Here is a 56,516-nt window from a genome sequence, read left to right as displayed (position 1 = left end):
GAAACTATCCGGCGTCGCCACCTCGAAGAAGCGGGCGATGCGGCCGGTGGCCGATGCCGAATCGAACAGCGACGGCGGCTGCGGGTTGGCGACCCGGCCCAGCACGTCGAAGACCGGCCGCAATTCCGGGTCGTGGAACACGGGCTCGGCGACGATCAACTCGCGCGGATCGACGCGGAAGATGTCGGCGAGCAGCCGCTCCGCCGTCGTCTCGGCGACACGGAAGGCGCCGGTCGAGATGTCGATCCAGGCGAGCGCGAAGCTGCCTTGGCTGGCCGCATTGCCGCCCTTCACCCTGCCCAGCGCCATCAGGAAGCTCGATTCCGAGGGCGCGAGCAGCTTGTCCTCGGTGATGGTGCCGGGCGTGACCAGCCGCACCACGTCGCGGCGCACCACTGATTTCGAACCGCGCTTCTTGGCTTCGGCGGGATCCTCTATCTGCTCGCACACGGCAACGCGAAAACCTTGCGCGATCAGCTTCTGCAAATAGTCGTCCGCCGCGTGCACCGGCACGCCGCACATCGGAATGTCGTGGCCCTGGTGCTTGCCGCGCTTCGTGAGCACGATGCCGAGCGCCTGGGTTGCCTTTTCGGCGTCGTCGAAGAACAGCTCGTAGAAATCGCCCATGCGGTAGAACAAGAGCGAATCCGGGTTCGCCGCCTTGATCTCGATATACTGCTCCATCATCGGCGTGACCCCGCCCACGGTGGGCGCCGGCGTCGTCGTTTCCTGGGCGTCGGGATCGGTCGGCATGTGCATGTTCATGCCGGAACGCTAGCAGATGTAACAGCGCGGTTTAATGCCGGGCGCTCGAAAAGCAGGGGAAACCGCGAGCCATGCTGCCAGCTCGTTGCTATTTCGCGCCGCCGCACTGCTTGGGCCTTCCGTGTTGAAGCAGCTTCGCCCGCCTTGTCGGTTTACAGCGGCCGCGTGTAGCCTTAATCCGTGAGAACCATAAGCAAGCACCTGTCCCAAGCGGTGCCGCACAGGTGAGGGAATCGAAAGCATCATGGCCAGGAAAACCGAAAGCAGTGGTCCCTCCGTCAGCGCGCAGGAAGCGCTCGAATTCCACGCCATGGGGCGGCCCGGCAAGCTGGAGATCGTCGCCACCAAGCCGATGGCCACGCAGCGCGATCTCAGCCTCGCCTATTCGCCGGGCGTCGCCGTGCCTGTGCTCGCCATCGCCGAGGATCCAAGCCGCGCCTTCGACTACACGACGCGCGGCAACATGGTCGCCGTCATCTCCAACGGCACCGCCATCCTCGGGCTTGGCAATCTCGGGGCGCTCGCCTCCAAGCCGGTGATGGAAGGCAAGGCGGTGCTGTTCAAGCGCTTCGCCGATGTCGATTCGATCGATCTCGAAGTGGCGACCGAGGACGCCGACGAGTTCATCAACTGCGTGCGCTTCCTCGGGCCTTCCTTCGGCGGCATCAACCTCGAGGACATCAAGGCGCCGGAATGCTTCATCATCGAGCAGCGGCTGCGCGAGCTGATGGACATTCCCGTCTTCCACGACGACCAGCACGGCACCGCCATCATCTCTTCCGCCGGCTTGATCAACGCGCTGGAGATCACCGGTCGCGACATGAAGACCACGAAGATGGTCTGCAACGGCGCGGGCGCTGCCGGCATCGCCTGCATCGAACTGATGAAGGCGATGGGTTTTTCGCCGGAAAACATCATCCTGTGCGACACCAAGGGTGTGGTCTTCCAGGGTCGCACCGAAGGCATGAACCAGTGGAAGTCGGCGCATGCGGTCAAGACCGAGGCGCGCAGCCTCGCCGAGGCGCTTGACGGCGCCGACGTCTTCCTCGGCCTTTCCGCCAAAGGCGCGCTGACCACCGCCATGGTGCAGTCGATGGCCAAGAACCCGATCATCTTCGCCATGGCCAATCCCGATCCGGAAATCACGCCCGAGGAAGTGGGCGAGATCCGCACCGATGCCATCATGGCCACCGGCCGCTCGGACTATCCGAACCAAGTCAACAATGTGCTCGGCTTCCCATACATCTTCCGCGGCGCGCTGGATGTGAGGGCCACCACCATTAATGACGAGATGAAGATCGCCGCGGCCCGGGCGCTGGCCGAACTGGCGCGCCAGGATGTGCCGGACGATGTCGCGGCGGCCTATCAGGGTAACCGGCCGAAATTCGGCCCCAACTACATCATCCCGGTGCCATTCGATCCGCGCCTGATCTCGGCGATTCCGCTGGCGGTGGCGAAGGCCGCGATGGAGTCCGGCGTCGCCCGCAAGCCGATCCTCGACCTTGACCGTTACGCGCAGGAGCTGTCGGCCCGGCGCGACCCGATCGCTTCGACCTTGCAGCGCATCTACGACCGCGTGCGCCGGCAGCCGAAGCGCATCGTCTTTGCCGAAGGCGAGGAGGAGCAGGTGATGCGCGCCGCCGTCTCCTATGTGAACCAGAAGCTCGGCACGGCGATCCTGCTCGGCCGCGACGACGTCATCAAGGAGAACGCCAAGCACGCCGGCATCGATCTCAACAAGCAGGGCCTCGAGATCATCAACGCCAGGCTGTCGCGCCGCAACGGCATCTACACCGACTATCTCTACGAACGCATGCAGCGGAAAGGCTACCTGTTCCGCGACTGCCAGCGCCTGATCAACAACGACCGCAACCATTTCGCCGCCTGCATGGTGGCGCTTGGCGATGCCGACGGCATCGTCACCGGCGTGACCCGCAACTATTCCACCGCGCTCGACGACGTGCGCCGCGTCATCGACGCCAAGCCGGGCCACCGCGTCATCGGCGTCTCGATCGTGCTGGCAAGGGGCCGCACCGTGCTGGTCGCAGACACCGCCGTGCACGACATGCCGAACGCCGAGCAAATCGCCGACATCGCCGAGGAAGCGGCCGGCTTTGCCCGCCGCATGGGCTACGAGCCGAGGCTCGCCATGCTCGCCTACTCCACCTTCGGCCACCCGCAGGGCGAGCGCTCCGAGCGGGTGCAGGAGGCCGTGCGCATCCTCGACAAGCGCCGCGTCGATTTCGAATATGACGGCGAGATGGCGGCCGACGTGGCGTTGAACCCGCGCGCCATGGCGCAATATCCGTTCATTAGGCTCACCGGCCCGGCCAATGTGCTGGTGATGCCGGCGTTCCACTCGGCCTCGATCTCGACCAAGATGCTGCAGGAACTCGGCGGCTCGACGGTCATCGGCCCGCTGCTGGTCGGTTTGAACAAGCCGGTCCAGATCGTCTCGCTCAACGCCAAGGACTCAGACATCGTCAACATGGCGGCGATCGCGGCCTACACGGCGGGGAATTGACGAGGAGCCGGCGCGGCGAAGGTCCTGTTTAGATCAAACAAGAAGGCCCGCGGCGGTGCCGCGGGCCTTTCCGTGTGAGGATCGCTGGTCCGATCAGAACGAGCGCTGGAAACGGACGATGCCGCCGACGCTGTTCTTCTTGTCGGCCTTGGTCCAGTTGAAATCGTCGGCGTCTCCGAACTTGCCGTCGTGGACATAGTCGACTTCGGTCGTGATCGTGAAGCCGGGAACGATCGTATAGGCTATGTTTGCCGCAACGGCGGCGTTCCTGGCGTCGTCAGCCGAAACCTGGAGGTTGAACGCCGCCTTGTCGGTGAATTTGTAGGTGCCGCCACCCCAAACTGCCCAGTTGCCGCCCCACGGCTTGTAGAAGCCGCGGCCACGCGCCGGGATAGCCCAGCTGGCGTCGTTGAAGTTGTCGTCGGTGCCGTAGCCGCCCATGATGAACAGCGACAGTTCCTTGGTGACATTGACGTCCAAACGGACCTTGCCGGCCACTTCCTCGTAAGAGCTATCATAGGCGACGACGCCGGTGATCGCACCCCAGTCGCCCTTATACTTCAAGCCGCCGACGACATTGGGAACATAGCTGTCGATGGTGCCGGAAATGCCCGTGGAGCCCGTAGAGTCCGAGCCTTCTTCGAGCGAGATCACGCCCGAGATGCCGCTGCCAGCGTCGAAATAGTAGCTGACAACATTGGTGTCTTTCATGCCGTAATGAATCAGCGTGTCCTGGATGACGTTGCCGGCATAGCCGATGAACTGATCGTAAGGCGTTTCGTCCTTACCGACGCGCAGGCCGCCGAGCTGGATCCAGGCGAAGCTCAGCGAAACAGACGTGGCGCCGCCATTCGGAAAGTTGAATTTGGTCTCGGTATAGGTCTTCAACGTGCCAAGCTCGGTTTCCTGGCCGGTCCAGGTCTTCAGGTTGAAGCGGGCGTTCTTCTTCCAGGTATCCTGGGCGTCGCCGTCCTCATGGTCGGTGGCTGTGCGGCCGTCGAACGAGCCGACATCGCCGAAGCCGGCGTCATAGCGGACATAGCCGCCGACGCGCAGGCAGGTCTCGGTGCCGGGGATGTAGAAGTAACCTGCGCCATAGACGTCGCAGATCTTGACGTATTCGGCCGGTTCCGGCTCGGCGACGGTCACCGCGTCGGCGGCGCGGGCGCCCGAAACTGCGATCAGGGCCGCAGCTGAGCCGAGTAGAAGGCTCTTGATGTTCATTTTCTTGAATCTCCAGTCAAAGGTTCAAGACAGGCCTGACAAGCCATCCGGCTCTGCCACCCCCGTCCCCATCGTTGAAAAAGTCGCGCACCAGCGCCGCTTCTTCGCCTTCGACATGGCCTAACTGGCGGTCGTTCACAACAGAGATTGTGTCCGAAAAACGGCTTTTCGGCCCTTAGAAAAGTCTTGTTGCGCAAATATCACGTCACATATTTGCAAGAATGGCACATATTGCACAACATATACGTAAGGCACATGAGTCTAAGCTGGTAAATGTGTCAAATGTGCCATTTGTTACAGTTTCATGACAGAAAGATAGCCCGCTGATATTTTGGCACGGCGGCGCGCCGAAAACATGGAGCCATGTTGGAAATCGCGGATCAGGACAAGCCGCGCGCGGCGCGCACCACATCCTCGATCATGTCCTCGCGGAGCATTTCGATGGGGATACGGCCGCCCAGTTCGATGGAAGGGCGGGTCAGCCAGAACCAGGCCAGCCTCGGATTGGTAATCGCCGCCAACACATCGCTTATGCCCGGAGCCGGCCTGCCGTCGACGAACTGGGCGAGCGGGAAGACGTGCTTGCGGCCGCCTTTGCGAAGCGCAACGACCTCGCCCCGCCTTTGCCAGCGGTGCAAGGTCGAGCGGGGGATGCGGAATTTCTCTTCGAGATAGGTCGAGCCGGCAACCTCCCCGGCCCAGTCTTCGATGAGCATCGACTGGAGCTCGGAGGCTCGCCCGGCCAAAGGCCGGGAGGCAGGCCTGGCAAGTCCGATTGTCGGGCTTTCGTCCACGCTGTCGACGCCTGCCTGGTCGGCGCGCGCGAGTTTTTCCGCCATTGCGCGGAAAAGCTCGGACGTTGGCTCCGCCCAGCCACCTTTGAAGGAGGTGATCGCAAGCCGCTGCGCCTGCGGCAGGAAGGGCAGGGCGGCGGCAACACTGCCCGCAATCGCGCTGGCGGAAACGAGGGCCTCCGCGTCCAGCAGGACACCATGCTGCATCAAAGCCTGCTGCACGGCCTCGGCCACCAGCCCGGCCAAGGCCTCTTGCGAAATTCCCTCAGGCGGATTTTGAAATCTGGTCATGCTTCTGTCTTGCGCGCCGCGCTCTCCTCCAGCCGCGGCGGGTTCTTGAACGGCTATAGCGGAAAGCGGCAATCGCAATGACGGCAGACGCAGCGACCGGACAGGTTGCTGTCTTGCATGTTACACCCAACTGCTGCGGGCGTCCCGAAATGTCAGTCACGGAACGCCCACCATGCCTGTAGGAGCGATCTATGACAGCGGCGCGACAGACGGCCTCATTGGCGCCTGACCGCGGTGACGCAGCGGAACTAAATCAGCCCGGCTTGTTCCGCCTCGCGGCGCAGATTCTGGCGCGGCCGCGGGCCGATCTGCTGGATCACCAGCCCGGCCGCCAGCGAGCCGAGATCGCCGCAATCCTGGAGGCTGCGGCCGCTCGTATAGCCGTAGAGGAAGCCGGCGGCATAGAGGTCGCCGGCGCCGGTGGTGTCGACCAGTTCATTGATCGTGGTCGCCTTGATGGTGACGGTCTCGTCGCCGCGCACGATCACCGAGCCCTTTTCCGAGCGGGTGACGGCGCCGATCTTGCAATCCTTGCGTATCGCCGCCAGCGCTTCCTCGAAGGAAGCGGTCTGGTAGAGCGACTTGATCTCGTGGCTGTTGGCGAAGACGATGTCGACAGTGCCCGACCGCATCAGCTCGAGGAACTCGTCGCGGTAGCGGTCGACGCAGAAGGAGTCCGACAGCGTCATCGAGACTTCGCGGCCGGCGGCGTGCGCCAGCCTCGCTGTCTGCCGGATGGCTTCCTTGGCGCGCGGCGGGTCCCACAGGTAACCCTCGAAATAGGTGACCCTGGCTCCGGCGGCCTTGTCGGCCTCGACGTCCTCCGGTCCGAGCTCGACGCAGGCGCCGAGATAGGTGTTCATCGAGCGCTCGCCGTCCGGCGTGACGAAGATCATCGAGCGTGCCGTCGGCGGCTCGCCCTTAAGCGGCTTGGTGTCGAAGGCCACGCCCTGGGCATGGATATCGTGGGTGTAGATGTCGCCGAGCGCATCGTTGGACACCTTGCCGAAAAAGGCGGCGCGGCCGCCGAAGCTCGCCACGCCCGCGGCCGTGTTGCCGGCGCTGCCGCCCGAAGCCTCGATCGCCGGCCCCATGCGGCTGTAGAGCAGCTCGGCGCGCCGGGTGTCGATGAGGTTCATCGCTCCCTTGATGATGCCGTTGGTCTCGAGAAAGCGAGGTTCATCGCTCCCTTGATGATGCCGTTGGTCTCGAGAAAGGCCTCGTCGCACTGCGCGATGATGTCGACAATGGCATTGCCGATGCAAAGCACGTCATATTCCGGCATCAAAATCTCCGCCAAGAACCCACCCGGCTTTCTGGCATGCCGGCCGGGCGCGGGTCTAGCGGCTCGCAGCCGTTTTGCCTACCCCGAAAATCGGCGCCGGTTTCCGCTTCGCAGGCTTCCGATCGGTTGTGATTTGCTGCTGCGGCAGCCATCGCGCCGAACTGGACCATATCGGTGGTGGCGACGACGGCTATGGTTGGATCGTGATCGAAACATCTCCGCCGCAATGTGAGCTAGAAGCGGACCACCAAAAACAGGCTGAAGGCGCGAACCACAAGATGTCCGAGAAAACCGAAATGACCACCGAACTGGCGCTGCTTGGCCTGCTGGCGGTGTTGTGGGGTGCCTCCTACACCTTCATCAAGATCGGCGTCGAGACGATCCCGCCGGTCACCTTCATCGCCGGGCGCACGCTGATCGCGGGGGGCATCCTGCTTGGCCTCATCCGCTGGCGCGGCCTTGCCATGCCGCGGGACGTGGTCAACTGGCGCCGCTTCATGTTCCAGGCCTGCCTCAACAGCGTCATCCCGTTCACGCTGATCGCCGCCGCCGAACGTTCGATCGACGCCGGCCTTGCCACGATCCTCAATGCGACGTCGCCGATCTTCACCTTCCTGCTGACGGCGCTGATCACCCGCCACGAGCCGGTGACGCTGCGCAAGCTGGTCGGCGTCGGCGCCGGCATCGCCGGCATCTGCCTTATCGTCGGCACCGAGGCTCTTGGCGGCATCGGCCATCAGCTGTGGGCGCAGCTCGCGGTCGTCGCCGCCACCATCTGCTATGCGGGCGCCGCCATCTTTGGCCGAAACTTCAGAGGTCTGGATCCCATGGTTCCGGCCGCCGGCTCGATGATCTGCGGCGCCGCGATCCTGATACCGTTGAGCCTCGTCTTCGACCGGCCCTGGACATTGACGCCATCGACGGCATCGATCCTGGCCCTCTTCGGGCTCTCGGTGTTCTCGACAGCGCTCGCCTTCTCGATCTTCTTCCGGCTCATCCACACGCTGGGCTCGGTCGGCACGACCTCCCAGGCCTACCTGCGCGTGCCGATCGGCGTCGGCATCGGCGCCGTCTTCCTCGGCGAAAGCCTCGGGCCGACCGCTTGGCTCGGCATGGCCTTCGTCGTCGTCGGCGTCGCGGCCATGACGATTCCGGCGAGGCAGGCCAGGCTTGCGCGGTAGTTGCACCGGGGGGCGACCCTGCCTATGTCGGAAGCGTCCTTCTCGATGAGGGGTTGAAGACGCCGTGATTCTCGACGCCGCCCGCGCCGCCGCCAGCCAGCTGTTCTCGCCCGAATTCCGCTCCGTCTTCGTAAAGACGCTCGGGCTCACCGTGTTGGCGCTGGTGGCCCTGTGGTTCGGCATTGAGAGCCTGCTCGAATGGCTGGCCTGGCCATGGCTCCAAACGTTTGTTCCGGGGTTACCCTCCTGGGCCGGCTGGCTCAGCGCCATCATCGCCGGCATCGTCCTGGCCGTCGGGATGGCGTTTCTCGTCGCGCCGGTGACGGCTATCATCGCCGGTCTGTTCCTCGACGATGTCGCCGAGGTGGTCGAGCGCACCGACTATCCCAACGATCCGCCAGGGCGCGCCCTGCCGGCGCTGCAATCGCTGGTGCTGGCGATAAAATTCTTCGGCGTCGTCATCCTCGGCAACGTCGTCGCCCTGCTGCTGCTCCTGGTGCCGGGCATCAACATCGCAGCCTTCTTCATCGTCAACGGCTACCTGCTGGGCCGCGAGTTCTTCGAATTCGCCGCCATGCGCTTCCGCCCCGAGGCCGGGGCCAAGGCGCTGCGCCGGAAATATGCCGGCACGGTGTTCCTGGCCGGGCTGGTCATCGCCGCCTTCCTTGCGGTGCCGCTGCTCAACCTTTTGACGCCGCTTTTTGCCGCCGCCATGATGGTGCATCTGCACAAGGCGATTTCCGCGCGCGAAGCGGCGCGGCCTTAAGCATCATGCGCTGGTCTCGCGGAACAGCGCCTGCAGCTTGCCGAACGGCATTGCCGCGCGCGTGAAGCCGAAGGTCCCGTCCTGCTGGATTTCGCGAGCCGCCGTTTCCAGCATGCCATAGGCGAAATTCGTCAGCCATGGCCCAAGCGAGACGCGCCTGACGCCGGCCGTGGCAAGGTCGGCGACGGTGAAGCCGGGCCGCGCCATGACATTCACCGGCTTGGTCACCGCCGAACACACGGTCCGCACCGTCTCAATATCGCTCAGGCCGGGCGCGTAAAGCACGTCCGCGCCGGCTTGCTCGAAGGCCTGCAGCCGTTTGATCGTGTCGTCGAGATCGGTCTTGCCCCACAGGAAGTTCTCGGCCCGCGCGGTGAAGACGAAATCGTGCTTGAGCGCCCGAGCCGCCTCGACCGCCGCGGCAACACGTTCGACCGCGTGCGAGAAATCGTAGATCGGATTGTCGGGGTCGCCCGTATGATCCTCGATAGAGCAGCCGGCGAGGCCGGCGGCTTCAGCCGCGAAGATGGTTTCGGCGGCCTGCTCGGGGCTATCGCCCTTGCCGCGCTCAAGGTCGGCCGAAACCGGCAGATCGGTCGCAGCCGTCACTTCGCGGCAATGGTGGATCATGGCCTCGAAGGTCACGGCGCCGTCGGGCAGGCCGCGCGAGAAGGCGAAGCCGGCGCTGGTCGTGGCGAGCGCCTTGAAACCGAAGGAGGAAAGAAGCTTGGTCGTGCCGACATCCCAGGGATTGGGCATGACGAAGGTAGAGGCGTGCAGATCGCGAAAAATCTTGCCCTTGTCCATGGCGGGTCCTCAATCATGATCGGGTTGTGAGGGGAAATCTATCGCGCAGGCCGGGGCCGGGCAAATGAATGCGTTTCGTTCAGAAGCGTTTCTCGTTTTCTGCTGACAATTTCTCGAAGGCGTCGGAATTCTTGACATAGCCCGACTTGGCCTTGTCCCAATGATAGGTGACGGAAATGTCGTGAGAGGTGGCCTTTGGCGGCGCCTCGTCACAGCTTTCCTTGCTCGGCACCGTCTCGTCCGTCACTGTGGCCTTGATGGGCGCATAAGGCTTGTGGCCACCAAGGCTCCGGAAGGCCAGGTTTTGCGTGCGCCGGTAGGCGCAGTAATTTTCGTCGAACGTATAGATCGCGTCGATCAGGTAAAAGCGGTCGTTGCGGACCATGATCAGCATCGTGCCGGCATAGCCCTGGTTCGAGTTGAAATGCATGCTGATGGTGATGAGCGCGTCGTCGCCGGGACCGAGTGCAAGCTTGCCGGGATCGCGAAAATAGCTGTTCCGGTCGGTGCCGACATTCACAGCATCCAGCAGCCTCGGCTTGCCCGCGAGATCGTAGAGCGCCAGCACGGCAAAGCCCTCGGCGCTGTCCTGCGCCTGGCCGAGGTCGAAGAGCATGGTCAGCCGGTCTTTGCCGGCGGCCTTGATGGCAAGCATGGCGGCGTTGGGCAGGCTGATGGTCTCGGGCGGCGCGCCGCCCTCGTCGCCGCCGAGGATATGGCGCATCTCGATCGGCGCGCTGCCATTGTAAAAGCCGTCGCCGCTCGCTTTCAGATCGGGAATGACCATCCTGGCAAGGTCGAGATAGGTGACGTCCTGGTGTCCGGGGACGGGACCGTTCAGCTCCGGAAAGCTGACGGCCTGGGCGTCCGCCGCCGCCCATAGGCATGGCAGCAGCAGGCACGCAAGCACGAGACGGAATAAGGTGGAAATCATGGAAAGCGCCCCTCGGAGCGCTCACGCTAGCACGGAGTTTCGAGATAAGCAGCGGGCCCGATCAGGGTATCGGCACCAGTTCGGCAAGTTCCCGCATGTCGTCGAACAGGACGCCGCCGGCTGCCGCCAGACCGTCGCGGTCGGAGAAAGGATCGGCGTGATAGGAGAACACGCGCATGCCGGCGGCAATGCCGGCCTGGGTGCCTGCGACGCTGTCCTCGATGACGATGCAGTCCGCCGGCGCGAAGCCCATCGTCGCGGCCGCGTGGAGGAAGAGGTCGGGGAACGGCTTGCCGCGCCCGACCATGGTCGAGGAGAACATGGCGTGCTGGAACAGCGGCACCAGCCCGGTCTGCCCCAGCGTGATATGCATCTTCGAAATCCGCGCCGATGAAGCGACGCAATAGGCGATGCCGGCGGCCCGCACCTTTTCGATGAAATCGCGCACGTAAGGGATCGCCTCGACGCCATGCGCGAACAGGTCCGGCAGGCCGGCGTTCCAGCGATCGACGAAGTCGGCGCCGAGCCGGACGTCGGTCGCTGCTTCGATCTCTTTCTGCACCGAAGCCATGCTGCGGCCCGAGAAGTTCTTGCGACAATATTCGAACGTGGTTTGGAAACCGGCGGCAGTCAGCCATTCGGCCAAACGCCGGTTGGCAAGGTTCTCGGTATCGACCAGAACCCCGTCGCAGTCGAAGATGACGAGTTTGGGTATTGCCATTCAAGCGGTGCCGGTAGACCCGAAACCGCCGGCGCCGCGTGTCGTCCCGCCGGCGAGCGATCGTTCCTCGCTGGTGACCTGCGTCACCGCGGCAAAGACGATCTGCGCGATCCGCATGCCGCGCGTCACGGCGAAATCCTCGTCGCCGAGATTGACGAGCAGCACCTTCGCCTCGCCGCGATAGTCGCTGTCGACGGTGCCAGGCGTGTTGAGGACGGTCAGGCCGTGCTTGAAGGCGAGGCCGGAACGCGGCCGAACCTGACCTTCCATGCCTTCCGGAATTTCCAGGATCAGCCCTGTCGGCACCAGCGCGCGCTTTCCTGGCAGGATGAGCAACGGCCGGTCTTCCGGCACCGCGGCGCGCAGGTCCATGCCGGCAGCGCCCGCGCTTTCATAGGCAGGCAATGGCAAGCCCTCGCCATGCGGAAGCCTGACGAAACCGACGGTGGGGCCGATGACGGAGGAGGGATAGACAGCGGTGCGCATGAGCCCATTCCTATCGGCGTGAATGGCGATTCGGTCAACTCGGCGATAGGCCTATCAACGGCTTTCTTTGAGCGCGGTTCCGCCGGTTTCAGCGCAGCTCCACCGGAACCACGGTCGTCTCCTTGATCTCCTCCATCACGAAGGAAGCGGAGACGTCCGACAGCGCCACCTTGGCGATCAGCCGCTGGTAGAGCCTGTCATAGGCTTTAACGTCGGCGACGCGGGCCCGCAGCACATAGTCGAGGTCGCCGGACATACGGTAGACGCCGGTGATCTCGGCAAAGCCGATCACGGCCGCGCGGAAGTTTTGCAGCCAATCCGGGTCGTGGTTGGAGGTGCGGATCAGGATGAACACCGAGAGGCCGAGCCCAAGCTTGTCGGCGTCGACCAGTGCCACGCGCCCCGTGATGACGCCGTCCTCCTCCAGCCGCTTGACGCGCCGCCAGCAGGCATTGCGCGACAAGGCCACGCGCTCAGACAGCTGGTCGACGGAAAGCGTGCCGTCGCGCTGCAACTCGACCAGCAATCTTCGATCAATTTCATCGATTTCTATCATCATGTTGGGATGAATGTCCCATAGAAGTGCCAAAAGCAAGGACAATTTGGGACCAATGAACCAAAGCAGTGTGGCAGGATACTCAGCATCGGGGCTCATCCCGGCAGGAGGGATCACCATGACGACACGGTTTTCGGCGCTCTTCACGTCTCACCCGGCCAAGGTCGGCGAGACCTATTTCGGCCACATGGCCTTTGCCGCCTGGTTCTGTTCCCGCCTGTCGATGGCTGCCGGCGCTGCGCTTGTTCACGCTTTCTTGCCGTTTCTGTTCGAGACTACGGCGAGCCGAATCGTTCGCGAGCTCTACGAGCGCACGCACAATCGAGGCTCACACGCGGCCAAGGAGCCGGCGGCTCTGATGGATCGCGCCTGATAGATGGTGGAATGCGATGTGCCGGTGGGCGGCCTATCTTGGTGAAGCGGTCTTCCTCGAAGACATCATCACCGCGCCCTGCCACTCACTGATCGCCCAGAGCCACTGCGCCCAGGAGGCGAAGTCGCCGACCAATGGCGACGGTTTTGGCCTTGCCTGGTATGGCGACCGGCCGGAACCCGGCCTCTATCGCGACATCCTGCCGGCGTGGTCCGACCCCAATCTGAAAAGTCTCTGCCGGCAGATCAAGTCCGGCCTGTTCCTCGCCCACGTGCGCGCCTCGACCGGCGGCGCCACCAGCCGCATGAACTGCCACCCGTTCGTCTCCGGCCGCTGGTCGTTCATGCACAACGGCCAGATCGGCGGCTTCGAGAAGATCCGCCGCGCCTTGGAGAATTCGCTCACCGACGAAGTCTTCGACCAGCGCGAAGGCACCACCGACTCCGAACTCTTCTTCCTGCTGATGATCGACCAGGGGCTATCGACGGACCCGCAGGGTGCCGTGTCGCGCGCGACCGGCCGCGTCGTCGAGGCTTCGCGCCGCGCCGGCATCGAGCCGTCCCTGAAGCTGACTGCAGCGTTTTCCGATGGCGAGGCGCTCTACGCCGTGCGTTACGCCACGGACGATCACGCCCCGACGCTCTATACCGGTGCCTTCGCCACGCGCCCCGGCCGCTGCCTCGTCTCGGAACCGTTCGACCGCGACGGCGGCGACTGGCAGGCGATCCCGCCGTCCAGTTTCGTGACCATGACGCGGGACGGCACCAATACCCGGCCGTTTGCGCCGGCCGCCGCGCAGTTGGCGCTGGTCGGCCAAGCAAATCTCAGTCCGCGAAGATCAATGGCCTGACGCTCCGGTCGCTGGCGTTCGACGGATCGGCCGGGTCGCTTTCCATTTCTGGCAAAGGATCAGCGAAACATAAGCGCGGCGTAAGGACGCCAAACCGTCCTCCTGTCATCGGTGGCGTCCGACGAGCGGCGAATGGGTTCATTCGCGCGCTCAAACGCGCGAACGGAGGATGACAGGACAATGTGCAGGTGGGCCGCCTATCTTGGCGACGCGATCTTCCTGGAGGACATCATCGCCGCACCCTCCCATTCGCTGATCGCTCAGAGCCATGGTGCGAAGGAATCGAAATTGCCGACCAATGCCGACGGCTTCGGCGTGGCCTGGTATGGCGAGAGGCCGGAGCCAGGCCTCTATCGCGACATCCTGCCGGCCTGGTCGGATCCCAACCTGAAGAGTCTTGGCCGGCAGATAAAGTCCGGACTGTTCCTCGCCCATGTACGCGCCTCGACGGGCGGCGCCACAAGCCGCACGAATTGCCACCCCTTCGTTTCGGGCCGCTGGTCGTTCATGCACAACGGCCAGATCGGCGGGTTTGAGAAGATCCGCCGCGCCTTGGAGAATCCACTCCCTGATGCCGTCTTCAATCAGCGCGAGGGCACCACCGATTCCGAGCTCTTCTTCCTGCTCATGATCGATGAAGGTCTATCCCGAGACCCGCATGGCGCCGCCTCGCGCGCCACCAGCCGCGTCCTGGAAGCCTCATACCATGCCAGAATCGATCCGTCGCTGAAGCTCACGGCCGCCTTCAGTGACGGAGAGGCCCTGCACGCCGTCCGCTACGCCACCGACTCCCAGGCCCCGACGCTCTACACCGCTGCCTTCGCCAACAGGGTCGGCCGCTGCATCGTCTCCGAGCCTTTCGATCGCGATGGGCGAACATGGCACGAGATTCCGCAGTCAAGCTTCGTCACCATGACCAGCGACAGCACCAGCATCAGGCCTTTCGCGCCGGCGGCCGCCCGGTTGGCGCTCGCAGGCTGAGAGAACCGGCACTTAGCGCAATTTCGATCAAGCGCGGCTTGGTACTGAATGCTGGATTCGACTTGAAGCCATCCCGCCATCCGCCATGTTGATGGACAGGCGCGAGAGGCAGACGGAGCGCTCGCCATGGATATTGTGTTTTCCTCGACCATCGAACTCGCCGCCGCGATCGCCGCGCGAGACATCTCGGCGGTGGAAGCTCTCGATGCGCATCTTGCGCAGATCGACAGGCGCAACGGCGCGGTCAACGCGGTCGTGACGCTTGATCAAAAGGGAGCCATCGAGCGCGCCAGGCAGGCGGATAGGGCCCTGGCACGAGGCGATACACTTGGGCCGCTGCACGGCGTGCCATTTACGCTGAAGGACGCGCACGAGACGGCGGGAATGAAGACGACCGCCGGTTTCCCACCCTTTGCCGACTATGTGGCGAGAGAGGACAGTCCTGTCGTCGCCCGGCTGAAGAAAGCCGGCGGCGTACTGGTCGGCAAAACCAATGTCGCCACCATGCTGGGCGACTGGCAGTCGGACAATCCTTTGTTCGGCCGCACCAGCAATCCGTGGGATTCGTCACGCACGGCCGGCGGCTCCAGTGGTGGCGCAGCCGCGGCGGTTGCAACAGGCATGACGCCGTTCGAGGTCGGCACCGATATGCAGGACTCCATCCGCCTGCCCGCCGCCTTTTGCGGCGTCTATGGCCTGAAGCCGACCGAGCATCGCGTCTCGCTGGCCGGCGCTTTTCCCGATCCGGGCGGCATTCCGCGGAGCGTCCGCTTGATGTCCTGTCCCGGCCCTCTGGCGCGCAACCTCGAGGATCTGGCGCTGATCCACCAAATCATTGCCGGTCCGGACGGAGCCGACGCCGATCTCGCGCCGGTGCCGGTTGATCCGATGCCGAAGCTAGAACTGAAATCGCTCCGCATCGCTTTTGCCAGCGCCTTCCCCGGCTTTCCGGTGGCCGCCGAGATCAGCGCTGCGGTCGAAAGACTGGCCGCGCAACTCACATCAGCTGGGGCGAGCGTCGAGGACGCAAGGCTGCCAAGGCTCGACCTGCATGACGATCTCGCCGAGGGCGGCAAGTTGATCGGCATGATGCTGGAGGCAGCACAACCGGAGCCGCCGAAGCAGCCGACGCCGGTGTCGCGCTGGTTCGCCGCGCTCGCCCGCCGCGACCGGTCGATCCTTGCCTGGGAGCGCTTCTTCGAAAGCTGCGACGCCTTGCTCTGCCCGGTCGCGATGACCACGGCCTTTCCGCATTGCAAGCCGGGGGGCCTGCTCACGGTCAACGGCAAGGACGAGAGCTATTGGATGCTGCCGGCCCATGGCGCGGTCTTCAACTATTCCGGCCATCCGGCGCTCGCATTTCCTTGCGGGCAGGACGGCAACGGCTTGCCCATCGGGCTGCAGCTCGTCGGCAGGCATTGGTCGGAAGCGCGGCTGCTCGGCATCGCGGCGGCAATCGCGCCGTTGACCGGCGGGTTTCGCCGGCCGCCAGGCTACTGAGCGAAACGCGACAATGCATAAGGCGCGAGCAACGCATCGCGCTCGCCGTCGAGGATTTCGTTGGCAGCAAACAGCCCGACGGCGGGCGCCAGCGTGATGCCGGAATGCGTGACGGCGATGTATAGGCCGCCGATGCCGTCGGCGCGGCTGACGATCGGAAACCCGTCGATCGGAGTAGGCCTGTAGCCGACCGTGTGAAAGTCGTACTCCAGCCCATCGGCGCCGCGCAGCATCGCCTGCATCGTTGCAAGCAGCTCGCGCGCGGCGGCGTCAGGATTGTCGCCCGGATCGCCGCCGCCGAAATCCGAGCCGGCGATGATGCGGCCTTCCGCCGTTTGCCGCATATGCAGCTTCTCGGCCAGCACCAGCCCGTTGAGCAGCTTCCTATAGGGGCGCGAATGCACGATCAGGCCTGACGGCGTCTCGATCGGCAGCTCGATGCCGGCCGCCGCGGCGATCGCCGGAGCGCCGGCGCCGGCGGCGATCACCACCTCGTCGGCGGCGATGGTTTCACCCGAAACGACGACGCCGGTGACTTTGGCGCCGGATAGGGTCAGTGTATCGATGGTTCCCACGACGATCCGCGCGCCGCGCTCTTCGGCATCCGCCAGCAGCGCCTTTACGCAAGCCACCGGCTCAGCCACGCCTTCCTCGGCGACATAAAGCGCAAAATCGGGAAGCTCCGCCAGGTTGGGCTCGATGCGCGCCGCCTGTTCGCGGCCGATCCGCTCGATGCCGTAGCCCCAGGACGAATGCTCGGCCGCATAGGCTTCGAGCCTGTCCGACGGCAGGTCCCAGCATAGGCCGCCGCACCAGGCAAGCGGCAATCCCGGCAAGTCCTTCGCCAGCCGTGTCCACTCGGCCATGGCGCGGATGCGAAGCCGGAAATAGGTTTCGGGGTTGCCCCAACTGGCATTGATCCAGGCGAAGGAATTCGGCGTCGCGACACCGCCGGCGCCGCTTGTCGAGACGACCGTCACCCGCGCTCCGGCTTTCGTCAGATGCCGGGCGATCGACGCGCCGATGATGCCGGCGCCGATGACGATGACTTGTTTTGCGCTGCTCATGCTGGACCTTCGGGGAGATTTTCCCCGTCATGCCATCGCGCCGGCCGAACCTCAAGTAAGAAGCGGCTACACGCTGCCCACCGCTGCCTTCTGCGTCCCGGCAAGCAGGCCCTTCAGCTCTTCGCCGCGCCGCATGAGCCGTGAGGAGTCGACCCTATTTGCAACCGCCAAAGCGGTGCCGAGCTCCAGCTCCGCGCCGGTATGATCGCCGAGCCGAATGAGCAGCGCAGCGAGCGAAAGCCTGGCGTCGGCGGCATTGATCGGCGAGCCGATCTCGTTCCAGCGCGAGCATGCGGTCTGCAGCTCCCGAACAGCCTCGGCGAGGCGCTCTTCCTGTATGAACAGCTCTGCCTTGGCCTCGGCGGTCAGCGCCCGGATGGAGGCCATCGGCCAGCGCTGCGGCTGGGTCTCCAATTCGGCGATGACCTCTTTCGCGCGCCCGCGCCGGTTGGTGCGCGCCGCCACCTTGGCGAGAGTGGCAAGGACCATGCCTCGCCGCTGCAGTGTCGGCCAGCCGTTCCCGACCAGGGAGCGCTCGAGAGCGCTGAAGGCGGCTTCCGCCTGTCCTTGCTCGAGTTGCAGCAGCGCGAGTCCAGGCTGCGGATCCCAGCCGGCGGCATGAGACGCGCGATAGGCCGTTTCCGCCTCGACGAGATCACCGGCGGCGAGATGAATGTCGCCCAAAACACGCAGCGCATCGCCCGTCGCCCAGGGGGCGTCGAGCGCGAGCTGGTCGAGGGCGGCGCGCACAAGCGCTTCAGCCTCCTTCAGGGTGCCGTGAACGCCGAGCACTTCGGCACGATGCAGCCGGCAGGAACCCGACAGATCCTCAAGTCCGTGTCCCCTGCACCAGTCCTCATAGCCGAGGGTCCATTGGTTGGCTCTTGCCCAGTCGCCGAAATTCCGGCAGGCCCAGAGAATGTTGCAGTACAAAATGCCGCCGACGACCGGATCCACGTCGCTGGAGAGACCGAGCGCGGCGGCAAAATCCTGATCTTCCTGCCCGGATTTGGTTTCACCGAGACAGAGCTTGAAGAAGCCGCGATAGATCAGCCCGAGCGACTCCACGACCGGATCTTCGAGATCCCTGCCGACTGCGAAGGCCTGCTCGGCGAGCGCAAGCGCCTGCTCCGGCTCGGCTTCCGTGCCCATGATGCGCGCGCCCATCCAGCACCACAGGCCGTGCTCCCTGCTGTCGGTAGCGCTATCGATCAGCTGCGCGGCGCGTTTGTGCCAGCCCTTGGCGACGGCAAGCTCTCCTCTCTCGAGATGGATCCTGGCCAGGGTGATTGCCGGGGAGGCTGCGCGCAAACGCTCGCCGGCCACGCCGTAGGCAGTCACCGCACGCGCCAGGAGCGGGATGGCTTCAGCCGGCCGCCCCATGCATTCCAGCGCCAAGGCCCATTCCTCGAGATCGGCCGTCAGCAGTTCGTCGGCGGCATCCGCTTTTGCGAAGGAGGCGGCCGCCTCCTGCCATTTTCTGCCCGCAACGGCCGCGCGCGCCGTCAGGATTGGCAAACCAGGGTTCCAAGGCTTGCCGCCCGCATCGGCCTGGGCAGCCCGGTTTTCCGAAGCGGGCAATTGATCGAGGCAAATGCGGTAGCCGAAACGGGGCAGGTTGCGTAGCGCCGTTTCCATGCCGCCCTGCCGAAGAATGCCGCGAGCCAGGCTCGCCACGCGCTGCAACGAAGCTTCGGTCACGGTCACGCCCGGCCACAGCGTTTCAAGCAACTCGTCCTTGCTCATGGCCCGGTCCTGATGCCGCAGCAAAATGGCGAGGAAATCGAAGACCAAGGGCTGCACCTCGATCTCCCTTCCGACGAGACGAAGGGCACGGGAGTCCTCGTTCAGCTCGAAGTCGCCGAAGCAATAAATTCCCATCGGCAGCTACCCCCGTAACGGCAATAGGCAAAGGATCAGAAGAAGATAAGGCCGGCGTAAGGACTGTTGGCCGCTTCTTCCGTAATTCTCCATCTGCCCGGCGGGCCAGGCTGCAGTTTAGCTCAGCGGCCCCGGGGATGTCACCGGCACCGACCTGGTTGAGCGTCCGGAGGCATTTGAACCTCAGATCAAGGAGATTGCGAAATGCAGAAATACATCATCGAACGGGAAATCCCCAAGGTCGGCACCTTCGAGCGCGAGCAACTTCGCGACGCCTCCAAGGCCTCGAACGCCGTTCTTGCCGAGCTCGGCCCGGACATTCAGTGGGTGGAGTCCTTCGTGGCGGACGACAAGACGTTCTGCGTCTACCTCGCCAAGGACGAAGCGATCATCCTGCGCCACGCCAAGATGAGCGGCTTCCCGGCAACCAAGATCACGCAGGTGAAGCGCCTGTTCGATCCGACGACGGCTTATGCCGCCGCCTGACGGAGAGGGACGGGTCGTCGGCAATCAACTGCGAGCACGATCTGTCCTGACCTCTTATCGGTACAGCCTTTCGGGAGGGCCAGCACTGGCCCTCCCGATTCCATCGTTCAAAACAGAAGGAAGATACGACCATGACTATCCTTGGGCAGCAGCTCACGGCTCATCAATCTGCGCCCGGGCGCTTCTTCGCGGCGATCCTCGAAATCTGCCATTCCAGCAGAGGTTTGCTTGCTCGCATCGTCCGCATTCGCAGGGACCGCGCCAGGTTGGACGAGTTGCCGGATTATCTGCTGCGCGACATCGGCATCGAGCGCCCCGAAATTCGGTCGATCACCAGGTTCGGCCGCAGCGAGGACGGTAGTGCGTGAATTGAGAGGACGGAGTTCTTCGCCATTGGCAGGTTCCAGCGACTACCGCTCCAGGGCGCCCGCTTTAGCCAGACGCTCACGCCGACAATGCCGGCGCTGACGACACAAGTCGCCACGCTGTTCTCCTTCATGCTGCGATGAGTTCGCCACCGCAAACCTACGAGCTTGACATAAATACGTACGTACGTATTATCCACGAATGGCTAGACAATCCCTTCGCGAAAACCTTCTCGACGCCGGCTTCCGGACGATCTGGAATTATGGCTACTCGGCGGCCGGCGTGCGCGACATCGTCGCTGCGGCCGGTGCCCGGCCGGGCTCCTTCACCAATCACTTTGCCTCGAAGGAAGAGTTCGCCGGCGAGGTGCTGGAGCGCTATTTCACCTATGTCAGCGGGCTGGTCGAAAAAGCACTGGCAAACGACGGCACGCCGCCCGCCGGCAGGCTGCGCCGCTATCTCGACGTCATCACCTCAAAGCTCGAAGCTCATGACTGGGCGCGCGGCTGCATGATCGGCAATCTCAGCCTTGAGACGGCGGTTCACAGCGAGCCGCTCAGGCTGCGGCTGGTCGACATTTTCGAGCGCTGGCGCCAGCCATTCGCGGCCTGCATCGCCGAGGGTCAGGCGGCGGGCGAGATCACCAACTCATTCGATGCCGAGGACCTCGCCGATTTCCTGTTGTCGTCCTGGCAGGGCGCAATGCTGCGCATGAAGGTCGAGCGCAATCCGGAGCCGCTCGAGCGGTTCAAGAAGATCGTCTTCGGCACCGTGTTTGGGAAGGAGAAAGCGTGATGAATTCGAAAACTGACGGACAACGGACCGGCGCTGCCGCCCTGCGGCGTTCACAAGTCGCCGTGCTCGATTCCACCATCTCCTATCTTGAGGCCGGCGTGGCCGGTCCGGCTGTGCTGTTCCTGCACGGCAACCCGACCTCCTCATACATCTGGCGCAACATCATTCCGCATGTCGCGCAGGTCGGCCGCTGCATCGCGCCGGACCTGATCGGTTATGGTCAGTCGGGCAAGCCCGACATCGACTACCGCTTCTTCGATCACGTCCGCTATCTCGACGCCTTCCTCGAGGCTCTCGACATCAAGGATCTGGTGATCGTCGCCCAGGACTGGGGCACCGCGCTTGCGTTCCATCTCGCGGCAAGGCGGCCACAGCGCATTCTGGGACTTGCCTTCATGGAATTCATCCGGCCCTTCGAGCGCTGGGAGGATTTCCATCAGCGCCCGCAGGCACGCGAGCTGTTCAAGGCGCTGCGCACGCCCGGCGTCGGTGAGAAGCTGGTGCTGGAGGAGAACGTCTTCGTCGAGAAAGTGCTGCCGGCTTCCGTGTTGCGGCCGATGCGCGGGGAGGAAATGGCCGCTTACCGGGCGCCGTTTTCGACAACCCAGTCGCGCAAGCCGGTGCTGCGCCTGCCACGGGAATTACCGATCGAAGGCCAGCCCGCCGACGTCGCCGCCATAAGCGAGCACGATCACCGGGCGCTGCGGCTCTCCTCCTATCCAAAACTGCTTCTCGCGGGCGATCCCGGTGCTCTGATCTCGCCGCAGGGGGCTCAGCAATTCGCCGCGGGGCTGAAGAACTGCCGCTTCATCAATTTGGGCCCGGGCGCCCATTATCTGCAGGAAGACCATCCAGACGCCATCGGCAGCGCCATCGCCGGCTGGCTGCCGGAGATCGCGAGTGCGAAAAGCATGGCCGAACTGGCCTGAGCAGGGGTGGCAGGGCCGAGGTCTTCTCCCGCCCATGTCGACAGGCCGCCGCAGCGCTGGTAGAAGCGCCGCCTGTCACACGGAACTCCTGGAAGAAATGCCCGAGACCATACCTGAAGAGGTTGCGCGCCGCCGCACATTCGCGATCATCGCGCACCCCGACGCCGGCAAGACCACGCTCACCGAAAAGCTGCTTCTGTTCGGCGGCGCCATCCAGCTTGCCGGCGAGGTCAAGGCGAAGAAAGACCGCATCCAGACCCGGTCGGACTGGATGAAGATCGAGCGCGAGCGCGGTATCTCGGTCGTCACCTCGGTGATGACCTTCGAATATGACGACAATGTCTTCAACCTGCTCGACACGCCCGGCCACGAGGATTTCGCCGACGACACTTATCGCACGCTATCGGCGGTTGACTCGGCCGTCATGGTCATAGACGCCGCCAAGGGCATCGAGCCGCGCACGCTGAAACTGTTCGAGGTCTGCCGACTGCGCGACATCCCGATCATCACCTTCGTCAACAAGATGGACCGCGAGAGCCGCGACCCGTTCGAGATCCTCGACGAGATCGAGCAGAAGCTGGCGCTGGACACGGCACCCGTCACCTGGCCGATCGGCCGCGGCAAGACTTTTTCCGGCACCTATCACTTGGCGCAGAACGCCGTGCGCAAGAGCGACGACGAGAAGGAGCGCACCCCGGTCCACGGCCCGGATTCCAACCGCGTCGCCGGCCTTTTGCCGGAAAACGAGCGCAACGACTTCATCGAGGAGCTGGAGCTGGCGCGCGAGGCCTGCCGCCCGCTCGATGTCGACGCTTTTCGCGAGGGTCACCTGACGCCGGTCTATTTCGGGTCGGCGCTGCGCAATTACGGCGTGCGCGATCTGATCGAGGCGCTCGGCGCCTACGGGCCGCCGCCGCGTGCGCAGGAAGCCGATGAACGAACGGTCGAGGCGACCGAGGAGAAGATGACCTCCTTCGTCTTCAAGATCCAGGCCAATATGGATCCCAACCATCGCGACCGCATCGCTTTCGTGCGCGTCTGCTCGGGCAAGCTCGAGCGCGGCATGAAGGCCAAGCTGGTGCGCACCGGCAAGCCGATGAGCCTGTCGGCGCCGCAGTTCTTCTTTGCCCGCACCCGCGTCACCGCCGACGAGGCCTTCGCCGGCGACGTCGTCGGCATTCCCAACCATGGCACGCTGCGCATCGGCGACACATTGACCGAAGGCGAGGAAATCCTGTTCCGCGGCGTGCCGAACTTCGCGCCGGAAATCCTACGCCGCGTCCGCCTTGGCGACGCGATGAAGGCCAAGAAGCTGAAGGAGGCGCTGCACCAGATGGCCGAGGAAGGCGTCGTGCAGCTGTTCTCGCCCGAGGACGGCTCGCCGGCGATCGTCGGCGTCGTCGGCGCGCTGCAGCTCGATGTGCTCAAGGAGCGGCTGAACATAGAATACACGCTTCCCGTGGATTTCGAGATGTCGCGCTTTTCCATCTGCCGCTGGATCTCGGCCGACGACAAGGCGGAGGTTCAGCGCTTCATCGAAGCGCATCGCGGCGACATCGCCCGCGACCTCGACAACGACCCGGTGTTCCTCGCCCAGCACGCCTTCTCGCTCAACTACGAAGCCGAGCGCTGGAAAGCGATCCGCTTCGCTGCGGTGAAGGATTACCAGGTGCGCGACAAAGCGGCTTGAGGCGCGGCGCTGCCTTCTCCCTCACATGAGGGGAGAAGGCAAGGCGCTCAGCCTTTCGCCGCCGCTTCCAGCTTGTCAATCTCGATCTTGCCCATCTGCATCATCGCGCTCATGACCCGGCCGGCCTTGGCCCTGTCCGGGTCCTGAAGCAGGCGCGGCAGTTGCTCCGGCACGACCTGCCAGGAAACGCCGAACTTGTCCTTCAGCCAGCTGCAGCGGCCGGGCTGGCCGCCGCCTTCGGTGAGTCTCGTCCAGAAATGGTCGACTTCATCCTGCGTCTTACAGTCGATCGACAGCGAGATCGCTTCGGTGAACTTGTATTGCGGCCCGCCGTTCAGCGCCTGGAAGGTCACGCCGTCGAGCTCGAACGAGGCCACCAGTACCTGGCCTTCCTGAGGATGGCCCTTGGGCCAGCGCGTCACGCTCAGCACCTTCGAATTCTCGAAGATGGAGATGTAATGGTTCATGGCCTCCTCGGCCTGGCCGTCGAACCACAGGAAGGTGGTGATCTTCTGCATGTCTTGCTCCTCGGACTTGTTCAGGTTGGTTTCATCTTCAAACGGCGCGCCGGCGATCTGGTGCCGTTTCCGTGCCGTCTGCCTCAAGGACGGACCGGCGGGGCGCGATCCGACAGCGATTTCAAATTTTCCTGAAGATTCGTGGCGCAGTGCAAAACTGTGGCAAGGCCGGACCTTGGTCGCTATAACCGCTGCCGACTGAAATTCAGCGCCGCCGCGCCGCGCTTGGCGAGGCCAGCCAGCAAGGACAATCCGATGCCTGCCTATCGTTCCCGCACCACCACCCATGGCCGCAACATGGCCGGCGCCCGCGGCCTGTGGCGCGCTACCGGCATGAAGGATTCGGATTTCGGCAAGCCGATCATCGCCGTGGTCAATTCCTTCACCCAGTTCGTGCCGGGCCATGTGCATCTGAAGGATCTCGGCCAGCTCGTCGCGCGCGAGATCGAGAAGGCCGGCGGCGTCGCCAAGGAGTTCAACACCATCGCCGTCGACGACGGCATCGCCATGGGCCATGACGGCATGCTCTATTCGCTGCCGTCGCGCGAGCTGATCGCCGACTCCGTCGAATACATGGTCAACGCGCATTGCGCCGACGCCATGGTCTGCATCTCCAATTGCGACAAGATCACGCCCGGCATGCTGATGGCCTCGTTGCGCCTCAACATCCCGACCGTCTTCGTCTCAGGCGGTCCGATGGAGGCCGGCAAGGTGGTGCTGGCCGGCAAGGCGCAGGCGCTCGACCTGGTCGACGCCATGGTTGCCGCCGCCGACGACCGTGTGTCGGACGAGGACGTCAAGGTCATCGAGCGCTCGGCCTGCCCGACCTGCGGCTCCTGCTCGGGGATGTTCACCGCGAACTCGATGAACTGCCTGACCGAGGCGCTGGGGCTCTCGCTGCCGGGCAACGGTTCGACTTTGGCCACCCACGCCGACCGCAAGCGCCTGTTCGTCGAGGCCGGCCATCTGATCGTCGATCTTGCCCAGCGCTATTACGAGCAGGAGGACGACAGCGCGCTGCCGCGCAGCATCGCGTCCAAGGGCGCCTTCGAAAACGCCATGGCGCTCGACATCGCCATGGGCGGCTCGACCAATACGGTGCTGCACATCCTCGCCGCCGCGCACGAAGGCGAGGTGGACTTCACCATGGAGGACATCGACCGGCTGTCGCGCAAGGTGCCGGTGCTCTGCAAGGTGGCGCCGGCCAAGGCCGACGTGCACATGGAGGACGTCCACCGCGCCGGCGGCATCATGGCGATCCTCGGCCAGCTCGACGCGGCTGGGCTGATCAACCGCGACCTGCCGACTGTTCATACTGCTTCCCTCGGCGAGGCGCTCGACCATTGGGACATCGCCCGCACTTCCGCCGAGAACGTGCGCGAGTTCTTTCGCGCCGCCCCCGGCGGCGTGCCGACGCAGGTCGCCTTCGGCCAGGACCGCCGCTGGGACGAGCTCGACACGAACCGCGAGACGGGCGTCATCCGCTCGGCCGAGCATCCCTTCTCCAAGGATGGCGGCCTCGCCGTGTTGAAGGGCAATCTGGCGCTCGACGGCTGTATCGTGAAGACCGCCGGCGTCGACGAGTCGATCCTGAAATTCACCGGCCCGGCCCGCGTCTTCGAAAGCCAGGACGCTTCCGTCAAGGCGATCCTCGGCAACGAGGTCAAGGCGGGCGACATCGTCGTCATCCGCTATGAGGGACCGCGCGGCGGCCCCGGCATGCAGGAGATGCTCTACCCGACCAGCTATCTGAAATCGAAGGGCCTCGGTAAAGCCTGCGCGCTGATCACCGACGGCCGCTTCTCCGGCGGCACGTCGGGCCTGTCGATCGGCCATGTCTCGCCGGAGGCGGCCGAGGGCGGGTTGATCGGGCTGGTTCAGGAAGGCGACACGATCGAGATCGACATCCCCAACCGCGGGATCCATCTCGCCGTCAGCGAGGCGGAGCTCGACGCGCGCCGCAAGGCAATGGCGGCAAAGGGCGCGGATGCGTGGAAGCCGACGGAAAAGCGCAAGCGCAAGGTGACGACGGCGCTGCGCGCCTACGCCGCCTTCGCCACCAGCGCCGACAAGGGCGCGGTGCGGCGCGTGCCGGAGTAGGCCAGTACGACCTCCCCTTCTCCCACAAGTGGGAGAAGGGAGAGCCCGCGCTACGGCATCAGCTGATACTCATAGAGCTTCTGATACAACCCACCCTGCTTCAGCAGCGTCTTGTGCGGGCCGCTTTCCTGCACCTTGCCGTTCTCCAGCACCACGATCGTGTCGGCCTGGTGCACCGTCGACAGCCGGTGCGCGATGACGATCGTCGTGCGCCCGACGGTGAGCTGCTGCAGCGCGTCGCGGAACAGCGCCTCCGACTCGGCGTCTAGCGCGCTGGTCGCTTCGTCGAGCAGCAGGATCTCGGCATTGCGCAGCATGGCGCGCGCGATCGAGATGCGCTGGCGCTGGCCGCCGGAGAGCAGCGAGCCGTTCTCGCCCACCTCCGTCTCATAGCCCTTGGCCATGGCGCTGATGAAGTCATGCGCGTTGGCCGCCTTGGCGGCGGCGATCACGTCCTCGTCGGTCGCATTCTCACGGCCGAGGCGGATGTTGTGCATGATCGTGCCGGCAAACAGGAAAGTATCCTGGCTGACATAGGCGATCTTCTGCCTGACCGAATCGAGCGTGGCGAAGGAGATGTCCTGGCCGTCGAACTCCACCTTGCCGCTTTGCGGGTCGTACATGCGCATGATCAGGTTGAGGATCGTCGACTTGCCGCTGCCGGAAGGCCCGACCAGCGCCGTCATCTTGCCGGCCGCGAGCGTCAGGTTGAAACCTTCGAACACCGGCGGGCTCTCCGGATAGGCGAAGCTGACATTGTCGAACCGGATTTCGCCAGGACCGGGCTGCAACGGCTCGGCGTTGGGCTTTTCGGCCAGCGTCAGCGGCCGGTCGCCGAGTTGGAACATCATGCGCACGCCGACGATGCCGGTTTCCAGCGAAATGCGTACGCGAGCGAGGCGCTTTGCCGGCTCATAGGCCAGGAGCAGCGCCGCGATGAAGGCCATGATGTTGCCCGGCATCTGGCCGCCTTCCAGCACCAGGAATCCGCTGACGAAGACGGCGCCGGCGATCGCCAGACCGGCAAGCGTTTCCATCACCGGACTGGTGGCCGCCTCGAGCGTCGCAATGTTGTTGGCGCGGTTCTCGACGTCGGCAACTGCCTTGTACATGCGCTTGCGCATCGCGCCTTCGAGATTGAAGGATTTGACGACGCGCACGCCGATCGCCGTTTCCTGCATCACATGCACGATCTGGGCGAGCGATCGGAATTCCATCTTGGCGATCTGTCGGACACGTTTCAGGATGCGGTTGACGCCGTAGACCGCAACCGGTCCGACGACGAAGCAGATCAACGATAGCGCCGGCTGCTCCCAAACCATCACCACTACCAGCACGATCAACGTCACCAGGTCGCGCACATAGGACGTTACGACGAGGTCGAGCACGCTGCGCGCGGCCTGCGCGTTGTTGGTCATGCGGGTGATCAGGTCGGACGACGAGGTCGAATGGTAGAACTCGATGCCTTGCGCGAGGATCCGGTCATAGATCTTGCGCTGTCGGTCGGCGATGATCGCGTTGCCGACCCGGCTCATGAAATAGGACTGTACAAAAGTTGCGAGGCCCTTGAGCAGAAAGATCGCGGCCACCCCAACGGCAATCAGGTTGACGCGATCAGCTCTCTTGTAGACCACGAATTCGTTGGTGATCTCCTTCAGGATCCAGGCGCTGGCGCCCGTCATGGCGGCCACCACCAGCATCGACACAATGGCTGCGCCATAGCCGAATTTGTGCTCCCGGAAGGATTCCTTCACCAGCCTTGCGACAAGGCGCTGGTTCTCCGTCGAGCGGAAGAAACGAAACAACGGCCGATCCCATGCCTGGCTTGAGCGATTTCGGATTCGCCACGAAGGCGCGAGGCGGCTTATAGAGCGAGTTGCCGCCGGATGGAACCATGCGCCGTCAAGACAAGGAAACGGCTGCGGTGGGATGTCTTTTCGGCCATGATGACGGCCGGTTCTAGAGAGGGATGACGACAGATGGATTTCGACCTCATCGTGCGCGGCGGCACGCTGCCGGACGGCAGGATTGCCGATATCGGCATCACCGGCGAGACCATCCAGGCGATCGAGCCACAGTTGCAAGGCTCCGCACGGACCGAGATCGACGCGCGCGGCGATCTTGTCTCGCCGCCCTTCGTCGATCCGCACTTCCATATGGACGCCACGCTCTCCTACGGCATTCCGCGCATCAACGCTTCCGGCACGCTGCTCGAAGGCATCGCGCTCTGGGGCGAGCTGAAGCCGCTCTTGACGCATGAGGCCGTGCGCGACCGGGCGCTCGCCTATTGCGACTGGGCGGTGTCGATGGGCCTGCTTGCCATCCGCAGCCATGTCGATGTCTGCGACGACCGGCTGCTCGCCGTCGAGGCGCTGCTCGACGTGAAGAAGACCGTCGCGCCCTATATCGATTTGCAGCTGGTCGCCTTTCCGCAGGATGGGCTCTACCGCTCGCCGACGGCGCGCGAGAATACGATCCGCGCGCTGGATATGGGCGTCGACATCGTCGGCGGCATCCCGCATTTCGAGCGCACCATGGCCGACGGCACGCGCTCGGTGACGGAGCTCTGCGAGATCGCCGCCAAACGCGGTCTGATGGTCGATATGCATTGCGACGAGACCGACGACCCGCTGTCGCGCCATATCGAGCAGCTCGCCTACGAAACGCAGCGCCTCGGCCTGCAGGGCAGGGCGGCCGGCTCGCACCTCACCTCCATGCATTCCATGGACAATTACTATGTCTCGAAGCTCTTGCCGCTGATTGCCGAAGCCGGCGTCTCGGCGATCCCCAATCCGCTGATCAACATCATGCTGCAGGGCCGCCACGACACCTTTCCGAAGCGACGCGGCCTGACCCGGGTGAAGGAGATGCTGGCGCTCGGCATCCGCGTCGGCTGGGGCCAGGATTGCGTGCTCGACCCCTGGTATTCGCTGGGCACCGCCGACATGCTCGACGTCGCCTTCATGGGCCTGCACGTCGCCCAGATGTCGAGCCCGGCCGACATGGCGCGCTGTTTCGACATGGTCACCAACGTCAACGCCGCCATCATGGGCCTAGATCATCTCGGCCTTGCGGTCGGCAAGCGGGCCAGCCTCGTCGTGCTCGATGCCGGCAACGCCATCGAAGCGGTACGTCTTCGCCCGGAACGCCTTTGCGTCATCGCCCGAGGCAAGGTGGTCGCGGAACGGACGAAGCAGGAAACGCGGCTGTCGATCGCCGGCCGCCCAGCGCAGGTGAACAGGCGGCACAAGTCCACTTAGTGTCTCCGCGTGGAGCAGGGGACGAAGCGACACGCAAAGCCGTGACATGGTCGAAGAATGCGGCGTGCAACGTGAGATTTGTAGCATTTCCCCCTCTGCCCGGCCGGGCAGAGGGGGGCGCTGTCCCGCCGGCCTCTCAAAGTTTCTGCATCACCGCAACGCCCCTGCACAGTGCTACTAGAACCAGCCGATTTCCGCCGCTGGTCTTACCGGTTCCCCGAATTTCACTCGTCAAACCGCCGGCTTGCAGCTAGGGAGCCGCATGGTTCAGACCGTTGCGCGCAATTTTACGATCAGGAACGTCCTGCTCGCCGGCATCCTCTTGATGCTGGCCGGCGACTTCATGTTCGCGCTGAACGACGCGATGGGCAAATGGCTGGTCGCCTCCTTCTCGGTCGGCGAGGTGGTGCTGATCCGCTCCATCGGCGCCTTCTTCGTGCTTGGACCGATGATCGCCAACCAGGGCGCGGGCAAGCTGTTTCAGATGGAACGGCCGCTGCTGCAGTTCCTGCGTGTGGTGGCGACGACGCTCGACACCGGGCTGTTCTACGCCGCCGTCGTCTATCTGCCGCTCGCCGACGTGATGAGCTTCTACATGGCCGGCCCGATCTATGTCGCGGCGCTCTCGCATCTTTTGCTCGGCGAAAAGGTCGGCTGGCGACGCTGGCTGGCAATCCTGGTCGGCTTCTGCGGCGTGCTGATTATCCTCAAACCCTCGTCGGCGGCGTTCTCGCTGTCGTCGACCTATGCGCTGATCGGCAGCGTCGCCTTTGGCTTCGCCATCATCCTCGGCCGGCGTTTGCGTGGAACGAGTGACACGACGCTTGTCACCTGGCAGACCATCGGCACATTGATTGTCGGCGGCGCGCTGACCATCGGCGCCTGGCGCACGCCGACCGCGCTCGATTCCGGCGCCATGCTGTTGCTCGGCGTCGTCTCCTGCGCCGCTCATCTGATGATCACCAGGGCGCTCAAGCTGGCGCCTGCCTCGACGCTGGCGCCGTTGCACTACAGCCTGCTTCTGTGGGCCATTGTCTTTGGCCTGGTTTTCTTCGGCGATGTGCCGAGCCCGCGCATCCTCGCCGGTTCGGCAATCGTCGTGCTCGCCGGCATCTTCATCTTCCACCGCCAGAAGGTGGTGGAAACCGTCGTGCCGCCGGAAAACGTGCCGAAGGGCGTGAACTGAACCTCAGGATTTTTCCGCTGCTCAGCCAGCCCGCACAGCTCCAAGGTGCCGTGAAAACTCCGGCGTCTCCATTAGCGCCTTGCAGCGGGCGAAGCGGCCGTCGGCATAGGCGCGGAAATCGTCGACCGGATTGTTGTTGGCGAGCTGGATCAGCCCCCAAAGCGTCCAGAGCAGGTCGCACATCGCCTTGTAGATGACGACGCGGCCGCGCTCCGCCGGCTTCGCCTCGCCGCCGAAATAAGCGCGCAGCAGTTCCTCGTCCTGGCCCGTATCGAACTTGCCTTCGACCGAGAGATCGCCGAGGTCCCACAGCGGATCGTTCATGCCGGAATATTCCCAGTCGACGATCCACATTCGCTCGCCAGTATCGAGGAAGTTCTCGCAGAGCGGATCGCAGTGGCAGGCGGCGAGATGGATCGGATGGGCGGCAAGTGCTTCTCGCACCACTGCGGCCTCGCGCACCACGTCATGATAGCCGATGGGCAGCGCCACATCCTTGGTCGACAGGACCTTCAGATAGTCGTCGATCATCGCGAATAGCTCGAAGCGGAATGGAAAGACGGCGCCGGACAAATGCAGCTTGCGGAAGGCCTCGCCCGCGCGGGCCGGGCTGCCCTGTCTGGCCTTGAATTTCTCCGGCGACATTGTTTCCGCGCCGGTGATGAAGCGTGTCGCCATCAGGCCTGACGCGGGATCGACATAGAGCACGTCGGGGCTGACGCCGGCCTTGGCCGCCTCGCGCGCCGCCACCGCCTCGTTGGCGCGGTTGATATATTCCTCCGTGCCTTTGCCGGGAATGCGCAGGCAGAGCCCGCCTGCCCTGTAGACACGGTTGGTAAGGCCGCCCAGCCGCTCAAGCGGACCCTCGTACCCGGCAAGCACCGGAATGGCGGCCAGCGCCGCGCGCGCCTCGTCCATCGTCATCCCCCTTTACCATCACGCCATGTTTTACGGCGGAACGGTTCCACAGTTTTTGCCGCTTGGCTACCATGGGACGACGCGAATCGGCGGCGGGAACGGCAATGACGGACGGCAAGCACAACAGCGCGCTCGGCGCGGCGTACGCGGCGACGCAGCCGGAGGAAGTGGCGGCGATCTATGACCGCTGGTCCGAGACCTATGACGCCGACATGTCGGCGGCGGGCTATCGCCACCCGACGATCTGCCTGGCGCTGCTTGCCCGCCATCTGCCACGCGGCGCCGAACCTTTGCTCGATGCCGGCGCCGGCACCGGCCTGATCGGCGAATGGCTGGCCATCACCGGTTACCCACAAGTCGAGGCGCTCGACATCTCGCAAGGCATGCTGGACAAGGCAGGGGCGAAGGGCGTCTACACGGCCCTGCATTGCCTGGCGCTCGGCGATGACTTACCCTTCGCCGACGGCGCCTATGCCGGCATCGTCTCGGCTGGCGTGTTCACCTCGGGCCATGTCGGGATCGAAGGCCTGGACGAGTTGATCCGCATCTGCCGCCCGGGCGGCATCATCGTGCTGACGGTCAAGAACACGCTGTGGCAGGCCGGCTTTGCGGAGCGGATCGGCGAGCTCGAGGCGACGGGCGCCATTACCCGCATCGAAGAGACTCGTCCCTATGCCTCGATGCCCGGCAAGGCCGACACGGTGCCGAGCCGTGGCCTGGTGCTGCGCGTCGGCTGAGCCGCTTTCCCTGGATTAAGCCCTAATTTTCTCTCCCGCCGGATCGTACATCGGCTCGAGATGGATTTTTGCCGGCGTGCGATCCATCGCCACGACCAGCTCGCAGTCCCCTGAGGCGAGGAAATCGTCGCTGACGCCGTCGGCGTTGCGCACATAGCCGTAGCCGATGTTCTTGCCCAGCGTGTAGCCATAGCCGCCGCTGGTGAGATAGCCGACCGGCTCGCCGTTGCGCAGGATCGTCTCGCGCCCAACCAGAACGACCTCCGGATCGTCGACCGTGAAGCCGGCAAAGCGTTTTGCCAGCGGCTTGCCGGCCGCGTTCTCCAGCGCCCGCCGTCCGACGAAGTCGGTGTTCTTCCTGAGCTTCACCGCCCAGCCGAGACCTGCTTCCTGCGGCGTGTCGTTTGGCGTGATGTCGGAGCCCCAGGCGCGGTATCCCTTCTCCAGCCGGAGCGATTCCAGCGCCCGGTAGCCGACGGGACGGATGTCACGCTGTTTTCCCGCCGCCATCAGCGCATCGAAAATTTCGCCTGTGGCGGCGATCGGCACATGCAACTCCCAGCCGAGCTCGCCGACATAGGTCACCCGCAGCGCCCGGACGGTGTGGCCGGCAATCGCGATCTCGCGCGCGTGGCCGAAGGGGAAGGCGGCGTTCGAGACATCCGCACCCGTCACCGCCGACAGCACGTCGCGAGCGCGTGGCCCCATCAGCGACAGCGTGCCGAAATCCTCGGTAACGTCTCTCAGTGTCGCGTCGAGCCCCTGGCCGATATGGTCGCCGATCCATGAAAGATCGTGTGTTCGGAAGCCGGTGCCGGTAACGATGTAGAACCGGTCCTCGCCGAGCCGCGCCACCGTGAGGTCCGCCTCGATGCCGCCGCGCGTGTTGAGAAGCTGCGTGTAGGTCAGCCGCCCGACCGGCTTGTCGATGTCGTTGGCGCAGATCCAGTCGAGCGCCTTCAGCGCGTCGGCGCCGGTCATCTCGAATTTAGCAAAGGAGGATTGGTCGAATATGCCGACCTTCTCGCGCACATGGCGGTGCTCGTCGCCGACCGGGGCAAACCAGTTCTGCCGGTCCATCGAATAGATGTCTTCAGGCTCGATCCCTTCCGGCGCGAACCAGTTCGGCCGCTCCCAGCCGAGTTTCGAGCCGAATATGGCGCGGTGTGTCTTCAGCCGCTCGTAGAGCGGCGAGACGATGCGTGGCCGGCCGGAAAGATATTCCTCATGCGGAAAGCCGATCGTGTAGTGCTTGCCATAGGCTTCCAGCGTGCGGTCGCGGACCCAGTCGCGGTCGCGATGCAGGCCGGAAAAGCGCCTGATATCGACCACCCAGAGGTCGAGCGGCGCCTCGCCGTCGACCACCCATTGCGCCAGCACCCAGCCGGCGCCGCCGCCGGACGCGATGCCGAAGGCGTTGAAGCCGGCGCCGACGAACATGTTGGCGCATTCGGGCGCGACGCCCAGGATGAAATTGCCGTCCGGCGTGAAGCTTTCCGGCCCGTTGATCATCTGCTTGACGCCGGCGTTGGCCAGCGCCGGCACCCGCTCGATCGCCTGGGCCATGTGCTGCTCGAAGTGATCGTAGTCGTCGTCGAACAGGCGGAACTCCCAATCGTTGGGAACGTCCCCCGTCGTCCAGGCCTGCGGGTTCGGCTCGTAGCCGCCCATCACCAGCCCGCCGACCTCCTCCTTGAAATAGGTGCGGCGGTCGGGATCGCGGATCGTCGGCGCGTCGTTGGCGAGCCCCTCGATCTTCTCGGTGATGATATACTGGTGCTTGACCGGCTGCAGCGGCACGTTGATGCCGGCCAGGGCGCCGACCTGCCTTGCCCACTGTCCGGCGCAGTTCACCACCTTGTCGCAGGCGATGTCGCCCTTTTCGGTCTTCACCGCGGTGATGCGGCCCTCCTTCATCTCGAAGCCGGTGACGCGCACGCCCTCGAAAAGTTTTGCCCCATGCATGCGCGCGCCCTTGGCGAGCGACTGCGTGATGTCGGATGGGCTCGCCTGGCCATCGGTCGGCAGCCAGGAGGCGCCGACGAGGTCGCCGGTTTCCATCAGCGGCCACATGCGCTTCACCTCGGCCGGCGACAATAGCTGCATGTCCATGCCGAAGCTCTTGGCGGTGGTCGCCAGCCGCTTGAACTCGGTCCAGCGGTCGGTGTTCGTCGCCAGCCGCAAACAGCCGGTCATCTTCCAGCCGGTCGCCAGCCCGGTTTCGGCTTCAAGGCCCTTGTAGAGCTCGACCGAATATTTGAGCACGCGGGTGATCGAAGCCGAGGAGCGCAACTGCCCGACCAGCCCGGCTGCGTGCCAGGTCGAGCCCGAGGTCAGTTTGCCCTGTTCGAGCAGCACCACCTCGGCCTTGTGGTCGCGCGCCAGATGATAGGCGGTCGAGCAGCCGATGATGCCGCCGCCGATGACGACGATCCCGGCATGGCTGGGCAAGGTCATGGCTTTGTTCCGTATTTCGTCCGGTAGTTTTCCAGCGCCGCGTCGAGCCGCACGAGGTTCTCCTCGGTATAGGCGACGTAGTCGATGCCGGGCGCGTCGAGATAGAGTTCGGAGACCATGCTCCACATCGCCTCGCGCAGCAGCGAGGCGCATTGCATGGCGGCATGCGACCGCCGGATTTCGCTATCCGGCTCCTTCATGAAATAGGCGGTCAGGAAGGCGAAGGACTCGTCGTCGTTCATGCCGGCATTGGAGGCAGCGCCCGCGAGGTCGAACATGGCCGTGTTGAAGCCTGCATATTCGAAATCGATCAGCCACAGCCTTTTACCGTCGTCGAGGATGTTGGCCGGCAAAAGATCATTGTGGCCGAAGACGATCGGTAAAAGCTTCTGCGCCCGTTCGAGCTCGTCCGCTAGCGTAAGATAGCGCGGCAGCTCCTCCTTCTTGCGGCTGCCGCCTTCGTCCAGCGTGCGGGCGTAATCACGGATGACGTGGAACACCCAGAACATGAAACCCGGTCCGGAGACGTGGTTGGGCATCTCGCGGTGGAAGCCGCGCAACAGCGCCGCCACGCGGCCGAGATCGGCGCGCACGTCCTCGGCGAGGAAGGTCCTCGCGCCGAGGAATTCTGTCACTAGAATTCCGGGCTCGGCATAATGCACGGCCGGCGCGAAGCCAGCCGCATGCGCCGCCCGCGCCGTCATCACCTCGCGCTCGCGAAAGACATGATGGAACGGGAAGTCCTGGCCGAAGCGCACCACATGCCGTCCGGCGGCGTCCGTGACGACGTAATTGGCGTTGCTGAGGCCGCCCGGCAGCGGCTCGATCTCGACGCTGCCGCTCCAGCAGGGCAGGGCGCGGATGCGGTCTTCGGCGATTGCGGGGGCGCTCACGGGTTCGTTCCTGCTTCAGCCGGTTTTCGACAAGGCACCGGTTTCTGACAAAGCGATGATTGAGAACAGAAAAAGCCTCGTCGGTGCGGAACGCCGGGATCGATATCCCACACCGCACCGACGAGCCCCTTGGCCAGGTTTAGGATCCCGGCATCCGCCCCCGCGGATTCGAAAAAAGCTCGCGCCAGGCACGTTCCAGAAAATCTGGTCGGTCGATTGCGGCTCTGCCATCACCCTCCTGCGGCAGTTCCGAGCCTGTCACTGCACCAATCTCACGCCAGCGTGATGTTGCTGTCAATAAAAAGCTGTGACCTTTTTTGGGTGTTTTGCCCGAAAATATAAGCAATTCCTTTAAAAGCGCTAGGAATGCCTTAGAATCGGTCAGAATTCCCGGATATCCACATGATCCATTCGAAACGGCATGGCGAGATCCTGCGGCTCCTCAACGAGGAGGGCACCATCACCATTGCCAGCCTGGCCGAGCGCCTGGGCGTGTCGCTGGAGACGGTACGGCGCGATGTCAGGCCGCTCACCGACGAGGGATCGATCCTGAAGATGCACGGCGCCGTCAGCCTGCCGTCGATGGCGGGAGAAGCGCCGTTCGAACGCCGCATGCGCGAGAATGCCGAGGCAAAGCGCCTGATTGCCCGAATGGTCGCGGCCACCATCCGCGACGGCGAGTCGATCATGCTCGACACCGGCACCACCACGTCCTTCCTGGCGCGCGAGCTGCTCGGCCATCGACGGCTGACGGTGGTCACCAACTCGTCCGACATCGCCCGCACGCTGGCGACCGTGAACGGCAACAAGGTCTATATGGCCGGCGGCGAATTGCGCAGCGATTCAGGCGCTGCCCTCGGCGTCACGGCGATCGAGTTCGTCAGCCGCTTCTCGGTCAGCCACGCCGTGATCTCCATCGGCGCGGTCGACGCGGTCGCGGGCCTGACCGACTACGAGCTGGAGGAGGCCGAGTTCGCCCGCATGGTGCTGTCGCGCGGCCAGCGCTCGCTGGTCATCACCGACCATACCAAGTTCGGCCGGCAGGGGCTGGTTCAGGTCTGCGGCTTCGACGGTTTTTCCGAACTTGCCACCGACCAGTCGCCGCCGCGCGACATCGCCGCCGCGCTCAGCCAGGCCGGAGCGCGGCTTAGCATTGCGGCGGCCTAGAGCAATTCCGGGAAAAGTGTGTCGCGGTTTTCCGTCCGGAATTGCGCAAAGCAAAGAGATAGAGCGGCTCGACGTTTCCGTGAAACGGTGAGCCGCTCGAGCGCGACACGGACAAAGCCGACCGCCGGCTTTCCTTCTATGCCGCGCCAGTGTTTAGTTCGGCCATGGCCTTCACCATCCGCCAACTCCAGTTCTTCGTCGCCGTCGCCGAGCAGGGCACGGTCTCCGGCGCCGCGCAGAACCTTTCGATCTCGCAATCCTCGGTCACCGAGGCGATCAAGGAGCTGGAGAGCGATCTCGGCGTCGAACTGTTCGAGCGTCATCCGCGCGGCCTGAACATCACCCACAAGGGTCACCAGTTCCTGCGCCACGCGACAAAGATCCTGGCCGATGTTTCCGACGCGCGTCGCGCCTTCCTCGGCGATCAACTGACGGCGGGCGGGCGGCTCCAGCTCGGCGTCACCTCGCTGGTTGCCGGCTATGTGCTCTCCGACCTGCTGGCGCGCTACCGCCGCGCCTATCCGAGCGTCGAAGTCTCAGCCATCGAGGACAATGGCGACTATCTCGAACACCTTCTGGTCGGCGGCAAGCTCGACATCGCCGTCATGGTCACCTCGAATTTGCGCGACCGCACCGCGCTGCAGTCCGAAATCCTCGAGGTCTCGGCCTATCGGCTTTGGCTGCCGCTCAGCCATAAGCTCGCCAGCGCCGATATCATCAGTATCGGCGACATTGCGTCCGAGCCGCTGATCATGCTCACCGTCGACGAGATCGAGGAAAACACCGGCAAGCTGCTGTCGGCGATTGGCGCGAGACCCCATGTCGCCTTCCGCACCCGCTCCGTCGAGGCGGTGCGCAGCCTTGTCGCCACGGGGGCCGGCGTGGCGCTCCTGCCCGATCTCGTCTACCGCCCCTGGTCGCTGGAAGGCGACCGCATCGAATCCCGCGATATCTCCGGTTCGCTTCCGGTGGTCCAGGTCGGCATGGTCTGGCGCCGCGGTTCCGGTCTGCCGCAGGCCGCGCGCGACTTCATCGGCCTTGCCCAGTCGCAGCGCATGTTCCGGCAGCGGCTCTGAATTATCTATCGGAAAATCCGATATCGCCTTTCTGATAAATGAATTTGCGAAACCGGATTTTTCACAGCACCTTTCGCCCAGGAAACAAAGCCGCTCGGGAACGCGGCTGTCAGGGCAGTTAGAGCTCTGGCGTTCAGGTTTGCGCATGATCCTTTCCGAAAACCGGACCGGTTTCGGGGTCATGCGCCAAAATGGGAGATCGATGATGAATGCATTCCTGAAGTCATGCACGGCGTTGACGGTTGCGCTGACCTTCTCGGGTCAGGCGATCGCCCAGGTCAAGGAGCTCGGCAAGGGCGAGGGCGAGCTCAATATCGTTGCCTGGCCGGGCTATATCGAGCGCGGCGAGACCGACAAGAACTATGACTGGGTGTCCGCTTTCGAGAAGGAGACCGGCTGCAAGGTCAACGTCAAGACCGCCAACACGTCGGACGAGATGGTCTCGCTGATGAACGAGGGCGGCTTCGACCTGGTGACGGCTTCGGGTGATGCTTCGCTGCGCCTCGTCGCCGGCAAGCGCGTGCAGCCGATCAACACGGACCTCATCAAGAGCTGGAAGACGGTCGACGACCGCCTGAAGGAGGCGCCCTGGTTCACCGTCGACAAGGTGCATTACGGCGTTCCCTACCAGTGGGGCCCGAACATCCTGATGTACAACACCGATGTCTTCAAGGAAGCGCCCAAGAGCTGGAACGTCGTCTTCGAGGAGATGAAGCTGCCCGACGGCAAGTCGAACAAGGGCCGGGTGCAGGCCTATGACGGCCCGATCCACATTGCGGACGCCGCCAACTATCTGATGTTCCACAAGCCGGAACTGGGCATCAAGGACCCGTACGAACTCAACGAAGACCAGTACAAGGCGGCGCTCGACCTGCTGCGCACGCAGCGCACGCTGGTCGGCCGCTACTGGCACGATGCCGCGATCCAGGTGGACGACTTCCAGAACGAAGGCGTGGTAGCCTCCGGCTCGTGGCCCTATCAGGTGAACACGCTGGTCGCCGCCAAGAAGCCGGTCGCCTCGACCGTGCCGGAAGAGGGCGTCACCGGCTGGGCCGACACCACCATGATGGAAGCGGACGCCGCCCATCCGAACTGCGCCTATATGTGGCTCGAGCACTCGCTCTCGCCCAAGGTCCAAGGCGACGTCTCGTCCTGGTTCGGCTCGCTGCCGGTGGTGCCCGCCGCCTGCAAGACCAATGAGCTGCTCGGCGACGAGGGCTGCAAGACCAACGGCTACGACAATTTCGACAAGATCAAGTTCTGGAAGACGCCGGTCTCGAAATGCGCCAGCCAGAACGACCAGTGCGTGCCCTATTATCGCTGGGTGTCGGACTATATCGGCGTCATCGGCGGGCGGTGATCTTCCTTACCCTCCCCCTTGTGGGGAGGGTCGACGCGTAGCGTCGGGGTGGGGTTAGTGCGGCAGTTTTCGTGCCAATCACCCCTACCCGCGGCTGCGCCGCGACCTCCCCACAAGGGGGAGGTAGGGTGCCGCGCGAGCTAGCGAGCCGCTTTACTATCCGAAGCGGTGCAGGCGACGTCAAAAGACCAACCAGCAACTGACTGACAGGGCCCATGACCTCCGCCGTTTCCTTCAAACAAGTCTCGCGCCATTTCGGCAGCGTGCGCGCCGTCGACGCGGTCGATCTCGAGATCGCGCCGGGCGAGTTCTTCGCCATGCTCGGCCCGTCTGGCTCCGGCAAGACGACCTGCCTCAGGCTGATCGCCGGCTTCGAGCAGCCGACGGCAGGCTCGATCTCCATCTTCGGCGAGCGTGCCGAGGGCGTCCCGCCCTACCGCCGCAACGTCAACACCGTGTTCCAGGACTACGCGCTGTTCCCGCATCTGAATGTGCTCGACAATGTCGCCTACGGCCTGATGGTCAAGGGCGTCGGCAAGGCTGAGCGGCTGAAGGCTTCGGAAGAGGCGCTCTCGCTGGTGCGGCTGTCGGGCTATGGCGCCCGCCGCCCCGGCCAGCTCTCCGGCGGCCAGCGCCAGCGCGTCGCGCTCGCGCGTGCGCTCGTCAACCAGCCCAAGGTGCTGCTGCTCGACGAGCCGCTCGGCGCGCTCGACCTCAAGCTGCGCGAGAACATGCAGGAAGAGCTGAAGTCGCTGCAGAAGGTGCTCGGCATCACCTTCGTCTTCGTCACCCACGACCAGGGCGAGGCGCTGTCGATGGCCGACCGCGTCGCCGTCTTCAACGACGGCAGGATCATGCAGGTCGGCACGCCCGAGGATATCTACCAGCGGCCGAAAACGCGCTTCGTCGCCGACTTCGTCGGTTCCTCCAATGTGCTGCCGCCGGATTTCGTCCAGCGCTACTCCGGCCAGCATCGCTGGGGAAGTCTCAGGCCTGAATCCATCCGCGTCTCAAGCGCGACGAGCGGCGACGGCGTTGCCGCGCGCCTGGTCGGGACCAATTACCTGGGCGCCACGACAAGGCTCGCGCTCGATGCCGATGGGCTGCGCCTGCATGCGGTCGTGCCCGCCGGCGCTGCCCTGCCGCAGGAAGGCGAGGCTGTCATGCTGACCTTCAATCGCGAGAGCCTTCATTTGATGGACGAGCCGGCATGAGCCTCGATGCTGCGATGCCACGTGCCACGGCCCCCGCCATCCTGCCGGGCAGCGGCGGCCTGCGCGGCGCGCTCTCAGATCTGTTCTGGCGCCGGCCGAAGCTTCTGCTTTTCCTGATGCTGCTGCCGCCGGTCCTGTGGCTGGGCATCGTCTATATCGGCTCGCTCTTCGCGCTGCTGGCGCAGAGCTTCTTCTCCATCGACGAGTTTTCCGGCCTCATCAACCGCGAATTCACGCTGAAGACCTATGGCGACCTGTTCCAGGCCGCCAATCTCGACATCATCATGCGTACCGTGACGATGGCCGCACTCGTCACGCTCGCCTCGGCGATCGTCGCCTTCCCCATCGCCTATTATGCGGCGCGATACGCGCGCGGCCGCTGGAAGGCGCTGTTCTATCTCGGCGTCATGCTGCCGCTGTGGTCGAGCTACCTGGTCAAGATCTACGCCTGGAAGCTGATCCTCGCCAAGGAAGGCATCCTCACCTGGCTGCTCGCCAAGCTGAATCTTTTGTGGCTGCTCGATGCCTGGCTGTCGCTGCCCATCGTCGGCGGCAATTCGCTGTCGGTGTCCTTCACCGGTACTTTCATCGTCTTCGTCTATGTCTGGCTGCCTTTCATGATCCTCCCCGTTCAGGCGGCGCTCGAACGAGTGCCCGGCAATCTGGTCGAGGCCTCGTCGGATCTCGGCGCCTCGCCCGGCCAGACTTTTCGCAACGTGCTGTTCCCGCTGGCGCTGCCCGGCATCGTCGCCGGCTCGATCTTCACCTTCTCGCTGACGCTCGGCGACTACATCATCCCGCAGATCATCGGGACCTCGCGGCTTTTCATCGGCCAGGCCGTCTATTCGCAGCAGGGCACCGCCGGCAACATCCCGCTCGCCGCCGCCTTCACCGTGGTGCCCATCGTCATCATGGGCTTCTACCTCTGGGGCGCCAAGCGCATGGGGGCCTTCGATGCGCTCTGACCGCGGCCAGTCCGCTCCGCTCGGCCTGAAGATCGCCGCCGCCTGCGGCCTGCTCTTCCTGCACCTGCCGATCCTGCTGATCTTCGTCTACGCCTTCACAACCGAGGAGAAGAGCTTCGTCTGGCCGCCGCCGGGGCTCACCACGCAATGGTTCGCCGTCACCTGGAACCGGCCGGATGTGTGGGAGGCGCTGTCGCTGTCGATCCGCGTCGCGGCCATCTCCACGGCGATCGCGCTGGTGTTGGGCACGCTCTGTGCCGCCGCGGTCTCGCAGACGCGCTTCTTCGGCCGCGAGACCATTTCGTTGCTCGTCATCCTGCCGATCGCGCTGCCCGGCATCATCACCGGCATTGCGCTGCGCTCCGCCTTTGCGCTCGCCGACATCCCGTTCTCGTTCTGGACGATCGTGCTCGGCCACGCCACCTTCTGCGTGGTCGTCGTCTACAACAACGCCGTCGCCCGCTTCCGCCGCACCTCCGGCTCGATGATCGAGGCCTCGATGGATCTCGGCGCCGACGGCTTCCAGACTTTCCGGCATATCGTGCTGCCCAACATCGCAACCGCCCTGCTTGCCGGCGGCATGCTCGCCTTCGCGCTGTCCTTCGACGAGGTCATCGTCACCACTTTCACCGCCGGCCAGCAGCAGACGGTGCCGATCTGGATGCTGGAAGAACTGATCCGCCCGCGCCAGCGTCCGGTCACCAATGTCGTCGCCATGGTGGTCGTGCTGGTGACGCTGCTGCCGATCCTTTTTGCCTACTACCTGACCCGCGACGGCGACCAGATAGCCGGCTCGGGCAAATAACCGAATAAGGGAGAAACCCCATGGACACTCAAATGCTCATCGGCTCGAAATTCGAGAAGGGCACCGAAACCGAGGAGCCGATCCTCAATCCGAAGACCGGGGCGACCATCCTCAACTTGGCCGAAGCGAGCCCGGCGCAGATCGAGGTAGCGGTCGCGGCGGCCGGGAAGGCTTTCGCCAGCTGGTCGCGCACGACGCCTGCGCAGCGCTCCGGCTATCTCTTGAAGATTGCCGACCGCATCGAGGCCGAAGCCAAGGAGTTCGCGGCGCTCGAGGCGCTGAACTGCGGCAAGCCGATCAATGCCGTGCTCAACGACGAGATCCCGGCGATCGTCGATTGCTATCGCTTCTTCGCCGGCGCGGTGCGCTCGATGCCCGGCCAGGTCGCCGGCGAATATCTGCCCGGCCACACCTCGATGGTCCGGCGCGATCCGATCGGTATCGTCGCCTCCATCGCGCCCTGGAACTATCCGCTGATGATGATGGCCTGGAAGCTGGCGCCGGCGATAGGCGGCGGCAACACCGTCGTCTTCAAACCGTCGGAGCAGACGCCGCTGACGGCTCTGAAGCTGGCGAAGATCCTGTCGGAAATCCTGCCCGAGGGCGTCGTTAACGTCGTGCTCGGCCGCGGCGACAGCGTCGGCAACGCGCTGATCAACCATGCCAAGGTCAACATGATCTCCATCACCGGCGACGTCGCCACCGGCAAGAAGGTGCTGCAGGCGGCCGCCAAGTCGGTCAAGCGCACGCATCTGGAGCTCGGCGGCAAGGCGCCGGTCGTCGTCTTCGACGACGCCGACTTGGGCGCCGTGGTCAACGGCCTGCGCGCCTTCGGCTATTACAATGCCGGCCAGGACTGCACCGCCGCCTGCCGCATCTATGCCGGCAAGAAGATCTACGACAAGCTCGTCGCCGACCTCTCCTCGGCGGTCTCGACCATCAAGTACAATTTGCCCGACGACACCGAAAACGAGATCGGGCCGCTGATCTCGCGCCGCCAGCGCGACCGCGTGTCGAGCTTCGTCGAGCGCGCCTCGGAATTGAAGCACATCGAGATCACCACCGGCGGCAAGCCGGGCGAGGGCTCAGGCTTCTACTACCAGCCGACGGTCGTCGCCGGCGCGCTGCAGGAAGACGAGATCGTGCGCCGCGAGGTCTTCGGTCCGGTCGTCTCGGTGACCCGCTTCTCGGAGGTCGACGAAGCCGTGAACTGGGCGAACGACAGCGACTACGGTCTTGCTTCCTCTGTGTGGACCAGGGACGTCTCGCGCGCCATGGCGACCGCCGCGCGCCTGCAATATGGCTGCACCTGGATCAACACCCACTTCATGCTCACCAACGAGATGCCGCATGGAGGGCTCAAGCAGTCCGGCTACGGCAAGGACATGTCGCTCTACGCGCTGGAAGACTATACCGCCGTTCGCCACGTGATGGTCGCGCACGGGTGAATGTTTCCCTGTCCCCGTTTACGGGGAGAGGGTGGCCCGAAGGGCCGGATGAGGGGCAGCGCAGGCATTGCCGAGGCCGGCTCCGCCCTCATCTGCCTGCCGGCATCTTCTCCCTGTGAACGGGGAACGCCAAGCACTACTCCACGATCCGCAAGATCTGCCAAACGCTGGTGCCCGACACCACATAGGGCTCCAGTTCCTTGCCCCATTTGGCATGCGCGTCGATCTTGGCGATCTTGGCGAAGAATTCCTCCAACTGGGCTAGGGTCTCGACCTGGTGATGCGTCTCGATCGTCGCTTCGCGCGCGCCGATCGATCCGGTCATGATCTGGAACTTGAGGTCGGCGATGCCGACCTGCGAGCCGATCTCGCGTTCCCATTGCCGCATCATCTCGATCACGGTCTGCTTGTGGCCGAACTTGGCGTCGATCTGCCATCTGGCACTGAACATTTTGTTCTCCTCCCTGATTGCGGTTGAGCCCGCGGTTGATCTACTCGTCCCAGGCCTGCACGACAGTCTGCCGGGCGATGCGGCCGTTCTTCAGCTCCAGCATCGCCGCGCAGAACACCTTCGTGCCGTCCGGATAGGCGCAGGCTTGCGTGAAGGCGAGGCTGTCGCCCTCCGTGATCGTGGTGTCGACCTTGTGGGTCATCGCCCGGCTGCAGATGTCGTCCCAGAAGGTGCTGATCGCCGCGCGGCCGCGGATTTCGCGCGGCTTGCTCGGCGGGTTGTTGCGGTCGATCACCCGCACCAGCGCATCGTCATTGTAGAAGCTCGACAGCATTTTTCCGTCACGGCCTTCGATCGCCTTCTTGATCGCCGCGCCGTCCACTGTTTGTGTCTTGGTCAGCATTTTGATCTCCATGGCCCGTCTGACCGGGCGTTCGATGGGGGTGCTGCCCGGCGCCGTGCCGGGCAGCACCATGCCTTTCACTGCGACTTCGCCTTGACGGCCGCGAACAGGTCGTCGGTCTGCTTCTTGAAGGCGCTGAGGTCGACCTGGCTGCCGTTGAGCATCGTCGACCAGTGACGCACGATCGCCGCCATCGCTATCGTCTCCTTGATCTCCTCGTCGCTCGCGCCGTTGGCCTTGGCGGCCAGCGTGTGGAAATAGATGCAGTATTGGCAGGGGATCTGCGAGGCGACCGCAAGGCCCATCAGCTCCTTGGTCTTGCCGTCAAGCGCTGTGTTGGGATTGAGCTGCACGCCCTTGATCTCGGCCCAGGCGCCGGCAACGGCGACGTCCGGCAGCGTCTTGAACATGTCGGGCACCGAGCCGAGCGTGGCCTGGATGTCCTTGTAGGCGGCCGTTGCCGAAGCGTCTTCGGCCCGCGCCGGGGTGATGGCCAGCAATGCGCCTGCGGCAAATGCCAGCAATCCGATCTTGCGATGCAGTTTCAGCATTTCATCCTCCATTCGCAGTGCCGTCTCGGCGACATCGCCCGGCCTGCATGGGAAGAATTCGTAACCCTCAAGTCGCCTTCGCCGCTTCGCTCGAAAGCGCCATGGCTCTCATGGCCCGTCCGGGCCAGGATGCCTGGCCGAAAAGGCCGCCGCCGCCGCCCGCGACGGCAGGTCGAGCTTGAGCAATATGTTGGCGACGTGCCGCTTGACCGTGTGCTCGCTGAGCTTCAGCTCGGCGGCGATCGCCGCATTGCTCATGCCGTCCGCAATCAGGCTCACCACCTCGCTTTCCCGCGCCGTCAGTGCTGCCGGTTCCATGGCCCTGGGCTTGGGGCGGCAGGCCGGTTCCAGATGCTGTTCCGATGTCGCCTGGACCACCGGCAGCGGTTCGCCCAGCTCGTCGAGGCTGATGCGGCCGGCATCGACGAAATGCAGGCCGGAACCTATCGCAAGTTCGGCGACCAGCCGCGAAGCGAGGATGTCGCCGCGCCCGGCATGGACGGCGAGCTGCATCGTCACCCGCGCCGCCAGGCCGACCGGCTGGCCGCGCATTTCGATCTCGCCCACATGCACCCCTTGAGCACTTGCCACGCCGATCTGCTGCGCCGCGTCGCGCAGCGCCGCCGCGCAGCGTATGGCGCGGGCCGGCCCGTCGAAGCGCGAGATCATCAATTCGCCATGCGTGCCGGCGACGCGCCCGCCATGGCGGCCGACCAGCAGCCGCCATGTTTCCTGGAAGCGCTGGCTCCGCTCGCTCCACATGCGATCGCCGAGCTTGGCCGTATCGTAGATACGCGTCACCAGCAGCGCGGCGAGCACGCGCTCGGTGTCGGCCACCGCCGGCTGGCCGGTCAGGAACTCCTCGACCAAGTCGGCCACCCCGTCGACGTCCCCGGTCCAGATCGGATGGTCGCGCCCGGGAATCTCGACCAGCCGGGCGCCATGGATCTTCCTGGCGAGGAAGCGGCTGGCCTCCGGGTCGATGCGCGCGTCGTTGCGGCGATGGATGATCAGCGTCGGCGCGCTGATCGCGGACAGGACGCCGCGCACGTCGATCCCGGCATTCATGCGGGCAAGCGCCGTCGCGGCGGTCGGGCTCGCCGACAGCCGCTCGAACCGTGCCCACCATTGCGAAAAGTGCGGATCGTCCACCCGGCCTGGCGCGAAATTGGGCAACGTGGCGCCGGTGCCCCAGGATGTCTCCGCTGTCTCGATGAAGGCTTCCAGCCGCTCAGGCGGCATCACCCATTTGTGGAAATGCGCATAGCCGCCATAGAGCACCAGCGCCCGCGTCCGCTCGGGGTAGGTCGCCGCGAACAGCATCGCCATCGGCGCTCCTTCCGAGGCGCCGAGGAGCGCCGCGCGGCCGCTGCCGGCAGCGTCCATCACCGCGCGCACGTCGTCCATCCGGGTCTCCAGGCTGGGCAGATGACGGCTGTCGACACGATCGGAAAGTCCGGTGCCGCGCTTGTCGAACAGGATCAGACGCGAGAAGACCGAGAGCCGTTTCAAGAGTCGGCTGTAGCCTTCGTCCTCCCATTGCAGGTCGAGATTGGAAATGAATCCAGGCACGAAGACGAGATCGAACGAACCCTGGCCGACCACCTGGTAGGCGATCCGCACATCTGCGCTACGGGCGTATCTGGTCTCGATAGGCCTCACGCAACTGCCCCGCCGGCCAGACGATTTCCTGTCTGCGACCATAGCAGAACCCCGCCACGCGCGGCAGACAAACTTTAGAGATCGAAAATGTTAGACCTTTGGCGCCGATGGCGCGCGGCAGCTCTTATTTGTGCGGAGCGGCGCCCTCGGCCTCGGGGGGCCTGGTATAGCCGAGGCTCTTGTCGGCCTGTTCGGGCGTCTTGGGCCGCTTGATCCTGGCCGAGGCGGCGATCACCAGGTCGTCGAAATCCTCTGGGTCGCCGTCGAGCAACTCGAAGAACTGCCGCCGCATCCGCGGCTCCCAGAACTTGTTGATGTGCTCGGCAACGCCGGTAATGCCTTCCTCGCGCGGCTTCGAATGGAAGAAGGTGGCGATCTGGTTGGCCATGCGCACCAGCTTTTCCCTGGTGTTGGCGATATGGTCTTCGTCATGCGACATGCTTGGCAACTCCGCAAGCCACCCGGTCAGGGTGGGTGAAAATATCGAAATCGTCGCCGCGCACCAGCGCCACCAGCGTCATGCCGGCGGCCTCTGCCGTGCGGATGGCAAGTGCTGTCGGCGCCGAGACGGCCATGATGATCGGCGCGCCGATGGCGGCCGTCTTTTGCACCATCTCCACCGACACGCGCGAAGTGACGACGACTGCACCGCTCGCGCCGTCGATGCCGGCTTTCGCCAGCGCGCCGGCAAGCTTGTCCAGCGCGTTGTGGCGGCCGACATCCTCGCGCGCCATCACGACGCCCTTGCCGGGAACATAGAAGCCCGCGGCATGCACCGCGCCGGTCTCCGTATGCAGCGGCTGCAGCTTAGACAGCAGCCTGACCGAACGGGTGACGTCCTCGGCCTCAAGCGTAAGCTTCGACGAACCGACCGCGTCGACCGAGCGCATCGCTTCCTCGATGGATTCGATGCCGCACAAGCCGCAGCCGACCGGTCCGGCCAGCCTGCGCCGCCGCGCCTGGAAGCGCGTGTTCGCCTTGTCTTTCAGCTTGATCTGGATATCGATGCCGGCGCCGAGATCCTCGACCTCGATCGCCTCGATCTCTTTCGGGTCGCCAACGATGCCTTCGGTCAGCGAGAAGCCCAGCGCGAAATCCTCGAAATCGGCGGGGCTCGCCATCATCACGGCGTGCGTGGTGCCGGCATAGGAGAACGCCACCGGCGTCTCCTCCGGCACCATGCGGTTCGCCGCCGCGGTGCCGCCGGCGCGACGCGCCAGCCGCGAGATTTGCGTCGTTGCTTTGCGGCGCGCGGCCAAGGTTACTCCGCCGCCTGCAACGGAGCGATCCGCCGGCTCTGGCGCGCCTGCTCGTTATAGTCCTTCTGCCAGTCGGTCGGGCCGTTGGACGGCGCCACCTGCACGGCGGTGACCTTGTATTCCGGACAGTTGGTCGCCCAGTCCGAGAAGTCGGTGGTGATCACATTCGCCTGCGTATCAGGATGGTGGAAGGTCGTGTAGACGACGCCCGGCGAGACGCGATCGGTGATCAGCGCCCGCAGCGTGGTTTCGCCGGAGCGGCTTGCCAGCCGCACCCAGTCGCCATCGCGGATGCCGCGGTTCTCGGCATCGTGCGGATGGATCTCCAACCGGTCCTCGGCATGCCACATGACATTCTCGGTGCGCCGGGTCTGCGCGCCGACATTGTATTGCGAGAGAATCCGCCCGGTCGTGAGCAGCAGCGGGTAACGCGGACCCGTCCGCTCGTCCGTCGCCACATATTCGGTGCGGATGAACTTGCCCTTGCCGCGCACGAAGCCGTCGACATGCATGATCGGCGTGCCGAGCGGCGCCTTCTCGTTGCAGGGCCACTGCACCGATCCGACACGGTCGAGCAGATCGAAGGAAACGCCGGCGAAGCTCGGCGTCGTCTTGGCGATCTCGTCCATGATCTCGGAGGGATGCGCGTAGTTCCAGTCGAGCCCGATGGCGCGGGCAAGCTCCTGCGTCGCCTCCCAGTCGGCATAGCGCGCCTTCGGCTCCAACACCTTGCGCACCATGTTGATGCGGCGCTCGGCATTGGTGAAGGTGCCGTCCTTCTCCAGGAAGGTCGAGCCCGGCAGGAAGACATGCGCGTAGTTCGCCGTCTCGTTGAGGAAGAGGTCGTGCACGACGACGCATTCCATCGCGGCGAGGCCAGCGGCGACATGCTTGGTGTCGGGGTCGGACTGCAGGATGTCCTCGCCCTGGATGTAGATGCCCTTGAACGAGCCGTCGACGGCGGCATCCAGCATGTTGGGGATGCGCAGGCCGGGCTCTTCGTCCAGCTTCACGCCCCACAGGCTCTCATAGATGTCGCGCACGGCCTCGCCCGAGATGTGGCGATAACCCGGCAGCTCATGCGGGAAGGAGCCCATGTCGCAGGAACCCTGCACATTGTTCTGGCCGCGCAGCGGGTTCACGCCGACGCCCGGACGGCCGATATTGCCGGTGGCCATGGCAAGGTTGGCGATCGCCATCACCGTGGTCGAGCCCTGACTGTGTTCGGTGACGCCGAGACCGTAATAGATCGCGCCGTTGCCGCCCTTGGCGTAGAGCCGCGCAGCACCCCGGATCAACTCGGGATCGACGCCGGAGAGCTTGCCGACCGTCTCCGGGCTATTCTCCGGCAGGGCGACGAAGGACGCCCAGTCCTGGAACTCGGCCCAGTCGCAGCGCTCGCGGATGAAGGCTTCGTCGAACAGGCCCTCGGTGACGATGACATGCGCCAGCGCCGTCAGCACCGCCACGTTGGTGCCTGGCTTCAACGGCAGGTGATAGTCCGCTTCGACATGTGTCGACTTCACCATCTCGGTGCGGCGCGGGTCGAGCACGATCAGCTTGGCGCCCTGGCGCAGCCGCTTCTTCAGCCGCGAGGCGAAGACCGGATGGGCGGAAACCGGATTGGCGCCGATGATGACGGCGACGTCGGTGAACTCGACCGAGTCGAAATCCTGCGTGCCGGCCGAGGTGCCGTAGGTCTGGCCGAGGCCGTAACCGGTCGGCGAGTGACAGACGCGGGCGCAGGTGTCGACATTGTTGTTGCGGAAGCCCTGGCGCACCAGCTTCTGGACGAGATAGGTCTCCTCATTCGTGCAGCGCGAGGAGGTGATGCCGCCGATGGCGCTGCGTCCGTACTGGTACTGGATGCGGCGGAATTCCTTGGCGGTATGGGCGATCGCCTCTTCCCAGCTCACCTCGCGCCAGGGATCGCTGATCTTCTCCCGGATCATCGGCGACAGGATGCGGTCCTTGTGGGTGGCATAGCCATAGGCGAAACGGCCCTTCACGCAGGAATGGCCGTGGTTCGCCTTGCCGTCCTTGTAGGGCATCATGCGGATGACCTCGTCACCCTTCACTTCTGCCTTGAACGAGCAGCCGACGCCGCAATAGGCGCAGGTGGTGACGGCCGAGCGTTCCGGCATGCCCTTCTCGAGCACCGTCTTCTCGCGCAGCGCATCAGTCGGGCAGGCCTGCACGCAGGCGCCGCAGGAGACGCATTCGGAAGCGATGAAGTCTTCATGCATGCCGGCGACCATGCGCGATTCGAAGCCGCGGCCCTCGATGGTCAGCGCGAAGGTGCCCTGCACCTCTTCGCAGGCGCGCACGCAGCGCGAGCAGACGATGCACTGCGCCGGGTCGTAGGTGAAATAGGGGTTGGATTCGTCGCGGGCGATGTAGTCGACGGCCAGCGAGCCATGGCCGGGCGCCACGCCGTTCTCTTGCCTAACGTGGTTGCGGCCTTCGACGCCGTAGCGGTTCTCGGCGAGGCCGACCGACTTCGCCACCGCGTCGAACTCGCTGGCGCCGGTTCCGGCCTTCTCGTTCCAGCCGGCCGGATGGTCGGAAACGTAGAGCTCCATGACGCCGCGGCGGATGGCGTCGAGCCGCTCGGACTGGGTGCGCACTACCATGCCCTCACCGACCGGCGTCGTGCAGGAAGCGGGCGTGCCGCCGCGGCCTTCGATCTCGACCAGGCAGACGCGGCACGAGCCGAACGAGTCCAGCATGTCGGTGGCGCAGAGTTTCGGGATCTCGACCCCGCCCTCCATCGCCGCGCGCATGATCGAGGTACCTTCCGGCACGGTGATGCTTTGCCCGTCGACGATCAGCGTGACCTGATTCGTCGCTTTCGACTCCGGCGTGCCGTAATCGATCTCTTCGATGAGTGTCGGGAAGTCGGCTTTGATATTCATCTGCCAGCTCCTATTCGGCAGCCACGCGCGTCGGCGCCGGCTTGAAATCCTCGGGGAAATGCGTGATCGAGCTCATCACCGGGTAGGGCGTGAAGCCGCCCAGCGCGCAGAGCGATCCGAACTTCATCGTGTTGCAGAGGTCGGTGACCAGAGCGAGGTTCTTCTCCGCCTCTATTCCCGCCGCGACCTTGTCGAGAACCTCCATGCCGCGCGTCGAGCCGATGCGGCAGGGCGTGCACTTGCCGCAGCTCTCGATGGCGCAGAACTCCATGGCGAAGCGCGCCTGCTTCATCATGTCGGCGCTGTCGTCGAACACGGTGATGCCGGCATGGCCGATCAGCCCGTCCTTGGCCGAGAAGGCCTCGTAGTCGAACGGCGTGTCGAAAAGCGCGCGCGGGAAATAGGCCCCGAGAGGGCCGCCGACCTGCACCGCTTTCACCGGACGTCCCGAAGCCGTGCCGCCGCCGATCTCGTCGACGATTTCGCCCAGCGTCAGGCCGAAGGCCGTTTCGAACAGCCCGCCATGCTTGACGTTACCGGCGATCTGGATCGGGATCGTGCCGCGCGAGCGGCCCATGCCGAAATCCTTGTAGTAGGCGGCGCCCTTGTCCATGATGATCGGCACAGAGGCGAGGCTGATGACGTTGTTGATCACCGTCGGCTTGCCGAACAATCCTTGAATGGCAGGCAGCGGCGGCTTGGCGCGCACCACGCCGCGCTTGCCTTCCAGGCTGTTGAGCAGCGAGGTTTCCTCGCCGCAGACATAGGCGCCGGCGCCGACGCGGATTTCCATGTCGAAGGCGTTGGGCGAGCCCAGCACATTGACGCCGAGCACGCCCGCCTTGCGGGCGATAGCGACGGCCTTGTTCATCGTCGCCACCGCATGCGGATATTCCGAGCGAATATAGACGAAGCCCTTGGTTGCGCCGGTGGCGATGCCGGCGATCGCCATGCCTTCGATCAGCACGAAGGGATCGCCTTCCATGATCATGCGGTCGGCGAAGGTGGCGCTGTCGCCCTCGTCGGCGTTGCAGACGATGTATTTGCGCTCGGAGGTCGTATCCAGCACCGTCTTCCATTTGATGCCGGTCGGGAAACCGGCGCCGCCGCGGCCGCGCAAGCCGGACTCGGTCACCTGTTTCACGATGTCGGCCGGCGCCATGGCGACCGCGTTCTCAAGACCCTTCAGGCCGCCATGCGACTTGTAGCTGTCGAGCGACAGCGGATCGATGACGCCGCAGCGGGCGAAGGTCAGCCGCGTCTGCTTGGCGAGGAAGGGGATCTTGTCGGGCGCGCCGAGCCAGCGCTTGTGATGGCCGCCCTTGAGGAAGCCGCTGTCGAACAGGCTCTTGACCTCCGACGGCTTCACCGGCCCGTAGGCGACGCGGCCCTCGGCGGTCGCCACCTCGATCATCGGCTCCAGGAAATAGGCGCCGCGCGAGCCGTTGCGCACGATCTTGGCTTCGACGCCGCGTTCCTTGAGCTCTTTCTCGATCGCTTTGGCGACTTTTTCGGCGCCGAGCGCCAGCGCGCCGGAATCGGCAGGGATGTAGATGCGCGGGATCATGAACGCACCTCCGCGACGATCTCTTCGATCTTCTCGTCGTCAAGCCGGCCGATCACTTCCCCGTCCAGCATCGCCGACGGCGAGCAGGCGCAAAGCCCGAGGCAATAGACCGGCTCCAGTGTAACCGATCCGTCACGGGTGGTCTCGTGGAAATCGATGCCGAGCAACTGCTTGACCTTGGCGGCGACGACGTCCGAGCCCATCGACTGGCAGGCTTCCGCCTGGCAGAGCTTCAGCACATGCCTGCCGGCGGGCTGGGCGCGAAAATCGTGATAGAAGGTGACGACGCCGTGCACTTCTGCCCTGGAGAGGTTCAGCCCGTCGGCAATGACCGGAAGTGCTGCCTGCGGCACATGGCCGAACTCCTCCTGGATGCCGTGGAGGATCGGCAGCAGCGGACCTTCGAGGTCCTTCAACTCCTCGATGATCGCCGCTATGCGCGACGCGATCTCGGTACTTGCAGGCTGCATCGGCATGCAGCGCCCTCCCTGGTCGTGGCGGCCCAATGTATGTCACCCCATCATATAGAGCGGTTTCGGGGCAACGACATGCACAGGGCGCAATATCGCTAAGTCCTTACGAAATCAGAGGAAACCCTCTAGATCAATAAAGCCGTCTCGTTGCTCGATAGAAATTTTCTATCAAAAACGCGCAGCCTGCATTGTCTAACCTAGCGGTGGGCGCGGAAATCGTCTGCCAGCGCCATTGCCTCGTCCAGCAGCGCCTGCACCAGCGGCGTATGCGGCTCGCGCGGCGCGGCCACCAGACCGACGGTGTGGCTGGCATCGGGCTCAACGATCGGAATGGCCCGGATCGGCTCTGAAAAGCCGAATGTTTCCGCGAGGTTGAGCGGCATGATCGACGACCATTTGCCGGTCCGGATATGCGAGAACAGCACGATCATCGAGTTGGATTCCAGCGTCGGCCGCACCTGCACGCCGGCTTCCGCCAGATGCTGGTCGATGATGCGCCGGTTCTGCATGTCCGGCGTCAGCAGGCACAGCGGCAACTGGCTGATCTCGGCCCACGTCACTTTGTCGCGGTCGGAATAGGGATTTCCGACTGCCGTGATCAGCTGGTAGCGCTCGTCATAGAGCGGCACGCTGGTCACCCGCCCGAGCGGTTCGTTGTCGAGATAGGTGATGCCGGCATCGACGTCGAAATTGCCGAGCAGCGACAACACCTCGATCGAGGTGCGCGACAGGATCGAGAAGGTGACGCCCGGATGCTTTTCGCGGAACGGCGTCGTCAGCCGCGCCACCATCGCCAAGGCGGTCGGGACGGCGGCGATGCGGATGCGGCCGGCAAGGCCGTGGCGCGCCGCCCGCATCTCCTCGCGCATGGTCCGTGAGTCGCCGACGATGCGGCGCGCCCAGACCAGCACCTGCTTGCCTTCCGGCGTCAGGCCCTGGAAGCGCGAACCGCGCAGCACCAGCATGACGCCGAGCTGTTCCTCGAGCTGCTTGATGCCGGCCGACAGTGTCGGCTGGGTGACGCCGCACACTTCGGCCGCGCGGCCGAAATGCTCTTCCTTGGCTAAAGCGATGAAGAATTCCAGCTTGTCGATCATATCATCCGATCCACGGTTTGCCCAAGGTCGGGGAAATCGTCTTGCCGCGCAAGACACACGCATAATCGGACCTCGTCCACATTTTTGAGCCGGCTATCTGTTTTCCCGCGCCGCGCATGGCGCTATGTGGGATAAGCGGAAGCAGGGAGGACGAGATGCTGGGTTGGTTTCGCAGGCTGTTGCCGCGCGAGGATCGCTTCTTCGAGCTGTTCGAACGGCATTCGCGCACGGTGGTCGGCGGCGCCGAGGCGCTTGAGCAGCTTCTCCAGGGCAGGGACATCGACCGCTGGTGTCAGAAGATCGTCGATCTGGAGGACGAAGCGGACGGCATTACCGCGGAGGTCCTGCTTGCCGTCAGGCGCTCCTTCATCACGCCCTTCGACCGCGGCGACATCAAGGATCTGATCCAGTCGATGGATGATGCCATCGACACGATGCACAAGGCCGTCAAGACGGTGAAATTGTTCGAGATGAGGGAATTCGATCCGCTGATGCGGGAAATGGGCGGCGTCATCGTCCAGGCCGCCCGACTGGTCGCAGAGGCGATCCCGCTGCTCGGCAAGGTGGGCGCAAACGCCGCGCGGCTCAATGCCATTGCCGAAGAGGTCATGCGCGTCGAGGGCCGTGCCGACGACTTGCATGAGCAGGGTCTCAAGGATCTGTTCAAGCGGCACGGCCGCAGCGACCCCATGGCCTATCTAATCGGTTCCGAGATCTATGGCCAACTGGAAAAGGTGGTCGACCGTTTCGAGGACGTCGCCAACGAGATCAGCGGCATCGTCATCGAGAACGTGTAGCGATGGACGCCACGATCGCCTTTCCCTTGCTGGTCGGCCTCGTAGCAGTGGCGCTGTTCTTCGATTTCTTGAACGGCCTGCACGATGCCGCCAATTCGATCGCGACCATCGTCTCCACCCGTGTGCTCAGACCGCACTACGCGGTGTTCTGGGCCGCTTTCTTCAATTTCATCGCCTTCCTGTTCTTCGGCCTGCATGTCGCCGAGACGGTGGGAAAAGGCATCGTCGATGCCGACATCGTGACACCGGCGGTGATCTTCGCCGCGCTTGTCGGCGCCATCTTCTGGAACATCGTCACCTGGATCGCCGGCATTCCGTCGAGCAGCTCGCATGCGCTGATCGGCGGACTGGTCGGCGCCGGCGTCGCCAAGGCCGGAACGGGCGCCATCGTCTGGTCCGGGCTCGGCAAGACGGTCGCGGCGATCGTCCTCTCGCCGGCGACCGGATTCGTGCTGGCGCTTGTCCTCATCCTCGTCGTCTCATGGCTGTTCGTGCGGCAGACGCCGTTCGCGGTCGATAACAGCTTTCGCGTCCTACAATTCTTCTCGGCGTCCCTCTATTCGCTGGGGCACGGCGGCAATGACGCGCAGAAGACCATGGGCATCATCGCCGTGCTGCTCTATTCGCAAGGCATGCTCGGCCAGAGCTTCTACGTGCCGCTCTGGGTGGTCATCACCTGCCAGTCGGCCCTGGCGCTGGGCACGCTGCTCGGAGGCTGGCGCATCGTTCACACCATGGGCTCGAAGATCACGCGGCTCAATCCCATGCAGGGCTTCTGCGCCGAGACCGGCGGTGCGATCACGCTTTTTGCCGCCACCTGGCTCGGCGTTCCGGTGTCGACCACCCACACAATAACAGGAGCCATCATCGGCGTGGGCGCTGCCCGCCGCGTCTCGGCTGTGCGCTGGGGCATAGCCGGCAATATCGTCGTGGCATGGGTCATCACCCTGCCGGCGACGGCGGCGATTTCGGCGTTGACCTACCTCGCCACGCGGTTGGCCGCATGATGCGGCCTGCCGCGTCTGAGGGCGAAGCTATTTGCCCACGAGATTTAAAATGTTCCCGTCGGGATCCTTGAACCAGGCGACTTTCATGCCGTGGCCGACATGAATATCACCTTCGAGCGATAGGCCGGGCATGTCGTAGTGCTCGAAGGTGACGCCCTTCGACCGCAGCGACTTGACCATCGGCTCGATCTGGTCGCCGACCTCCCAGGTTACCGCGGTCGCCTTGTTGGTCCCGGCGAATTGCGAATGATAGACGTTGATAAGCGTGTCGCCGCTTTTGTAGACGATCAGTTCGCCGCCCATGTCGTCAACCTGCTTGAGGCCCAGTGTTCCCACGTAGAAAGCCTTGGCCCTCTCCAGGTCCTTCACCGCGAGATTGGCTGTGGCATTGCTGTGTTCGAGCATGACTGTCTCCTTTCTCCATCGGCTGCTCCCTGCTGGCTGCCGCCGAAACCAGGAAGATAGCGTTGCATTGTCTTCTGGCGACCGCAGCCTGTGCAGTCGGGATGCGTCTTTCTGGAAGACGAAAGGCGCCCGCAAAACCCGACACGCGAGTGCAAGTTTTTGAAGGCATGTCGCCGCAAATGCCGTTCCGAAGCTTGGTTCTCTCCGGGAACTGCATTATCTGAACCGGCAAACGCTTGGGAAAAAGCTCATGTCCGTCAGCAAAGAAACCGTCATCGAGCGCCTGAAGACGGTCAATGGACCGGATTTCACCGGCAATATCGTCGACCTCGGCCTGGTCTCGGAGATTTTCATCGCCGACTCCAAGGTGTTCTTCTCGATAACCGTTCCCGCCGCCCGCGCGCAGGAGATGGAACCGCTGCGCGCCGCCGCCGAGCGGGTGGTGAAAGCCATCCCCGGCGTCGTCAACGCCGTCGTCGCGCTGACGGCGGAGAAGAAGGGCGGCGGCATGGAAGCACCGGTTCGGCCGCGCCCGGCTCCGCAGGCAGCGCCGCCGCGGCCCGCGCCACAGGC

52 protein-coding genes and 1 pseudogene (1 of these 53 running past the window's edge) are annotated in these 56,516 nt (G+C 64.4%); 26 read left to right on the top strand and 27 right to left on the bottom strand.

The features are described 5' to 3' along the window. Positions 1-765: part of a MutS N-terminal domain-containing protein coding region (locus tag AU465_RS23115; RefSeq protein ID WP_512699439.1), annotated on the bottom strand (this coding region is incomplete at its 3' end). Its footprint begins 473 nt before the window's first position; the window shows 765 of its 1,238 annotated nt. Positions 766-1,009: 244 nt separating this feature from the next. Between AU465_RS23115 and AU465_RS23110 the strand changes: the two genes are divergently transcribed. Then, entirely contained in the window at positions 1,010-3,289 is a 2,280-nt protein-coding gene (locus tag AU465_RS23110; protein WP_192253520.1) for an NADP-dependent malic enzyme, read from the top strand. Between the two features lie 93 nt (positions 3,290-3,382). Here AU465_RS23110 and AU465_RS23105 read toward each other — a convergent pair whose 3' ends face one another. From AU465_RS23105 to AU465_RS23095, 3 genes and pseudogenes are all read right to left on the bottom strand, one after another. Next, positions 3,383-4,513, bottom strand: coding sequence for a porin (locus tag AU465_RS23105; protein ID WP_192253518.1), 1,131 nt, complete (start codon positions 4,511-4,513; stop codon positions 3,383-3,385). Positions 4,514-4,893: 380 nt separating this feature from the next. Then, positions 4,894-5,598, bottom strand: a complete 705-nt coding sequence (locus tag AU465_RS23100) for an antitoxin Xre/MbcA/ParS-like domain-containing protein (RefSeq protein ID WP_192253516.1) — start codon at positions 5,596-5,598, stop codon at positions 4,894-4,896. A gap of 248 nt (positions 5,599-5,846) precedes the next feature. Then, a pseudogene (locus tag AU465_RS23095) lies at positions 5,847-6,883 on the bottom strand (adenosine kinase). A 278-nt stretch (positions 6,884-7,161) separates the two neighbouring features. On the opposite strand from AU465_RS23095, the gene AU465_RS23090 reads away from it, so the two are divergent. Together AU465_RS23090 and AU465_RS23085 are read left to right on the top strand one after the other, a co-directional pair. Then, entirely contained in the window at positions 7,162-8,064 is a 903-nt protein-coding gene (locus AU465_RS23090; protein ID WP_246506330.1) for a DMT family transporter, read from the top strand. A 64-nt stretch (positions 8,065-8,128) separates the two neighbouring features. Further along, positions 8,129-8,830 carry a sulfate transporter family protein gene (locus tag AU465_RS23085; RefSeq protein ID WP_192253514.1) on the top strand — a complete coding sequence of 234 codons (702 nt, stop codon included), beginning with the start codon at positions 8,129-8,131 and terminating at the stop codon, positions 8,828-8,830. Positions 8,831-8,833: 3 nt separating this feature from the next. Here the strand turns inward: AU465_RS23085 and AU465_RS23080 are convergent, their stop codons facing one another. From AU465_RS23080 to AU465_RS23060, 5 genes are all read right to left on the bottom strand, one after another. Continuing rightward, on the bottom strand, positions 8,834-9,637 hold the full coding sequence (locus AU465_RS23080; protein ID WP_192253512.1) for an isocitrate lyase/PEP mutase family protein: 804 nt from the start codon (positions 9,635-9,637) through the stop codon (positions 8,834-8,836). 79 nt (positions 9,638-9,716) lie between these two features. Next, on the bottom strand, positions 9,717-10,571 hold the full coding sequence (locus AU465_RS23075; protein ID WP_192253509.1) for a hypothetical protein: 855 nt from the start codon (positions 10,569-10,571) through the stop codon (positions 9,717-9,719). Between the two features lie 61 nt (positions 10,572-10,632). Further along, positions 10,633-11,292 carry an HAD family hydrolase gene (locus AU465_RS23070; RefSeq protein ID WP_192253507.1) on the bottom strand — a complete coding sequence of 220 codons (660 nt, stop codon included), beginning with the start codon at positions 11,290-11,292 and terminating at the stop codon, positions 10,633-10,635. Beyond that, positions 11,293-11,778, bottom strand: coding sequence for a dUTP diphosphatase (gene dut, locus AU465_RS23065; RefSeq protein WP_192253504.1), 486 nt, complete (start codon positions 11,776-11,778; stop codon positions 11,293-11,295). Between the two features lie 88 nt (positions 11,779-11,866). Next, positions 11,867-12,337: an Lrp/AsnC family transcriptional regulator gene (locus AU465_RS23060; RefSeq protein WP_192253501.1), complete on the bottom strand. Its 471-nt coding sequence runs from the start codon at positions 12,335-12,337 to the stop codon at positions 11,867-11,869. A 115-nt stretch (positions 12,338-12,452) separates the two neighbouring features. Between AU465_RS23060 and AU465_RS23055 the strand changes: the two genes are divergently transcribed. From AU465_RS23055 to AU465_RS23040, 4 genes are all read left to right on the top strand, one after another. Beyond that, positions 12,453-12,707, top strand: coding sequence for a DUF6356 family protein (locus AU465_RS23055; protein ID WP_192253498.1), 255 nt, complete (start codon positions 12,453-12,455; stop codon positions 12,705-12,707). A gap of 16 nt (positions 12,708-12,723) precedes the next feature. Continuing rightward, complete coding sequence (locus AU465_RS23050; RefSeq protein WP_192253495.1) at positions 12,724-13,557, top strand: class II glutamine amidotransferase; 834 nt, start codon at positions 12,724-12,726, stop codon at positions 13,555-13,557. A gap of 180 nt (positions 13,558-13,737) precedes the next feature. Then, the gene (locus tag AU465_RS23045; RefSeq protein WP_192253490.1) at positions 13,738-14,538 is read left to right on the top strand and encodes a class II glutamine amidotransferase; all 801 of its coding nucleotides are present in this window, start codon (positions 13,738-13,740) and stop codon (positions 14,536-14,538) included. Between the two features lie 126 nt (positions 14,539-14,664). Then, positions 14,665-16,038 carry an amidase gene (locus tag AU465_RS23040; RefSeq protein WP_192253488.1) on the top strand — a complete coding sequence of 458 codons (1,374 nt, stop codon included), beginning with the start codon at positions 14,665-14,667 and terminating at the stop codon, positions 16,036-16,038. Here AU465_RS23040 and AU465_RS23035 read toward each other — a convergent pair. Together AU465_RS23035 and AU465_RS23030 are read right to left on the bottom strand one after the other, a co-directional pair. After that, on the bottom strand, positions 16,032-17,105 hold the full coding sequence (locus AU465_RS23035) for an NAD(P)/FAD-dependent oxidoreductase (protein WP_192253485.1): 1,074 nt from the start codon (positions 17,103-17,105) through the stop codon (positions 16,032-16,034). The two genes, AU465_RS23040 and AU465_RS23035, sit on opposite strands and share 7 nt — an antisense overlap. Positions 17,106-17,171: 66 nt before the next feature. Further along, positions 17,172-18,986, bottom strand: coding sequence for a winged helix-turn-helix domain-containing protein (locus AU465_RS23030; protein WP_192253482.1), 1,815 nt, complete (start codon positions 18,984-18,986; stop codon positions 17,172-17,174). A 204-nt stretch (positions 18,987-19,190) separates the two neighbouring features. Here AU465_RS23030 and AU465_RS23025 point away from each other — a divergent pair, with 204 nt between their 5' ends. The 5 genes from AU465_RS23025 to AU465_RS23005 all read left to right on the top strand — a co-directional run bounded on the left by AU465_RS23025 (position 19,191) and on the right by AU465_RS23005 (position 23,252). Beyond that, positions 19,191-19,472: a DUF4242 domain-containing protein gene (locus AU465_RS23025; protein WP_192253479.1), complete on the top strand. Its 282-nt coding sequence runs from the start codon at positions 19,191-19,193 to the stop codon at positions 19,470-19,472. Positions 19,473-19,603: 131 nt separating this feature from the next. After that, positions 19,604-19,840 (top strand): DUF1127 domain-containing protein, encoded by a 237-nt coding sequence (locus AU465_RS23020; RefSeq protein ID WP_192253475.1) that lies wholly within the window; start codon positions 19,604-19,606, stop codon positions 19,838-19,840. A gap of 199 nt (positions 19,841-20,039) precedes the next feature. After that, positions 20,040-20,633 (top strand): TetR/AcrR family transcriptional regulator, encoded by a 594-nt coding sequence (locus tag AU465_RS23015; RefSeq protein WP_192253471.1) that lies wholly within the window; start codon positions 20,040-20,042, stop codon positions 20,631-20,633. Further along, complete coding sequence (locus AU465_RS23010) at positions 20,633-21,562, top strand: haloalkane dehalogenase (protein ID WP_192253468.1); 930 nt, start codon at positions 20,633-20,635, stop codon at positions 21,560-21,562. The genes AU465_RS23015 and AU465_RS23010 overlap by 1 nt, the downstream gene beginning before the upstream one ends. 97 nt (positions 21,563-21,659) lie before the next feature. After that, complete coding sequence (locus AU465_RS23005; RefSeq protein ID WP_192253465.1) at positions 21,660-23,252, top strand: peptide chain release factor 3; 1,593 nt, start codon at positions 21,660-21,662, stop codon at positions 23,250-23,252. 47 nt (positions 23,253-23,299) lie between these two features. On the opposite strand, the gene AU465_RS23000 is transcribed toward AU465_RS23005, so the two are convergent. Next, positions 23,300-23,770: a VOC family protein gene (locus AU465_RS23000; protein WP_192253462.1), complete on the bottom strand. Its 471-nt coding sequence runs from the start codon at positions 23,768-23,770 to the stop codon at positions 23,300-23,302. Positions 23,771-24,025: 255 nt separating this feature from the next. Between AU465_RS23000 and ilvD the strand changes: the two genes are divergently transcribed. Beyond that, entirely contained in the window at positions 24,026-25,870 is a 1,845-nt protein-coding gene (ilvD, locus tag AU465_RS22995) for a dihydroxy-acid dehydratase (protein ID WP_192253459.1), read from the top strand. A 50-nt stretch (positions 25,871-25,920) separates the two neighbouring features. Here the strand turns inward: ilvD and AU465_RS22990 are convergent, their stop codons facing one another. After that, complete coding sequence (locus AU465_RS22990; RefSeq protein WP_192253456.1) at positions 25,921-27,675, bottom strand: ABC transporter ATP-binding protein; 1,755 nt, start codon at positions 27,673-27,675, stop codon at positions 25,921-25,923. A gap of 174 nt (positions 27,676-27,849) precedes the next feature. Between AU465_RS22990 and AU465_RS22985 the strand changes: the two genes are divergently transcribed. Both AU465_RS22985 and AU465_RS22980 read left to right on the top strand, forming a co-directional pair. Beyond that, the gene (locus AU465_RS22985; protein WP_192253453.1) at positions 27,850-29,130 is read left to right on the top strand and encodes an amidohydrolase family protein; all 1,281 of its coding nucleotides are present in this window, start codon (positions 27,850-27,852) and stop codon (positions 29,128-29,130) included. Positions 29,131-29,392: 262 nt separating this feature from the next. Then, entirely contained in the window at positions 29,393-30,316 is a 924-nt protein-coding gene (locus AU465_RS22980) for a DMT family transporter (RefSeq protein WP_192253450.1), read from the top strand. Between the two features lie 21 nt (positions 30,317-30,337). Here AU465_RS22980 and AU465_RS22975 read toward each other — a convergent pair whose 3' ends face one another. After that, positions 30,338-31,240, bottom strand: coding sequence for a phosphotransferase family protein (locus tag AU465_RS22975; RefSeq protein ID WP_192253447.1), 903 nt, complete (start codon positions 31,238-31,240; stop codon positions 30,338-30,340). Between the two features lie 98 nt (positions 31,241-31,338). Between AU465_RS22975 and AU465_RS22970 the strand changes: the two genes are divergently transcribed. Continuing rightward, entirely contained in the window at positions 31,339-31,971 is a 633-nt protein-coding gene (locus AU465_RS22970; RefSeq protein ID WP_192253444.1) for a class I SAM-dependent DNA methyltransferase, read from the top strand. A 15-nt stretch (positions 31,972-31,986) separates the two neighbouring features. On the opposite strand, the gene AU465_RS22965 is transcribed toward AU465_RS22970, so the two are convergent. Together AU465_RS22965 and AU465_RS22960 are read right to left on the bottom strand one after the other, a co-directional pair. Further along, on the bottom strand, positions 31,987-34,428 hold the full coding sequence (locus AU465_RS22965; protein WP_192253441.1) for a GcvT family protein: 2,442 nt from the start codon (positions 34,426-34,428) through the stop codon (positions 31,987-31,989). Further along, positions 34,425-35,321, bottom strand: a complete 897-nt coding sequence (locus AU465_RS22960; RefSeq protein WP_312891303.1) for a phosphotransferase — start codon at positions 35,319-35,321, stop codon at positions 34,425-34,427. The genes AU465_RS22965 and AU465_RS22960 overlap by 4 nt, the downstream gene beginning before the upstream one ends. 402 nt (positions 35,322-35,723) lie before the next feature. Here AU465_RS22960 and AU465_RS22955 point away from each other — a divergent pair, with 402 nt between their 5' ends. From AU465_RS22955 to AU465_RS22925, 7 genes are all read left to right on the top strand, one after another. Beyond that, positions 35,724-36,488: a DeoR/GlpR family DNA-binding transcription regulator gene (locus AU465_RS22955; RefSeq protein WP_192253438.1), complete on the top strand. Its 765-nt coding sequence runs from the start codon at positions 35,724-35,726 to the stop codon at positions 36,486-36,488. 164 nt (positions 36,489-36,652) lie between these two features. After that, on the top strand, positions 36,653-37,564 hold the full coding sequence (locus AU465_RS22950; protein WP_192253524.1) for a LysR family transcriptional regulator: 912 nt from the start codon (positions 36,653-36,655) through the stop codon (positions 37,562-37,564). Positions 37,565-37,769: 205 nt separating this feature from the next. Beyond that, positions 37,770-38,924: an ABC transporter substrate-binding protein gene (locus tag AU465_RS22945; RefSeq protein WP_192253435.1), complete on the top strand. Its 1,155-nt coding sequence runs from the start codon at positions 37,770-37,772 to the stop codon at positions 38,922-38,924. Between the two features lie 215 nt (positions 38,925-39,139). Next, complete coding sequence (locus AU465_RS22940) at positions 39,140-40,138, top strand: ABC transporter ATP-binding protein (RefSeq protein ID WP_192253432.1); 999 nt, start codon at positions 39,140-39,142, stop codon at positions 40,136-40,138. A 14-nt stretch (positions 40,139-40,152) separates the two neighbouring features. Continuing rightward, positions 40,153-41,103, top strand: a complete 951-nt coding sequence (locus AU465_RS22935; protein ID WP_210325215.1) for an ABC transporter permease — start codon at positions 40,153-40,155, stop codon at positions 41,101-41,103. Beyond that, entirely contained in the window at positions 41,093-41,908 is an 816-nt protein-coding gene (locus AU465_RS22930) for an ABC transporter permease (RefSeq protein WP_192253426.1), read from the top strand. Before AU465_RS22935 ends, AU465_RS22930 begins: the two co-directional genes overlap by 11 nt. Before the next feature lie 20 nt (positions 41,909-41,928). Then, on the top strand, positions 41,929-43,356 hold the full coding sequence (locus tag AU465_RS22925) for a gamma-aminobutyraldehyde dehydrogenase (RefSeq protein WP_192253423.1): 1,428 nt from the start codon (positions 41,929-41,931) through the stop codon (positions 43,354-43,356). A 136-nt stretch (positions 43,357-43,492) separates the two neighbouring features. Here the strand turns inward: AU465_RS22925 and AU465_RS22920 are convergent, their stop codons facing one another. The 10 genes from AU465_RS22920 to AU465_RS22875 all read right to left on the bottom strand — a co-directional run bounded on the left by AU465_RS22920 (position 43,493) and on the right by AU465_RS22875 (position 53,734). Beyond that, complete coding sequence (locus AU465_RS22920) at positions 43,493-43,807, bottom strand: hypothetical protein (protein ID WP_192253420.1); 315 nt, start codon at positions 43,805-43,807, stop codon at positions 43,493-43,495. 40 nt (positions 43,808-43,847) lie between these two features. Further along, positions 43,848-44,210 (bottom strand): nuclear transport factor 2 family protein, encoded by a 363-nt coding sequence (locus AU465_RS22915; RefSeq protein ID WP_192253417.1) that lies wholly within the window; start codon positions 44,208-44,210, stop codon positions 43,848-43,850. A 77-nt stretch (positions 44,211-44,287) separates the two neighbouring features. Next, positions 44,288-44,761: a carboxymuconolactone decarboxylase family protein gene (locus AU465_RS22910; RefSeq protein WP_192253414.1), complete on the bottom strand. Its 474-nt coding sequence runs from the start codon at positions 44,759-44,761 to the stop codon at positions 44,288-44,290. 108 nt (positions 44,762-44,869) lie between these two features. After that, positions 44,870-46,423 (bottom strand): alpha/beta fold hydrolase, encoded by a 1,554-nt coding sequence (locus tag AU465_RS22905; RefSeq protein ID WP_192253411.1) that lies wholly within the window; start codon positions 46,421-46,423, stop codon positions 44,870-44,872. Positions 46,424-46,547: 124 nt separating this feature from the next. Then, the gene (locus AU465_RS22900; RefSeq protein ID WP_192253407.1) at positions 46,548-46,862 is read right to left on the bottom strand and encodes a formate dehydrogenase subunit delta; all 315 of its coding nucleotides are present in this window, start codon (positions 46,860-46,862) and stop codon (positions 46,548-46,550) included. Next, positions 46,852-47,682: a formate dehydrogenase accessory sulfurtransferase FdhD gene (fdhD, locus tag AU465_RS22895; RefSeq protein WP_192253404.1), complete on the bottom strand. Its 831-nt coding sequence runs from the start codon at positions 47,680-47,682 to the stop codon at positions 46,852-46,854. The genes AU465_RS22900 and fdhD overlap by 11 nt, the downstream gene beginning before the upstream one ends. Before the next feature lie 2 nt (positions 47,683-47,684). Further along, complete coding sequence (gene fdhF / locus AU465_RS22890) at positions 47,685-50,597, bottom strand: formate dehydrogenase subunit alpha (RefSeq protein WP_192253401.1); 2,913 nt, start codon at positions 50,595-50,597, stop codon at positions 47,685-47,687. 10 nt (positions 50,598-50,607) lie between these two features. Then, complete coding sequence (locus AU465_RS22885) at positions 50,608-52,164, bottom strand: formate dehydrogenase beta subunit (protein ID WP_192253398.1); 1,557 nt, start codon at positions 52,162-52,164, stop codon at positions 50,608-50,610. Next, entirely contained in the window at positions 52,161-52,640 is a 480-nt protein-coding gene (locus AU465_RS22880; RefSeq protein WP_210325213.1) for a formate dehydrogenase subunit gamma, read from the bottom strand. The genes AU465_RS22885 and AU465_RS22880 overlap by 4 nt, the downstream gene beginning before the upstream one ends. A 194-nt stretch (positions 52,641-52,834) precedes the next feature. After that, complete coding sequence (locus AU465_RS22875; protein ID WP_192253395.1) at positions 52,835-53,734, bottom strand: LysR family transcriptional regulator; 900 nt, start codon at positions 53,732-53,734, stop codon at positions 52,835-52,837. Positions 53,735-53,889: 155 nt separating this feature from the next. On the opposite strand from AU465_RS22875, the gene AU465_RS22870 reads away from it, so the two are divergent. Continuing rightward, complete coding sequence (locus AU465_RS22870) at positions 53,890-54,531, top strand: DUF47 domain-containing protein (protein ID WP_126089611.1); 642 nt, start codon at positions 53,890-53,892, stop codon at positions 54,529-54,531. A gap of 2 nt (positions 54,532-54,533) precedes the next feature. Further along, positions 54,534-55,538, top strand: coding sequence for an inorganic phosphate transporter (locus AU465_RS22865; protein ID WP_192253392.1), 1,005 nt, complete (start codon positions 54,534-54,536; stop codon positions 55,536-55,538). 27 nt (positions 55,539-55,565) lie between these two features. On the opposite strand, the gene AU465_RS22860 is transcribed toward AU465_RS22865, so the two are convergent. After that, a complete protein-coding gene (locus AU465_RS22860) occupies positions 55,566-55,943 on the bottom strand; it encodes a VOC family protein (RefSeq protein WP_192253389.1) in 378 nt (125 codons plus the stop codon). A gap of 250 nt (positions 55,944-56,193) precedes the next feature. On the opposite strand from AU465_RS22860, the gene AU465_RS22855 reads away from it, so the two are divergent. Continuing rightward, positions 56,194-56,516: iron-sulfur cluster assembly protein (locus AU465_RS22855; RefSeq protein ID WP_192253386.1), on the top strand; the 323-nt coding region annotated here is incomplete at its 3' end.

This window comes from Mesorhizobium silamurunense, assembly GCF_014843905.1.
Taxonomy (GTDB): Bacteria; Pseudomonadota; Alphaproteobacteria; order Rhizobiales; family Rhizobiaceae; genus Mesorhizobium; species Mesorhizobium silamurunense.
Note: the sequence above shows the minus strand (reverse complement) of the source record. Positions and strands in the feature narration are given on the sequence as shown.

What these genes read in the sequence shown, in the direction of transcription:
- AU465_RS22880 (WP_210325213.1), bottom strand. Translation starts at nt 52,640, where the DNA reads ATGCCGATGCAGCCTGCAAGTACCGAGATCGCGTCGCGCATAGCGGCG.
- AU465_RS22985 (WP_192253453.1), top strand. Translation starts at nt 27,850, where the DNA reads ATGGATTTCGACCTCATCGTGCGCGGCGGCACGCTGCCGGACGGCAGG.
- AU465_RS22870 (WP_126089611.1), top strand. Translation starts at nt 53,890, where the DNA reads ATGCTGGGTTGGTTTCGCAGGCTGTTGCCGCGCGAGGATCGCTTCTTC.
- AU465_RS22920 (WP_192253420.1), bottom strand. Translation starts at nt 43,807, where the DNA reads ATGTTCAGTGCCAGATGGCAGATCGACGCCAAGTTCGGCCACAAGCAG.
- AU465_RS22865 (WP_192253392.1), top strand. Translation starts at nt 54,534, where the DNA reads ATGGACGCCACGATCGCCTTTCCCTTGCTGGTCGGCCTCGTAGCAGTG.
- AU465_RS23035 (WP_192253485.1), bottom strand. Translation starts at nt 17,105, where the DNA reads ATGAGCAGCGCAAAACAAGTCATCGTCATCGGCGCCGGCATCATCGGC.
- AU465_RS23050 (WP_192253495.1), top strand. Translation starts at nt 12,724, where the DNA reads ATGTGCCGGTGGGCGGCCTATCTTGGTGAAGCGGTCTTCCTCGAAGAC.
- AU465_RS22950 (WP_192253524.1), top strand. Translation starts at nt 36,653, where the DNA reads ATGGCCTTCACCATCCGCCAACTCCAGTTCTTCGTCGCCGTCGCCGAG.
- AU465_RS22980 (WP_192253450.1), top strand. Translation starts at nt 29,393, where the DNA reads ATGGTTCAGACCGTTGCGCGCAATTTTACGATCAGGAACGTCCTGCTC.
- AU465_RS22945 (WP_192253435.1), top strand. Translation starts at nt 37,770, where the DNA reads ATGAATGCATTCCTGAAGTCATGCACGGCGTTGACGGTTGCGCTGACC.
- AU465_RS23000 (WP_192253462.1), bottom strand. Translation starts at nt 23,770, where the DNA reads ATGCAGAAGATCACCACCTTCCTGTGGTTCGACGGCCAGGCCGAGGAG.
- AU465_RS22970 (WP_192253444.1), top strand. Translation starts at nt 31,339, where the DNA reads ATGACGGACGGCAAGCACAACAGCGCGCTCGGCGCGGCGTACGCGGCG.
- AU465_RS22955 (WP_192253438.1), top strand. Translation starts at nt 35,724, where the DNA reads ATGATCCATTCGAAACGGCATGGCGAGATCCTGCGGCTCCTCAACGAG.
- AU465_RS23045 (WP_192253490.1), top strand. Translation starts at nt 13,738, where the DNA reads ATGTGCAGGTGGGCCGCCTATCTTGGCGACGCGATCTTCCTGGAGGAC.
- AU465_RS23090 (WP_246506330.1), top strand. Translation starts at nt 7,162, where the DNA reads ATGTCCGAGAAAACCGAAATGACCACCGAACTGGCGCTGCTTGGCCTG.
- ilvD (WP_192253459.1), top strand. Translation starts at nt 24,026, where the DNA reads ATGCCTGCCTATCGTTCCCGCACCACCACCCATGGCCGCAACATGGCC.
- fdhF (WP_192253401.1), bottom strand. Translation starts at nt 50,597, where the DNA reads ATGAATATCAAAGCCGACTTCCCGACACTCATCGAAGAGATCGATTAC.
- AU465_RS22910 (WP_192253414.1), bottom strand. Translation starts at nt 44,761, where the DNA reads ATGCTGAAACTGCATCGCAAGATCGGATTGCTGGCATTTGCCGCAGGC.
- AU465_RS23010 (WP_192253468.1), top strand. Translation starts at nt 20,633, where the DNA reads ATGAATTCGAAAACTGACGGACAACGGACCGGCGCTGCCGCCCTGCGG.
- AU465_RS22940 (WP_192253432.1), top strand. Translation starts at nt 39,140, where the DNA reads ATGACCTCCGCCGTTTCCTTCAAACAAGTCTCGCGCCATTTCGGCAGC.
- AU465_RS22975 (WP_192253447.1), bottom strand. Translation starts at nt 31,240, where the DNA reads ATGACGATGGACGAGGCGCGCGCGGCGCTGGCCGCCATTCCGGTGCTT.
- AU465_RS22900 (WP_192253407.1), bottom strand. Translation starts at nt 46,862, where the DNA reads ATGTCGCATGACGAAGACCATATCGCCAACACCAGGGAAAAGCTGGTG.
- AU465_RS22930 (WP_192253426.1), top strand. Translation starts at nt 41,093, where the DNA reads ATGCGCTCTGACCGCGGCCAGTCCGCTCCGCTCGGCCTGAAGATCGCC.
- AU465_RS22935 (WP_210325215.1), top strand. Translation starts at nt 40,153, where the DNA reads ATGCCACGTGCCACGGCCCCCGCCATCCTGCCGGGCAGCGGCGGCCTG.
- AU465_RS23080 (WP_192253512.1), bottom strand. Translation starts at nt 9,637, where the DNA reads ATGGACAAGGGCAAGATTTTTCGCGATCTGCACGCCTCTACCTTCGTC.
- AU465_RS23100 (WP_192253516.1), bottom strand. Translation starts at nt 5,598, where the DNA reads ATGACCAGATTTCAAAATCCGCCTGAGGGAATTTCGCAAGAGGCCTTG.
- AU465_RS22925 (WP_192253423.1), top strand. Translation starts at nt 41,929, where the DNA reads ATGGACACTCAAATGCTCATCGGCTCGAAATTCGAGAAGGGCACCGAA.
- dut (WP_192253504.1), bottom strand. Translation starts at nt 11,778, where the DNA reads ATGCGCACCGCTGTCTATCCCTCCTCCGTCATCGGCCCCACCGTCGGT.
- AU465_RS23055 (WP_192253498.1), top strand. Translation starts at nt 12,453, where the DNA reads ATGACGACACGGTTTTCGGCGCTCTTCACGTCTCACCCGGCCAAGGTC.
- AU465_RS23060 (WP_192253501.1), bottom strand. Translation starts at nt 12,337, where the DNA reads ATGATGATAGAAATCGATGAAATTGATCGAAGATTGCTGGTCGAGTTG.
- AU465_RS23005 (WP_192253465.1), top strand. Translation starts at nt 21,660, where the DNA reads ATGCCCGAGACCATACCTGAAGAGGTTGCGCGCCGCCGCACATTCGCG.
- AU465_RS22885 (WP_192253398.1), bottom strand. Translation starts at nt 52,164, where the DNA reads ATGATCCCGCGCATCTACATCCCTGCCGATTCCGGCGCGCTGGCGCTC.
- AU465_RS22915 (WP_192253417.1), bottom strand. Translation starts at nt 44,210, where the DNA reads ATGCTGACCAAGACACAAACAGTGGACGGCGCGGCGATCAAGAAGGCG.
- AU465_RS22875 (WP_192253395.1), bottom strand. Translation starts at nt 53,734, where the DNA reads ATGATCGACAAGCTGGAATTCTTCATCGCTTTAGCCAAGGAAGAGCAT.
- AU465_RS23105 (WP_192253518.1), bottom strand. Translation starts at nt 4,513, where the DNA reads ATGAACATCAAGAGCCTTCTACTCGGCTCAGCTGCGGCCCTGATCGCA.
- AU465_RS23040 (WP_192253488.1), top strand. Translation starts at nt 14,665, where the DNA reads ATGGATATTGTGTTTTCCTCGACCATCGAACTCGCCGCCGCGATCGCC.
- AU465_RS22965 (WP_192253441.1), bottom strand. Translation starts at nt 34,428, where the DNA reads ATGACCTTGCCCAGCCATGCCGGGATCGTCGTCATCGGCGGCGGCATC.
- AU465_RS23075 (WP_192253509.1), bottom strand. Translation starts at nt 10,571, where the DNA reads ATGATTTCCACCTTATTCCGTCTCGTGCTTGCGTGCCTGCTGCTGCCA.
- AU465_RS23030 (WP_192253482.1), bottom strand. Translation starts at nt 18,986, where the DNA reads ATGGGAATTTATTGCTTCGGCGACTTCGAGCTGAACGAGGACTCCCGT.
- AU465_RS22860 (WP_192253389.1), bottom strand. Translation starts at nt 55,943, where the DNA reads ATGCTCGAACACAGCAATGCCACAGCCAATCTCGCGGTGAAGGACCTG.
- AU465_RS23070 (WP_192253507.1), bottom strand. Translation starts at nt 11,292, where the DNA reads ATGGCAATACCCAAACTCGTCATCTTCGACTGCGACGGGGTTCTGGTC.
- AU465_RS23020 (WP_192253475.1), top strand. Translation starts at nt 19,604, where the DNA reads ATGACTATCCTTGGGCAGCAGCTCACGGCTCATCAATCTGCGCCCGGG.
- AU465_RS23110 (WP_192253520.1), top strand. Translation starts at nt 1,010, where the DNA reads ATGGCCAGGAAAACCGAAAGCAGTGGTCCCTCCGTCAGCGCGCAGGAA.
- AU465_RS23015 (WP_192253471.1), top strand. Translation starts at nt 20,040, where the DNA reads ATGGCTAGACAATCCCTTCGCGAAAACCTTCTCGACGCCGGCTTCCGG.
- AU465_RS23025 (WP_192253479.1), top strand. Translation starts at nt 19,191, where the DNA reads ATGCAGAAATACATCATCGAACGGGAAATCCCCAAGGTCGGCACCTTC.